Raw genomic sequence first — 57098 nt, forward strand, 5'->3', positions numbered from 1 at the left:
CTCCACACGGGGGGTGAAAAGGCCGGAACCAAAAAATATTTGGCACTGACATTCATCGACACACTATTGAGTTCTCAAAGAACACACGCACACACATCCGGGCCAGTCTCGACCGGACCTTCCGTGAGGCAACTTTCCCAGCCTAACCAAGCAACCAACCGAAGTCAAGACCATCGGCCGATCTGCGTCATACTGGGCTGACAGGCGCTCCTCGTACTACCTCGTTTCCCGGTCCTGCTCGGCGTTTCCGCTTCGCTTGGCTCCGGGTCGGAGTCCGTGTCGCTCTGACTTGGACTAAGTTACGCGGCGGATAACGCTACGTCAAATCGCCTGAACAACTTGGCGTTTCCGCAGGTCAACGGTGCGCGATCGGAGTGATCGGCGGCTTGAATCACACGGATGTGATTCAAGCCACCGCGACCGTCATGCACCTGCCCGAAGAACCCCCGCCAGGTTCTTCTTGCCGCGCCGCAGCACGAGCCAGCGTCCGTGCAGGTAGTCGGCCTCGGCAGGCGTCCATTCGATGTCGGAGATCTTCGCGTTGTTCACGGCGGCGCCACCCTCGTTCACCGCACGCCTGGCGGCGCCGCGGCTCTCGCACAGGCCGGTCGCGACGAGCAGATCCACAATGGTGTTCGATTCACCCGCCTTGATCTGCGCGACCTCACCGTCGACGGCGGCTTCGCGCAGGGCCGCGCCGAGCGTCGCCTCGTCGAGCTCACGCAGTTCACCTCGGCCGAACAGCGCCTGGCTGGCCAGTTGCACCGCATGGGTGTGGGCCTCGCCATGGACCAGGGTGGTCATCTCGGCGGCCAGCCTGCGCTGCGCCTCCCTGGCGTGCGGACGCTCGGCGGTCGCACGCTCGAGTTCGTCGAGTTCCTCGCGGGACAAGAAGGTGAACCAACGCAGGTAGCGCACCACGTCGGCGTCCGCCGTGTTCACGAAGTACTGGTACCAGGCGTACGGGCTGGTCATCTCGGGATCGAGCCACAGGCTGCCGCCGCCGGTGGACTTGCCGAACTTCTTGCCGTCCGCCGAGGTCACCAGCGGAACGGTCAAGGCGTGCACGGCCGCGCCGTCGACCCGGCGGTTGAGTTCGACGCCCGCGATGATGTTGCCCCACTGGTCGGAGCCGCCGACCTGCAGCGTGCAGCCGTAGTTGCGGCGCAGCTGCAGGTAGTCGTTGGCCTGCAGGAGCATGTAGCTGAACTCGGTGTAGGAGATGCCCTCGCCGTCCAGTCGTCGCTTGACGGTGTCGCGCGCCAGCATGACGTTCACCGAGAAGTGCTTGCCGATATCGCGCAGGAAGTCGACGGCGGACAGCGGCCCGGTCCAGTCCATGTTGTCGGCGATGACCGCTCCGGTCGGGGAGTCGTCCAGGTCGACGAAACGCTCGAGCTGGGAGCGGATCCGCTCGGCCCAGCTCGCGACGGTGTCGGCGGAGTTCATGGTCCGCTCGCCGACGTCGCGCGGGTCACCGATCAACCCGGTGGCGCCACCGGCCAGCACGATGGGTCGATGTCCGGCGCGCTGGAAACGCTTCAGCGCGAGCAACGGCACCAGATGGCCCGCGTGCAGGCTGGCCGCGGTGGGATCGAAGCCGGCGTAGAGGGTCAGCGGCCCGGCGGCCGCCGCCGCACGCAAGGCATCCAGGTCGGTGGACTGCGCGATCAGACCGCGCCAGGTCAGTTCGTCGATGATGTCGCCGCTCACGATGTCCTATCTTTCCGCACGAGGTTCGGGGCCAGGTGTGCACCTCGGTCTCGGGCGCGCGGCGGTGTCGGTCGAATGATTTACATGCGAGCGGTCGAGGTGTCCGCCCGACCGGTTCGCGGAGACGGATCGTCGTCCGGTCTCGCCGCGTTCGCTGAACGAGCACAGGTGCGAGGTTCCGCGCCGCATCGGACCGCTTCGCGGCGCTCGCCGCACTCGCGCGAGAGTTCGTGGTGGATGGCCGAGGCTCGCGGTCGAGACGGTCGTTCGACGACGAGCCCGGCAGAGTGATCGACGGTAGCGAGCACCTGGTGAGCGCACCGACCCAGAGCGCCCCAGGCGTCCACCGCGACGTATTACCCCGTAATGCGCATCGACGGTCGGTGGACCGGAGTCCACCGACCGTCCACTACGCGTGCACTCAGCGCGGCAGCATTTCCCGGACCGCGGCGATGCTGTCGCGGCGCTGGTAGGCGATCCAGGCGAACACGACGGCCAGCACCAGCGGGAACGGAGCCAGCGCGGGAGCGCCCAAGAGGAATGCCTGGGTGGCGGCCGCCAGCACCATGGTGACCGAAAGGCCGGAGGCGGCCAGGCCACTCAGCCGCGGCACGAGCAGACCTGCGCCGCCCGCGACCTCGACCAGGCCGGTGAGGTACCGGAACCAGTCGCCGAATCCGATCTCGTGGAAGATCCGCACCGCGTCGGACTGACCCACCAGTTTCGGCATGCCCGAGGCGACGATCAGGAACAGGCCGAGCAGGATCTGCAGGGTCCACAGGGTGCGGTTGAGCACCTTGCCGGGGCGGGCTACGGCGACGGTGCCGGTGGTGGTGATGGCGGTCATGGTTCTGTCCTTCGGGTCGGTGGCGCCGGGTTGGTGGCGCGTTCACCTGATAGGACGGGAACCTTCGCGAAAACTCATCGCGCCGCGGCGAAAAGTCTCGACGAGCCGTCAGACCGACTGCGCGGCGGACAAGGGAGCGCGCGGACTGCGCCGGTACACCGACACCGCCCGCGAACCCGGAAGCCAAAAACGCCACGGCACATCCGCCGCGCTGCTGACGCCGACCCGTGGGCCACTCGCGATCTCGGCGGCGTCGACGGGGCTGTCCAGTTCCAGCCGGATCGGCGACGACGGATCGAGCAGCGGAGTTCCGTAGTCGCTCAGAGTGATTCCCAGCGCACCGCCGAGATTGCCCGGGCCACGGGCCAAGTCGAGATCGGATCGGGCGCCGGGACGTCGCGCGCGCGCCGTCTCCAGTCCCGCGACGACCTCGCCGGAGCGGATGAGCGCGGCGCTGGCGATGCCGTCCGGTCCGCTCGTCACGTTGATGCAGGTGTGCATGCCGTAGCTGAGGTACACGTACAGCACACCGGCGGGGCCGAACATGACGCCGTTGCGCTTGGTCCGGCCGCGACCGGAATGCGATGCCGGATCCGGCCACGGCCCGGCCGGGTCTCCCCCGTAGGCCTCGACTTCGACGATCCGGACACCGACCGGGCCCGACCACAAGGTAGCCCCGAGCAGACGGCGGGCGGCGGCGGGAGGTTCGACGGCAAGTTCCTCGACATATTGGGCACACACAGCCGCCATTGTCCTCGACGGCGACAACGGGGAGGCGGGGCAGCGCAGCCGCTCGGCACGCGTACCGCCTCGGCACGAACGATCGCGACGAGGACATGACGGCGTGCCATGTGGCGTGAGCGCCGATGCGCACAGACCGACCCGACCCGCGACGACCGGCGGAAATCGTTGACCCGGCCGACCGGAGCAGACAGTGTGCGCATTCAGAAGTACGCGCTGTGCTCGCCCGACCGCAATGTGAGCAAGTCGTCGGCGATCACGGCGGCGTACGCCACGATCACGATCGCGGCCAGTTGCGCCCAGGAGACCCAGTAGACGCCGATCGGGGTGGTGGCCGCCACCGCGAGCGCCCCGAGCAGGCGCGCCCAGGGACGCGGCAACCGCAGTGCCAGGCGGAAGAAGAACTGACCGAGGAAGTACAGCGCGACGCCGCCGGAGAGCGCGGCGGCCACGGCGACCGGGCTCGCCACGCCGCCGCGGGCGATGCTCATCTGGATGCCCGCCGCGGCCACGATGACGCCGATCAGCAGTGGGTACAGGGCGTAGCCGTAGGCCAGTACGGCCGGCCGGGACCGTTCCCGGTCCGGCACCGCGGCCAGCGCGTGCTCGCCGCGCTCGTCGTCGACGCCGAAGTACGCCCACCACAGGACGTAGGCCAGGCAGAGACCGAGGCCGACGGTGGCGATCAACTCCGGCGTGATCCGCTCTCCGGCCAGCCCCGCGCCGATGGCGACGAGGGATTCGCCGATCGCGACGATCACGACCAGCCCGTGCCGCTCGCAGAAATGACTGGCTCGGACCACGAAGTCGCCCGTGTCGACCAGATAGGGGCTGATCACCTGCACTGCGAACGCCAGTATCCAGCAGGCGTACTGCACCCAGTCGTGCACGAACCCACCCGCCAGCACGAGGGCGGCGGCCAGGGCGTTGAGCGGGGCGATCCGGCGGATCGCGGTGGTCGCCGACGTGCCGCCCGCCGAGGCGAACAGCGCGGTATGCACGGCGGTGACCAGGACGTATCCGAACCCGAAGGCGATGCCGGTGCCGTGGAACGCGTCCGGGATGGCCAGAGCGAGGACGAAGAAGGCGAACATGCCGACCAGCAGCCAGGTCCGCCGGGCGGAACTGTTCGGCGCGACCTCGTTGGTGAGCCACACGTAACCGGAATACATCCACCAGATCACCCCGAACAGCAGCGCCACCTGCGCGAGTGCCTGCCAGCCTGGATGGTGTGTGTAGACGTGCGACAGCTGGGTGATGGTGAGAACGAAGACGAGATCGAAGAACAGCTCGAGCGTCGAGGCCCGTACCTGTCCGCCGTCAGCGGACAGGGCACTCTGGTTGGTCACGGCTGGAGCCTAGAACGGCGGAAGATCACCCGAGCGCGTCGGTGCCCATGGAAAGGCCCTTCAGCTTGTACGGGTTGACCTGGAACCGGAGGTTCTGGATTCGTCCGTCGACGATGTCGTAGGTGAACGCGGCCACCGGGGAGCCGCCGATGAATACGAGCGCGCCGAGTTCACCGTTGATGCAGGCGGATTCGAACACGAAGCCCGCGACGACCGGCTTGGCCAGCACGCCGAGGATCCAGCGGGCCACGTGATCGGGTCCGTACAACGGTCGGCGCGCCGCGGTGACCACGCCGCCGCCGTCCGACCACGACGTGACGTCCGGGGCGAGCAGATCCATCAGCGCGTTGAGATCGCCGCCGGAGCAGGCGGCCATGAATCGGGCGGTGACATGGTCGCGCTGCGCCTTGTCGGTGTCGAACCGCGGCCTGCGGGATTGCACGTGCTGCTTGGCGCGGTGCGCGATCTGCCGGATCGCGGGTTCCGGCCGGTCCAGGGTCTCGGCGATCTCGGCGTGCGTGTAGCCGAAGACCTCGCGCAGCAGGAAGACCGCGCGTTCGACAGGACTGAGCGTTTCGAGAACCACCAGCATCGCCGTGGAGACGGTGTCGGCCAAGTCGGTCTCCTCGGCGATGTTCGGTGCGGTGAGCAACGGCTCGGGCAGCCAGGGGCCCACGTAGTTCTCGCGGGTGGCCTTGGCCGAGGTGAGCCGGTTGAGCGACAGGTTGGTGACCGTGCGCACGAGGTAGGACTTGGGTTGCCGCACCGTCGACCGATCGGTGTCGTTCCACTTCAGCCAGGCGTCTTGGAGGACGTCCTCCGTATCGGTGACGGTCCCCAGCATCCGGTACGCGGTGGCGAACAGCAGACGTCGGTGTTCGAGAAACGGGTCCTGCTCGGTTGTCCGGTCGGTCATGGCTGAATTCTCCTGGTGGCTCGGCCACCTTTCGACAGCGCGACCGACACCGTCATCCGCTTGCTCAGCGCGAAGGTCGGTATCGGGCTGCTGCTGACGGTCTCCTTGTAGATGACCGCGGCGCGTCCGGCCAGGTAGCCACGGCGCGGGCGGTCGTCGGCTTTGGTGAACTGGATGACCGCGTCCTTGCGGCCGAGGCTGACCGGCTGGTGGAAATACCCGAAGCGGAACGGCCGCACGCGCTTGCCGCGCAGTTGCCGCGCGATGACGTCGGCGGTGTAGGCGGCGGTAGGCATCCCGCTCTGGCAGGTGCCGTGGATCTGCCCCCACGCTTGACGGACCGCGGCGGCGTCGCCGATGGCGTGGACGGCCGGATGCGACACCGACCTCAGGGTCGGGTCGACCACGATCAGCCCGTGCGCGTCGGTCTCGATGCCCGCCCGCGCGGCCAGCGGTGACACGCGAACACCCGCCGTCCACAGCGTCAGGTCGGTGGGCACCAACTCGCCACCGGCCAGTTCGACGGCGTCGGGCAGCACCTTCACCACGGCCCGGCCGGTCTCGCGGGTGACGCCGAGGCGATCGAGCGCACGATGCAGGTACGCGCGGGCGTTCGTCCCCATCATGGCCCCGAGCTCGCCGGTGCTGATCAGGGTGACGCGCGCGCCGGGATGACTCTCGGCGATCTCGGCCGCCGCCTCGATGCCGGTGAGGCCGCCGCCGCAGACCGCGACGGCGCCGCCGCGCGCCGCGACCTCGGTGAGGCGCTCGGCGAACCGGTGTGCGGTGGCGGGGTTGTCGAGGGTCCACGCATGGTCTGCGGCGCCGGGCACGATGGTCGTGTCCGCGGTGCTGCCCAGGGCGTAGATCAATTCGTCGTAGGGAAGACGAGTCGTCTCGTCGACGGTCACCTCTTGGTTCACCGGATCGATGGCCGTGGCCCAGCCCTGGACGAAGGCGACCCCGGTGCCTTCCAGCAGCGCGGGAATCCGGTGGTCCGCGAGTTGCTGACCGGCGGCAACCTGATGCATGCGCAGACGCTCGGTGAATCGGGCCGAGGGGTTGACCAGCGTGATCCGGACGTCGAGCGCCCGGGTGCGCCGGGCCAGCCGCACGGCGGCGAGCATGCCGGTGTAGCCGCCGCCGAGGACGACGATGCGATGTTCGGTGTTCATGGCAGTGCTCCAATGGTCGGGTCACCGGGGCAGGAATGGCGGATGGTGACGACCATGGGACAAATGACCGGACCCGGACGTGACACCGCGAGCTGTGTTCTGGGTCACAGTACGCCAGCCGCTTCCGATCGGTGCGTGATCCCGCACCCGGAAAGTCCGGACGCGGGCATCAGGGGTGGACCGGGGGTGGAAATAGGGATGCTCCCGGATGCGTTGGGGCACTTGCCATTTCTACCGTCGGTCCATGCTTTCGGATTTCCGGCCGCGCAAGCGGCGGTGGTTGCTCATCGTTGTCGTCTGCGTCGCGGCGTTGCCGGTCCTCGTGGTCGGTGGGGTCGCCTGGGTCTACGCCCGAGCGGACGTGTCCACGGCCGGGAAGACGGAATTCCGGAACGAACTCGCCATTCCTCCGCTGGCGCCGTCGCGGGTGGGCGCCGACGGGACGCGCACGTTCGAACTCGACATGCGCGCCGGGCGAAGGGAATTCCAGCCCGGCCGGACTACGGAGACGTGGGGATTCAACGGCGACTACCTCGGGCCGACGCTGCGGGCGCGGCGCGGGGAGAACGTGGCCGTCACCGTGCGCAACACGTTGCCGGAGGCCTCCACCGTGCACTGGCACGGCATGCACCTGCCCGCGGCAATGGATGGCGGGCCGCACCAGATGGTGGCTCCCGGCGCGGCGTGGACGCCGCGGTGGACCATCGATCAACCGGCCGCGACGCTCTGGTATCACCCCCATCCGCACGGTGCGACCGAAAAGCACGTGCGCCGCGGACTGGCGGGTATGTTCCTGCTCGACGACGAGGTGTCCACCGCCTTGCCCCTCCCCTCCGACTACGGGGTGAACGATCTGCCGTTGATCGTCCAGGACGTGCGGTTCGACGGCGCGGCGTTCGACTCCGCGCATGCGATGTTCCGCGACGTCGGGTTTCTCGGCGATCGGACGATGGTCAACGGCACGCTGGCGCCGTACCGCGACGTCGGCGACGAACTCGTCCGGTTGCGTCTGCTCAACGCCTCGACCGCGCGGATCTATACCTTCGTCTTCGCCGACGGGCGGCCGTTCTCGCTCGTCGCGACCGACAGCGGGCTGATCGAAAGACCGAGCACCGTGGACCGGCTTCGGCTGTCACCGGGCGAGCGGGCGGAGATCGTGGTCCGGATGCGGCCGGGCGAGCGCACCGTGCTGCGCGGCGGCGAACTCGACGCCGGGCTGGATTTCTGGACTCAGCGGTTCTCCGGCGGCGACGACACTTTCGACATCCTCGAACTACGCGCGGCAAGCACGTTGCGGCCCGCGCCGGAACTCCCCGCGGTCCTGGCGTCTCCGACCACCCCGGACGGCGGTGATTCGGTGCTGGAACGGCATTTCGACCTGAACCTGGCCGGGATCAACGGCAGGCCGATGGCCATGGATCGCATCGATTTCGCGGTCACGCGCGGCACGGCGGAGACCTGGGTGGTGCGCAACAACGACGGCATGCCGCACAACTTCCACATCCACGACGTGCGATTCCGCGTGCTCGCGGTGGACGACGAGCCGCCGCCCCCGGCACTGACCGGCCCGAAGGACACCGTCTTCCTGCCGCCGAACAGCACGGTCCGGCTGGCGATGCGCTTCGACGGCCCGGCCGATCCGGACGCGCCGTACATGTACCACTGCCATCTGCTCTGGCACGAGGACCTCGGGATGATGGGCCAGTTCGTGGTCGTGAACCCGGGCCAGGCGGCGGGAACACCGCCGGTGCGGCACGGCCACTGATTCCGGGAAAAGCACTCTTGCCGGTCGAGCGCGAGCGCGCTAAATTCATCGTACAGTGAATTCAACACTCGATGAATTGAGGCGACCGTGTCGCAAGCCAGCCCCTCCCCCGCCGTCGAGGTACGAGATCTGCGGGTCCACCGCGGCGGCCGTGAAGTCCTGCACGACGTCTCGCTGACCATCCCGCGCGGCTCGATCACCGGGCTGCTCGGTCCGTCCGGATGCGGCAAGACGACGCTGATGCGCAGCATCGTCGGCACCCAGATCATCGAATCGGGCGAGGTCACCGCGCTCGGCCACCCGGCGGGCTCCCCGACGCTTCGCCATCTGATCGGGTATGTCACGCAGGCGCCCAGCATCTACAACGACATCAGCGTCCGGGAGAACGTCGCGTACTTCGCCGCGCTCTACGGCCGCGATCGCGCCGACGTGGACGACGCGATCACAGCGGTGGGCCTGGCCGATCACGCCCAGCAACGCGGCGACGAACTCTCGGGCGGCCAGCTGACGCGGGCGTCGCTCGCGTGCGCGCTGGTCGCCCAGCCCGAACTGCTGGTGTTGGACGAACCGACCGTCGGCCTGGATCCCGTGCTGCGCGTCGAGTTGTGGAAGCAGTTCCACGAACTGGCCGCGAACGGGACGACACTGCTGGTCTCCAGTCATGTCATGGACGAGGCCGAGCACTGCGACCGGCTGCTGCTGATGCGCGACGGTCAGTTGCTGGCCCAGCTCAGCCCCGACGAACTGCGCGCGCAGACCGGCGAGCAGAACTTGGAAACCGCCTTCCTCACCCTTATCACGATGGGACAGAACGCATGACCGCCATCTCGGAAGCCGCGCCGAAGCGGACGCCGACGCTGCGCCCCTACGCCGCGACCACCGGCCGCATCCTGCGGCAACTGCGCAACGACCACCGCACCGTCGCCATGATCCTGGTGGTCCCCGCCCTGCTGATGGCGCTGCTGTATTTCATCTACAAGGACACTCCGACCAACCCGCTGAATCCGGTGCCGCTGTTCGACCGGGTCGGCATCAGCATGCTCGGAATCCTGCCGTTCATCGTGATGTTCCTGATCACCGCGATCGCCATGCAGCGGGAACGCACCTCGGGCACGTTGGAGCGACTGCTGTCGACGCCGCTGACGAAACTCGACCTGCTCGCCGGATACGGCACCGCGTTCTCGCTGGCCGCCGCCGCGCAGGCGATCGTCGCCTGCTTGGTCTCGTTCGGTTTGCTCGGACTGGGCTCGGCGGGCAGCCCCGCGTGGGTGGTGCTGATCGCCGTCGTCGACGCGGTGTGCGGGGTGGCGCTGGGTCTGCTGGCGAGCGCGTTCGCCCGCACCGAATTCCAGGCCGTACAGTTCATGCCGGTCGTGGTCGCCCCGCAGATCTTCTTGTGCGGCTTGCTCGTTCCCCGCGGCCAACTGCCCGATTGGCTGGAGGTGATCAGCAACGTGATGCCGTTGAGCTACGCGGTCGACGCGCTGCAACAGGTATCGACGCATCCGGAGGTCACCGGCCAGATGTGGCGCGATCTGGCCATCGTCGCCGGGTTCGCGATCGTCGCCCTGTGCCTCGGCGCGGCCACGCTACGACGGCGGACCGCGTGACGGCAGGCAACGGCGCCGAGCGTCCCGCTCGCACCGGCCGCCGACCCGGGCAATCGGGCGCCCGCGAGGCCATCCTCGCGGCCGCCCGCGCCCGGTTCGCGGATATCGGCTTCGACAAGACCTCCGTGCGCGCGGTCGCCACCGACGCCGGGGTCGATCCCGCTCTGGTGCATCACTACTTCGGCACCAAGCAACAGCTCTTCGCCGCGGTGGTGGAGTTGCCGGTGGATCCCGAGGCGACCTTGCGCGTCATCGAGGCCGCACCGCTGGACCGGTTGGGCGAGACCATTCTTCGCACGGTGGTCGCCGTGTGGGATTCGCCCGCGGGTCCCGGCGTGGTCGCGATGGTGCGCAGTGTCCTGGCCGGCAGTCACGATCCGTCCCTGGCCAGGGCGTTCCTCTTGGAGGTCGTGCTGGAACGCGTCCGCAGGCGGATCGCCACCCCGCAGGACGACGGCCGCGCCCGGATCAGCCTGGTCGCCTCGCAGATGATCGGCGTGCTGGTCGGCCGCAAGGTCATCGGAGTGGAACCGCTGGCCTCGATGTCCGCCGCCGATCTGGTCGCCGCCGTGGGCCCGACGCTGCAGCGCTATCTGACCGGTGACATCGGCCAGGAACCGGTGTCCCGGTGACCGCGACGAGGGGACGCCGGGGCCGTCACTCCACGACTTCGACGACGTCACCGGGCCACAGGTACTCGTAGAACGCCTTGGCACCCTCGTAGGTCATCCGGACGCAGCCGTGCGACTTCTTCTCGATCGGACCGACATGGAAGGCGATGTCGCCGTTGAAGAAGGTCGCGTACTCCATCGGAGCGTTGTGCATGGTGCTCCAGTGGAACTCCTTCTTGAACGAGACGTGGAAGACGCCGGGCGGCGTCTCGTATCCCGGCATGCCGTGCGAAATCGGCGTCGGGCCGTAGACCACCTTGCCGTCGTCCATCAGCCACGCCTCATTGGTGGACAGCCGCATGCACGCACGGGCCGCGGTGGAACACGGCGCCACGGCCGGAGGGGGCGGCGGAGGTGGAATGAGCGCGGGCAAACCGGGGATGTCCGGGCCACCCGGCCACAGTGGCTCGGCCTGCGCGGGCGTCGCCATGGCGAATCCCGCCGCCGCGACTGCGCAGGCCATCGCGCATCGAGCCGTCCAATTACGTAAACGCGAATCGCTCATGACGTTCCCGACCTCTCTCTCATACGCCACCTGTGCGCTGATCAGGTCGGTCGCAACGCCCCTGTGCTGGAGCGAGATGACCGTCTCGAAGTGCAAATGATCATGGCGGAGCCGGCTTCGAACGGTCAATGGACGCAAAACGACCGTGACGCATCCGTTGCCGCGCAGTGGGCGAGTCGTGAGAGAAAGGGGACGGCCGCGCGGAGGGTCAGGCGTCGCCCTGAGCGGTGAACGCTTCGTGCTCGGCGTCGGTGACGTCCCTGGCTTCGTCGACGAGCAGCACCGGGATGCCGTTCTCGATCGGGTATGCCCGCCGCAGGCGCGGGTTGTAGAGCAACGCGCTGTCGTCGGCGGCGCGGACCAGCCGCAGCGGGCCCTTGTCCTGCGGGCAGGCCAGCAGGCTCAGCAGTGTGGCGTCCAGGGTGGTGTGCTCAGGCATATCAGGAACCTACCTTCCGGCCGGGCCGGAACGAGAACCGTCCGCATCGGGGGCGGGCGTCCGGCGGAACGAGATGTGGCGATGACCGAAGAAGCTGGCGCCCGCCACCAGCGCCATCACCGCGATCGCCGACGGAATGCTCGGCAGGTGCAGCACCGAGACGCCCAATTGGAGCAGCACCATGTTCAGCACCAGTCCGCCGGAGTTCACCGCGACGAACGCGACGAAATCCCGCACCGTGCGCCCGCGCACCCGGAACACCAGGGTCCGGTGCAGGACGAACGCCACGAACACGCTGATCGAGTAGGCCAGGGCGGGCGCGAGCGCGGCGGGCGCCCGGTCGCCGAGTACCGCCAGCCACAGCACCGTCAGGGCCATGCCGAGACCCGTGTTCACCATGCCGACGATGGCGAACGCGATCTCTTGCCGACGCACCAGGCGCAGCAGCGGACCCGGGTCCGCGCTCTTGGCTCCGGAACCCGTCTCGGCCGTGACACCCGCGGCATCGAAGCGCCGCGCGTCCGATGCAGGCGCGCCGACGTCGTCCGCCGCATCCGCGCTCATCGGGCGGCGTCGGCCAGGTGGGTTTCCGGCGTCACGGCCGCGTCGAGCGGGGACGGCTCGGCACCGGAACCTTCGTCGAGCCGCCGCCTGCCGCGCAGATACGCCCACTGCGACAGGCCGACGATGAGCAGGCCGAGCAGTGCCGCGGCGACGCCGATCCGCCACCCCGGCGGCTGCCACGACACGACCAGGTCACCGGAGCTGCCAGCCGGAAGATCCACGGCGACAAAGGTTTTCGCCACCAACGTGGAGGGTGTCTCGCGACCGTCGAGCGTCACGCGGTAACCGGGCCAGCCGAGCCGCGCGAAGACGATTCGGCCGCCCTCCGTGGAACTCACCCGCACCCGGCTGGTCGTGTCCGACTCCCCGACCGAGGTGGCAGTCACGCCCTGGGTGGCGGCGATCCGGCCGTCCCGCGCCGAGATCGAGCCGTCGGTGCGCTCCAGCACCGAGATGTACTTCTCGTGCCCGGGGTAGTCGACCCAGCGCCAGCCGGGCGGCGCGGGCTGGTCGCGCGCGTCCGGGTACAGAGCGCGATGCAGTACCACCCGGTCGACTTTCATCAGGTCGACGATGGTCCGGCCGGTGGTCGGCTCGGTCGCGAACGCGCGCCGGTAGGCATCGGGACAGACGCTGGTGTCCCAGCGCATGCACAACGTCTCGCCGAACCAGTAGTGCCCGTTGGGGGTGTATCCGCTGACGTAGGTCAGCTCGAGGTCTTTGGCGTAGTTGCCGAATACCAGCGATCCGTACGCGCCGGGCAGATTCCGTTCCTGCGGCGGGATGAGCATGCGGTCGCCGAGTTGCAATGTGGTGCCGGGGAAGTCGGGGAACGCGGCTTTCATCTCCGAGCGGTTCTCCGGCAGATTCCAGCCCATCGGCGTCGGTTGCGCGTCCCGCACCTGGAGGTACGCGATGGGGAAGACCGAAACGACGATCAGCGCGCACGCCGCGGACACGCCCCGGCTGCGCCCGAGCCATACCGCGACGGCGCCGAGCGCGGCCACCCCGAGCGCCGCGACGACGTGCCGGATCACCTCGTGCGGCGCGGCCGAGAAAGTGCGCACCCACAGCAGGCCGATCAGCACCGCGGCCGCTGTGCCACGCCGCCGCCAGTCCCGCACGGTCGCGAAACGGCCGAGCAGCACGCACACCAGCACCAGCAGGCCGAGCGCGATCATCGGCAACACCCGCGCGGGCCAGCGCAACGGTCCGACCGCGCCGGGACCGGCCGTCCACATCAGCGCCATCACCGCGAACAGCCCGGGCGCGACGAGCTCACGCGCCGCGCCGAGCGCCTTGCGCCAGTCGACGAACGCCAGCGCGGGAATCAGGAACCACGCGATGTAGACCACCGGCATCGGCTGCACGTAGCCCCACCAGGAACTGAACGCGGGCAGCGTGCTGGGCAGGCTGGCGTTCAGCGACTCCGACCACGGCACCGTCAGGAACTGGTCGTTGTTGATCTGCGCGGTGCCGCGCCAGGTCACCTTCGCCGACAGCATGCTCGGCAGGTAGGTGGCCAGTCCGGCCAGCGCCGCACCGGCGGCGACGGTGAGCAGACGCACCGACGGACGCCACGCCTTCTGGTACACGAGTTCGCCGATCGCGACCGCGACCACCATCAGCCCGGCCTCGACCGCCGGGAAGATGTACTGCACCGAGATGGCCAGATACAAGAAGACGAAGGTGGGAATCGGCCCGCTGCGCCCGCGGGCGTAGTGCACGCCGGAGGCCCAGGCGTGAGCCATCCAGGCGGTGCCGGTGAACGCGGTCATCCAGCTGGACTCGTCGAAGAACAGCAGCCATCCGGTGAACGGAATGGCGGCCCCCGCGACCGCCGCCCACGGCGCCTTCGCTCCGTAGGCCAGGCAGATCCGGTACACCCCGAGCGCCAGGATGATCGCGAAGATCAGTTTCACCACGGTGGCGTACAGCGCGAGGTTGTCGACCGAGGGCGCGATCAGATCGATCAGCAGTTGCGGCGGATTGAGCAGCCCGGCCTCTTCGATGGTGTAGTTGCCCGCCATCCAGTGCTCGGGGATCATGCCGGGCAATCGTCCCTCGCGCAGGTACCGGCCGAGCATCACCCACAGCGGCGCGTACTGCGATTCGGTGTCGTCGGTATAGAAATGCCGGACGTTGGCGAGTAGCACCGCACCGTATCCCGCGATGACCCCGAGCGCCGTGATGACGCCCCATGTGCAGACTTCGCGCGAAGGAAAGGTGCTACGTTCGGCCACGAGTTCCAGACCCTACCGTCACCGCGGTGCCGCTCCGGCAAGCCAGTACCGGGATGCCATTCGGTGACGCGTCATCCGGTCGCGTTCTCGGTCCGCGCCTCCGGCTTGCGGCGGAACGAAATGTAGCGATGGCCGAAGAAACTGACGACGGCGACCAGGCCCATCACCACGACGGCCGACGGAATCCGCGGCAGGTGCAGCACCGAGACCGCCAGCGACAGCAGCACCGTGTTCATCAGCAGCCCACCGGAATTCACCACGACGAAGCCCGCGAAGTCGCGCAGCACTCGGCCGCGCACCCGGAACACGAGCGTCCGGTGCAGGACGAAAGCGACGACGATGCCGACGGCGTAGGCCAGCACGACCGCCACGGCGGGCGGCCACGCGTCACCCAGCACCGCCAGCCACACCACGGTCAGCGCGATCCCGAGCAGGGTGTTGCACGCGCCGACCAGCGCGAAGGCGACCTCCTGCCGCCGGACCACCCGCACCAGGAGTCCGGCCGCGGGCCCGTCGCCCACCGCGTCGGCGCCCACGGCGACCGGAGGCGGGTTCGTCGTCACGAAACGACGTCCGCCAACTGGCGATCCGGTTCGGCGGGCTCGGCGGCGGCGCTCTCCTCCGGCTCCTCGCGGCGCCGGGACCGGACGAACAGCCACTGCAGGACGCCGATGCCGAGCACACCCGCCACCACGGCGGCGATGCCGATCTTCCAGCCGGGCGGACGCCAGGTCAGCACCAGTTCGGCGTCCTGGGTGCCCGCGGGAACATCGACGGCGATGAAGGACTTGGCGACCGTCGTGATCGGAAGCGACTTGCCGTTCAACGTGACTCGGTACCCCGGCCAGCCCAGCCGAGCGAACACGACCCGGCCGCCTTCGGCCGAGGACACGCGCACCCGGCTGGTGGTGTCGGTCTCGGAGATCGATGTCGCGGTCGCTTTCTGGGTCGCCGTCACGCGGCCGTTCGTCGTCGAGATCGGTCCGCCGACGCGTTCCAGCACCGCGATGTAGCGCTCGTGCCCGGGATACTCGACCCACGTCCAGCCCTCGGGTGCGGGCCGGCCGGGCGCGTCCGGGAACAGCGCCCGCTGCACCACCACGCGGTCCAGGTTCATCAGATCGACCAACGGCCGCCCGGTGGTCGGCTCCGGCGCGAACATGCGCCGGTAGGCGTCCGGGCAGACACTGCCGTCCCAGCGCATGCACAGCAGCTCACCGAAGTAGAAATGGCCGCTGGGGGTGTACCCGTTGACGTAGTTCAACTCGAGTCCGCGGGCGTAGTTACCGAAGACGAGCGAGCCGTAGGCCGCCTCGATGCTCTTGTCCTGCGGCTGCAGCAGTCCGCGGTCGCCCAGCTGGATGGTGTTGCCCGCGAAGTCCGGGAACGCGGCCATCGCCTCCGAACGCTTCGTCGGCAGATTCCACGACATCGGCGTGGGTTGCGCGGCATCGACCTGGAAATAGGCGATCGGGAACATCGCGACGATGGTCAGGGCGCACGCCGCCGCGGTGCCCTTGGCGCGCCCGAGCCACACCGCCGCCGCCACCAGCGCCGCCAGCGCCAAGGCCGCGATGACGTGCCAGATGGCGTCGTGCGGGTCGGCGGAGAAGGAGCGCACCCACAGCAGCAGGATCAGCACGCCCGCCGCGATGCCGCGGTTCTTCGGATCGCGGAACGTCCCGAAACGCCCCAGCAGCACGCACACCAGGACCAGCAGCCCGATGGCCAGCATCGGCAGCACGCGTGCGGGCCAGCGCAGCGGCCCGACGGAACCGGGGCCCGCCGTCCACATCAGCATCATGATCGCGAAGATCGCGATCGCGCTGAGCTCCCGCCACGCCTCCTTGGCTCGCCGCCAGTCGACGAACGCCAGGGCGGGGATCAGGAACCAGGCGATGTAGGTGACCGGCAGCGGCTGCACGTAACCCCACCACGACGTGAAGGCGGGCATCGAACTGGGCAGGCTGGCGTTCAGCGACTCCGACCACGGCACCGTCAGGAACTGGTCGTTGTTGATCTGCGCGGTGCCGCGCCAGGTCACCTTGGCCGACAGCATGCTCGGCAGGAAGGTCAGCAGGCCCGCGAGCCCGGCGCAGCCCGCCGCCAGCGTCAGCCGCAGCACCGGCTGCCACTTGCGCTGGTACACGAGCTCGCCCACGGCCACGGCCAGCAGCATCAGCACCGCTTCGACCGCGGGGAAGATGTACTGCGTCGAGATGGTCAGGTACAGGTAGACGAAAACCGGAACGGGCCCGCCTCGACCGCGCGTGTAGCGGACCGAGGCCGCCCAAGCGTGCACCATCCACGCTGTGCCGGTGAGCGCGGTCATCCAGCTGGCTTCGTCGAAGAACAGGAAGAAGCCCGACAGCGGCAGCGCGATACCCGCCACCGCCGACCAGGCGGGCCGCCCGCCGTAGACGAGGCAGACGCGGTACACGCCGAGCGCGGCGATGATCGAGAAGATCAGCTTCACGACGGTGGCGTACAGCGCGACGTTGTCCACCGAGGGCGCGATCAGATCGATCAGCAGTTGCGGCGGGTTGAACAGGCCCGCGTCGTCCATGGTGTTGTTGCCCGCCATCCAGTGCTCGGGCACCATGACCGGAAAATCGCCTGCGCGCAGCGCACGGCCGAGGCCGACCCACAACGAGGTGTACTGGGACTCGGTGTCGTCGGTGAAGAAATGCCGGGCGTTGGCGAGCAGGACAGCGAGGTAACCCGCGACCACTCCGAGCGCGGTGATGACCCCCCACCGGTAGACATCTCGCCGCGAATACGCGTCCGGCGGCGAGTCGAGCACTGCACTGTCCGTCACGAGTTCCAAACCCTACAGGGCGGCTCCCGGCTTGGCATCGGTCGCGGACGCCACCAAGATGAGGGCATGATCAGCTGCTCCGCTGGCCACCCGGCGCACCGTGCTAGAGTCCACACCGGTTCGGGCTCCGCAGTTCTGCCACGAGTACCGGCACGCACCGTCATCGAAAGTCGATCCAGCTGATGCCGATCCCACCCGCCCGCACACTCCGTTCCGGCGCCCCCGCGACGAACGGTGACCCGGCACGGCCCGGCGTGGACCGGCCGCACACGGTGTCGGTGGTTGTGCCGGTGTACCGGGGCGAGGACACGATCGCCGGTCTGGTCGCCGAACTGCACGATCTCACGCGCACCACCGAGACTCCCGGCGGTACCCCGTTCGTCGTCTCCGAGATCATCCTGGTGCACGACCACGGCCCGGACCGCTCCGACGTGGTGCTGCAAGAACTGCAACGGACCTATCCGACCGTGCGCACCGTCTGGCTCAGCCGCAACTTCGGCCAGGACGCCGCGACGATCGCCGGGATGTCGGCCGCGGCCGGTGACTGGATCGTCACCATGGACGAGGACGGCCAGCACGATCCCCGCTTCATCAGCACGTTCCTGGACACGGCGCTGGCGCAGCGCGCCGATCTGGTCTACTCCAAGCCGAGCAACACCAGGCCGCACGGCTTCCTGCGCAATCTGACCTCGCGCGGAGCCAAGCTGGTGCTCGCGACGCTGTTCGCGTTCCCGGATTCCACCCGGTTCGAGAGCTACCGGCTGATCCGCGGGGACATCGGCAGGCAACTGGCCGAGGTCGCGTCCAACGGCGTCTACCTGGACGTCGCGCTGACCTGGGTGGTCGGCGCCGTCGCGCAGGCGCCGGTGGTGCTGCGCGCCGAGGGCAGGGAGGAGTCCGGCTACAACTACCGCCGCCTGTTCTCGCTGTTCTGGAAGATGGTGCTGTGCAGCGGGACCCGCGGGTTGCGGCTGGTCAGCCTGCTCGGCGTCACCCTGGCGCTGGCCGGCGGCGTGATGGCCGCGGTCGTCGTGATCGAAGCGCTGACCACCGACGGCTGGGCGCCGGAAGGCTGGGCATCCACCATCGTGGTGCTGCTGCTGTGCTCCGGCGCCATCCTGTTCTCACTCGGACTCATCGCCGAGTACCTGGGCGTGGCGCTGCACATCCTGGTGGGCAAACCGCTCTATCTGACCGTCGAGACGCCGACACCGCGTCCGGCGGACACTTCGGAAATGACCGCGACCACCGCCAGCAGGGGGACCGACCGGGTTGAGCACTGACCGCGTCATCTTCAGCCGTCCGTACCGGGCGCGCCGGGAATTAGCGAATCTGGAGGCCGTGCTGGCCTCCGACCACAGCCACGGCGACGGACAGTTCACCGCGTCGGCCACCGCGAAGCTGAAGGCGATCACGGGCGCTCCACACGCCCTGCTCACCACCTCCTGCACATCCGCGCTGGAAATGGCGGGCCTGCTGCTGGAGTTGGGGCCCGACGACGAAGTGATCGTGCCCAGCTTCGCCTTCACCTCCACCGCCACCTCGATGGCGCTGCGTGGCGCCACGTGCGTCTTCGCCGACATCGATCCGGCCACCGGGAATCTGGACCCTGAGTCGGTGGCGGCCGTGGTCACCGAGCGGACGAAGGCCGTGGTGGTCATCCACTACGGTGGCGTCGCCGCCGACATGGCCGGACTGCTCGACCTGGCGAACGCGCACGGCTTCGCCGTCGTGGAGGACAACGCGCACGGACTCGGCGGCACCTGGCGTGACCGGAAGCTCGGCACCATCGGCACGATGGGCACGCTGAGCTTCCACGACACCAAGAACGTGCACTGCGGTGAGGGCGGCGCGCTGCTGCTCACCGACGAGATCCTGATGGCGCGCGCCGAGATCATCCGGGAGAAGGGCACCGACCGGGCCCGGTTCCTGCGCGGCGCCGTGGACAAGTACTCCTGGCAGGACATCGGCTCCAGCTACCTGCCCAGCGAGCTGAACGCGGCCGTGCTCGACGCGCAGTTGGACGAGTTCGACACCATCCAGGCCGGACGCCACCGGGTGTGGGACGCCTACGCCGCCGCCCTGCCGGAGTGGGCCGAGCGCAACGATGTCCGTCTGATGTCCGTGCCCGCCGATCGCGGGCACACCGCGCATCTGTACTACCTGCGGACCCCGAACGAGCGCCGCCGCGACGACCTGATCGCGCACCTCGCGGCGCGGGGTATCTCCGCACCGTTCCACTACATCCCATTGGATTCCAGCCCGGCCGGGTTCAAGCTCGGCCGCACGCCGCGGGCCTGCGCCCGCAGCGCGGAGTTCTCCGGAACCGTCGTGCGTCTGCCGCTCTGGCCGGATCTCACCGACGCACAGGTGGCCCGCGTCGTGGACGCGGTCACCGCGTTCACCGTGTGAACCGGTCCGCACGCCGGTTCACGCGGTGAGTATGTAGAGCTTCTCCCGCCCGCCCGCGATGAGGGACTGCCGCGCCACCCGCGGGCCGTACGCCGTGAAGAACTCGTCCAGCGTCCGCTCGGTGAAGCGGTGCGCCTGCTCGCCGTCGCCCGCGTCGGTGAACCGCTTGCCGATCGTGGCGAGGACCGGATTGTCGCTGGTGGCCAGGTTGCGGACCGGTTCGGCGACGATCACCCGGTCGGTGGCCGCAGCGAGCATCCGATCGAGCAGCGGGCGCGGCTCGGGCAGGAAGTGGTAGAGGCTGGCCTGCATGATGACGTAATCGGCCGTGGGCAGCGCGTCGCCGGAATGCAAATTCCACACCTTGCCCCGCCCTCCCGCTTCGTTCACGCGCGCGACGAAGCGCTCGTTCAGATCGAGCCCGGTGTAGTCGACCGACTTGTGGCGCAAGTAGCGGGTGTAGAGCGTCGCGGGTCCGCAGCACAGATCGACCACGCTCGCCCCTTCCGGGACGAGTTCCGCGATAGCGCGATACCGAGCCGTGTAGTGCTTGCCGTACAACCCGCGCATCAGGACCTCGTAGACAGTCCCGTTGCGGTAAATGAGGCTCGTTCCCACAGGCACTCACTATGCCATCGGTCGATGAATCCGGCTCTTCGGCAACATGTATCGCGTCAGCCACCGAGCAGCGCGCGCGCTTGGTCGTCGGTGAGGATCTCGTAGGCGTCCGATGCCCGGTTGTACCACCAGGTATCCGGCCCCGGCTCCGGCCTGCCCGCCGCCTGCACGGCGCGGGCGGACGGACGGAACGACGGGCTGCGCGGGATGTCGTCCACCACGTACACCAGGTCGGGCCGCTGGTCCGGGTCCAGCACCCGCAACGCCTCGGTGACATCCTTCGGGTCCAGGCGGAGACCTTCGCGCACGCTCACCGCGGCCACCGCGATGCAATGGTCGTCGACGTTCAGTCCGTAGGTGACTTCCATGTCCACAGCGGTGATGTCATTGAGCACGTCGACGATCGGCTGACCGAAGACCGGCCCGCGCCGGGTGTGGATCACCGTGTCCGTGCGGTCCATCAGCCAGTAGTCGCCGTCGCCGTCGCGGCGGAACAGATTCTCCGTCGGCATCCAGGAGTCGCCCGCCGTGAAGACCCCGCGCAGGCCGCCCGCGGAGATGTCGACGCCGTCGGACGCCTTGCCGATCAGCAGACCCACCTCGTTGTCCGCGCAACGGCGGGCGTAGCCGGATCCGTCGACCAGGATGCGTTCGGTGAGCGGGTCGTAGGCGACCAGTTCCACCTTCGCGGTGCCGGGAACCGGCCTCCCCTTGCAGCCGCGTTTCACCCCGGCCACGTTGGCCAGCACCACGTCACCCTCGATCGAGGCGTAGTACTCGAGCACGCGGGCGGGCTCGAATTGCTCCACGGTGCGCCGCCACAGTCCGGCGGGCATTCCGGAGCCGATGAACAAACGGATCGGGTGGCTGTGGCCGTCCGGGAACACCTCCGCGTCGAGGATGTCGCGCAGCATGGTCCAGGTGTAGGTCACCACGGTGACGCCGTAGCGGTGCACCTCCTCGGCGAAGCGCGCCGGGTCGAGCGACCGGGCCAGCGAGACCCGGCTGCCACCCGCGATCGCCCCGCCGAGACTGACCAGCAGCCCGGACGAATGATGCAGCGGCGCAAGGCAGTACACCGTGTCCCTGCGATTGAGATCGGCCGTGGTCGCGGTGCCGAACGCCGACAGCGCCCAGCGGTGGTTGGTGATGTACTTCGTCTCCAGCCGGTCACCGGTGCCGGTGACGAGCACGAACGCCAGCTCGCGCGCCAGACCGGGGTCCGGCCGGTACCAGGCGGGCACCCGCACCCGCGCCGGGTCGATCTGCTCGAGGTCGATCAGGCGGTCGGTCGTGGGCAGCGCCAGCTCGCGCGTGCTACCACCGCCGAGCACCAGCACCCTGGCGTCGGTCGCGGCGGCCTGCCGCAGGTTCTCCGGATCGGAGATCAGCGTCTCGACGCCGGTGAGCTCGATCGCGCGGCGCAGGTCGCTGTGCGGGGCGAGCAGCACCGCCACCGCGCCCAGCCGCGACAGCGCCGCGACCGAGGCCAGCGCGCTGGGCCGGGTCTCCATCACCACGCCGACCCGCATGGCCGGGCGCACGCCCACCGAGATCAGGCCGCGCACCACGTTGTCGATGCGCTCGTTGACCGCCGCGTTGGTGTGCACGCGGTCGTCGAACAGGAAGAGGTCCCGCTGCGGCGCGCGGCGCGTCTGCTCGGTCAGCAAACGGCCGAGCGATATGCGGGTGTGCGGCTGGATCATGCCGAGGCGGGTCAGCCTCGGCAGAGCCCGCGCGGCCTCTCCCGCCAGTTCGATCGATCCGCGCACCGTGTTGCTCGCGATGCCTTCGAGGGCCTTGCCGACGCCGGTGCCCGCCTCGGCCAGCGTCGCGGCGGTGTGCACCACCCGGGTGGCCGCCGAGCGGGGGCGATTGCTGGGCACGTGCTCGGTCATCGGCACGATCTCAGGGGGCAGCGGCTTGTCGCCGTTCATCCATTCCACCCACTGCCGCACCAGCGGCCAGGTGTGTTTGCTGGCCATGCTTCCGGCCACCAGGCCAAAGTGGCCCGCGACCAATGTCGCCTCGTAGACCTCCGCGTTCGGCGCGGCCCGCACGATGCCGCGCACCGCGGCGGGCTGTCCGATGTCGTCGACCTCGCCGACGAACGCCAGGATCGGGCATTTCAGTTCGGCCAGCGAGATCGGGTGATCGCGAATCACGAAACCGCCGAGCATCAGTCGGTTGTGCGCGACGAATTGCTTGAGCAGATCCGCCGCGGCCGGGCCCGCGTAACCGACCCAGCCTTCACTGTTGAGGAATCGGCGCTGGCGCTCCTTCGGCAACAACGCCTCGCGGTCGTGCAGCTGAAGCAGGAAGTCGATCCTCGACTTGGCCGTCTTCACCGGATCGAGCAACTGGAAGCCGATGCGCACCATGGAGTCGGTGATCGGCAACCGGGTGACCACATGATCGGCCAGGAAGTCCGCGACGTCGGAGACCATGCCGTAGGGCAGCCCGAACGGCATGCCCGCGACGATGTCGACCGGGCTGCCGAAGGTGACGATGCTGTCCACGCCCTTGCCGTACCGGTAGGCGGCGGTCTGGTAGGCGAACATGCCGCCCTGCGAGTAGCCCATCAGGTGCACGCCGCTGCCGGTGGCCTCGTTGACGGTGTCGATCGCGCTGTTGACGGCCAGCACGTGGTCGGCGAGATCGCGCTGCCAGCCGCCCTCCTCGCTGGCGGGCGAGCCGAAGTCCACCACCCAGCAGTCGATGCCGCCGCGGTGCAGGATCCCGACGGCGCCCTCTTCGGCGTTCACATCCCAGATGTCGGCGTTCACCATGAGCGGCGGGACCAGCACGGCCACCGGGCGCCCCGGCGTCGTGTCGTCGGGGAAGTAATGCCGCAGCCGGTACATGCGTCTGCGTTCCACGACCTCGAACGGCGAGGACGCCACGTCAGGGGTCAGTCCGCCGAAGCGGATGACCTCCAGGCCGTTCTGCGCGGTCGCCATCAACCGCTGTACCGAGCCCACCACAACCTTCGCATTCAACTTCACCATCGCTCCTGGCCCTACCCTAGAACGTGACCCGCATCACACACGGCGACGTGTTCAGACGAGCTTCCCACACCACTTGTCCATTATGTGTCCGCTGTGACACGTCACATGCCAGGTTGCCGCAGTCGGCTCCCTGCCGGTCACGTATCGACGCGGAAACATTCCATCGCGGCAGCCCCGGCCACCGGCAACCCGGATAGGTCAGCGCCATCGGTGTGCCCGGGCGCCCGCCACCGTTTTCACGCCGCGCTTGAATACGGGCGCACATCGATCGAGGGGTCACCTACTCGACCGTATCCCGGCGGCACCCACGCCCCGGCTCGGACATGGCTTACGTCCGGCAGCACAGCGGGTAGGGACATCGCTCGCGACCGGTGGATGCCACGGCATGGCCGCGATGGCCACTCCAGCCGCCCGATTCGCCCACATCGAGAGAGCGCCGGGCACCGCTTGTGCCGAGGCAGTCGAACGCTCACATAGCTGATCTGCCGCTACCAGAACGCAATTCGGACCGGACCTCCGGACGCAACCCGCCGTTACCGGAATCGACCGCGTGTCGTGACCATCCGGCGCGCGTCGGAACGATCTTCGAAATTTTTCTGTGCACAGCCGCTTTCGGCGTCTACCATCGATCACGTCTGGAACGCCCTGGCGCGTAGGCAAATTCGATCGATGAGCTCTCCGCGGGCACGCCCGCTGCTGTTTGATGTGAACACCCGGCGACTCTGAACTATCGACGATCTCGAATCCCCTGCTCCACAACCCGTCACCACGTCTCGGTGGCCGTCTCGAGGTGAGGACCACGCATGACCATTGAAATGCCAGTCCAAACGGAAAACAACGTGCGCAGGAGCCTGAGCACCAGTACCGCGGGCCTGCTCGCGCACACCACCAAATCCGAACCGCAGATGCAGGGCATCAGCTCGCGATGGCTCACTCGCGCACTGCCGTGGACGCAGGTCAACGGCGGTGTATACCGAGTGAACCGCCGCCTCACCCACACCGTGGGCAACGGCGAAGTGGAATTCGTCATCGACGGCTCCACCGCACGCGTCATTCCCCTGGAATTGCAAGAACTTCCGGCGCTGCGCGGATTCGATGACGAGGACGTGCTGCGCGCCCTCGCGGACCGTTTCGAACAGCGCGATCTCGAACCGGGCATTGTGGTAGCGGAATTCGGCAATCCGATGGATCAAATTCTGCTGATCGTGCACGGCAAATTGAGCAAAATCGGGTCGGGTGAGTACGGCGAGCAGACGAAGCTCGGCATCCTCGGCGGCGGCGACTTCTTCGGCGACACGATATTGACCGAACCTTCGGCGATCTGGCCGGTCACCATCAAGACGGTCACGCGAACAACCATGTTGGTCCTTCCGCGACGATCACTCACAGAGTTCATCGACAGAACTTCGGCATTGCGCGAGCAACTTTCTCGCGTGGCTTCCGCACCCACCCATCCGCAGAACAACAAAGGCGAGGCGGACATCGCGATCGCCTCCGGCCACGCGGGCGAGCCGCTGTTGGAAGGCACGTTCGTCGATTACGACGCCGCCCCACGCCAATACGAACTCAGCCTGGCGCAGAGCGTGCTGCGGGTGCATACCCGAGTCGCCGACCTGTTCAACGACCCGATGAATCAGGTCGAGCAGCAGCTGCGCCTGACCATCGAAGCGCTCTACGAACGCCGCGAATACGACCTGGTCAACAACCCCGACTTCGGGCTGCTGCACAACTGCGATCTCAAGCAGCGCATCTACGCCGAGACCGGCGCGCCCACCCCGGACGACTTCGACGAACTGCTCAGCATGCGCCGCAGCACGAAACTATTTCTTGCCCATCCGAAGGCGATCGCCGCGTTCGGACGCGAATGCACCAAGCGCGGGCTCTACCCGGATCCGGTCGAGGTGGACGGGCACCGGGTTCCGGCGTGGCGAGGCGTACCGATCTTCCCGTGCGGCAAGATCCCGATCAGCGACACCCAGACCACCTCGATCCTGGCCATGCGCACCGGCGAGAAGGACCAGGGCGTGATCGGCCTGCACCAGACCGGGATTCCGGACGAATACGAGCCGAGCCTCAACGTGCGCTTCAAGGGCATCGACGACCAGTCGATCATCTCCTACCTGATCAGCTGCTATTACTCGGCGGCCGTGCTGGTGCCCGACGCGCTCGGCGTGCTCGACAACGTCTCGGTCGCCCGGCAAGCCGACTGACCGGGGTGATGGGCATGTCGGTGCTCTCCCGCGCCGCGGCGGCGCACGCCACCGATGAGGTGGCCGCCACCGTCGTCGCGCTACTCACCAATACCCGGACAACCGCTCCGGCCGACCTGTTGTCGACGAAAGCGGCTGATTCGCCGGATATTTCGTCGGTGGCCGGACAGGCGGGGGTCACACCGCGCGCTCTGCTCGGTCCGTCCGGCCTGGGCGCCGCCGCGCTGTTGCTTCCCCGTACCGGCGCGGACGCTGCCACGACGCCCGCCGTGGCGGCGACTTCCCCTACCGCTGTCCGCGCCGGCACACCGGGAGCAGCCATCGAAGGGGCAGCCGCAGTTCTCGCCACCGCACCGGGGCCGCCCCTGGTGACGGGACGAACTCCGTTGCCCGCAGCGCCACGCATTCCCACCGGACCCACCGGGCTCGGCACGCCGTCGGCGCTGCTACACGGCCTCGCGGGGCCACCTCGCACGGGCACGCGGACGCAACCGAGCATCGGGTCGGATGCCGCGGGCGGTCCCGCACGCGTGCCACGCACACCGACCGGATCCGGCACCGCCGAGGTGTGCCGCGATCGGCAGGATCCGATTCCACCGCTGTACTGCCCGCCGCCGCTGCGTGACGATCCGGCTCTCGCCGAGGCCGTCAACATCGGCATCGTCGACTGGGCCAGGGACATCGGGTTGTACGAGGGGCGGCTGCAGGAGTTGCGCGACGCCGATTTCGGCCGGCTGATCATGCTCGCCCACCCGGACTGCGACGATGCCGACCGGCTGCTGGCGGCGGCGAAATGCGCGGTCTCGGAATGGTCCGTGGACGACTACTACTGCGAGGAGGATGCCGACGACCGGGCACCGGACGGCACCCCGTCCAGCGCCGAGGCGGAGTTGGGTCCCCGGCTCGAATTGGCGGCCGCCGCCATGGACCCGGTCCATCTTCCCGCGCGTTACGTCGCCCAGCTCGAGGCCGCTCTCGAAGCCGATCCGATCCTGCGCGCGTTTCGCACGTCCTTCGAGCACCTCGCACGCTACGCACGCCCTGCGCAACTGGCCCGGCTGCGCACCGAGATCGCGGGCTGGTTCATCGCGCTCGGAGCGGAAGCGGGCTGGCGCTCGGCGGGGCGGATGCCGCCGGTGTGGGAGTACCTCGCCAATCGGCAACCGCACAGCTTCCTGCCGTGCATGGCGCCGACCGATGTGGTCGGCGGCTACGAGTTACCGGCCGCCGAGTACACCGACCCCGCGGTGCGCCGCGTGGTCACCACCGCCGCGCTGGCCAGCCAGATGGTCAACGACCTGTATTCGATGGCGCGCGAGGATCTCTCCAACGGCAGGGAGTTCAACCTGCCGACCGTCCTGGCCGCCGAGGAGCGCTGCTCGCGCCGCGAGGCCGTGCTGCGCACCGCCGAGGTGCACGACGAACTCGTGCACCGGTTCGAACGGGAAGCGGCGCCCCTGGCCGCGCTCGGCTCGCCGGAACTACGCCGTTTCCTCGCAGGCCTGTGGGCCTGGATGGGAGGCAACCGCGCCTGGCACGCCGACAGCAAGCGCTATCGCGACCCGCACCAGAGCCACCTGTAAGAGAGCAACGAAGCAGTACCGCACCGAGAGAGGATGATCGCGCATGACCATGCTCAACCCGGAGACCGGGACCGTTCTGCGTACCAGCTACCAGAAATCCGTCGCCGCGTACTGGAACAACAACCCGAACGACGACCGGGTCAACACCAAACTCGGTGAGGTCGACGGGCTCTACCACCACCACTACGGCATCGGCGAGCCGGACCTGTCCGTGCTGACCGGCCCGGCGGACACCCGGGAGGAACGCATCGTCGCCGAACTGCACCGGCTGGAGACCGCGCAGGCGGACTTCCTGCTCGACCACCTCGGCGACGTCCGGCCCGGCGACCGGCTGCTCGACGGCGGCTCGGGGCGCGGTGGCACCAGCTTCATGGCCAACCAGCGCTTCGGCTGCCAGGTCGACGGCGTGACCATCTCCGAATATCAGGTCGGCTTCGCCAATGACCAGGCTGTTCACCGCGGCGTCGCGGACAAGGTGCGGTTCCACTTCCGCAACATGCTCGACACCGGCTTCGAGACCGGTTCCATGCGCGGGATCTGGACCAACGAGACCACGATGTACGTGGACCTCTTCGACTTGTTCAGCGAGTTCTCCCGCCTGCTGGAGCCGGGCGGACGCTACGTGTGCATCACCGGCTGCTCCAACGACGTGACCGGCGGTCGCGCGTCCTCGGTCAGCTGGATCGACGCGCACTACGGCTGCATGATCCATCCGCGCGGCGAGTACTTCCGCGCCCTGGCCGCGAACAACCTGGTGCCCATCTCCGTGACCGAACTCACCGCGGCGACCATCCCGTACTGGGAGCTGCGCACGCATTCCGAGCTCGCCACCGGCGTCGAGAAGCCGTTCCTGACCGCGTACCAGGAGGGGAGCTTCCACTACCTGCTCATCGCCGCCGATAAGGTGGGCAGGTGACCGACGCCCTCGCCCAGCCGTACACCGACCGCGAGGCCCTGCCCGTCGAACTCGTCGACGACGCGGGCCGCGCGGTCGGCGCGTGCACGGTCGCCGAGGCACACCTGGCCCCGGGACGACTGCACCGCGCGTTCTCCGTCTTGCTGTTCGACTCGGCGGGCCGGGTGCTCTTGCAGCAGCGTGCGGCGGTCAAGACCAGGTTCCCGTCACTGTGGGCCAATACCTGCTGTGGCCACCCCGCACCCGGCGAACCGGTCGCTGCCGCGGCGGGGCTGCGGCTGGCCGAGGAAATGGGCCTGACGATCGCGCTCACCGAGGCCGGGATCTACCGCTACCACGCGGCGGACCTGCGCACCGGCCGCGTCGAATCCGAGTGGGATCACGTTCTGATCGGGCGCCTCGACATCGGCAACCCTCGACCGGATCCGGCCGAGGTCGCCGACTTCGCGTGGATTCAGCCGGACGCGCTACGCGACGCGCTGGCCGACAACCCGGACGCCTACACCCCATGGCTGGCCGGTGTCCTCGACGTCGCGGAACACGCGCACGTCACAGGAACCTCTGCGCACTGATTCGTCGTATCGTTTTCTCCTGGTCCGAGGCAGCCGAACACATCTCGCCGACTGCGCAGGCGGCGCGGCTGCCTCGATCCAGCCGGCGAATTCACGACGGCTTTCCCTCCCGAGCCGGTTGTAGCTCGACATTCGCGCTGGTCGACACACTCGGCATGGTGCGTGACATCGATTGATGCGCATATCCATGTAACAACATGGAGTGAAACTGAGAGAACTCATAGGAACGGCACAGGCTGTGACCAGGACCGTTCTGCATCGTTGAGAGGTACGAGTTCTCGGTGAAGTGAGGTGCGTGATGGTGGAATTCGAGGTCACCGGAACGACGGTGACGGTGCACGTGCTCGGTGCGCATCAGCTGCTGGCGCTGCGCGACCAGCTGAGTTTCGACCTGTCCGCCGTCACCGCGCTCGGCATGGCCGGGGTCGACCGCCGCCCGCCGTGGGTGCGCACGCCCGGCACTTTCTTCCCCGGCGTGATCGCGGCGGGGACCTTCCGCGGCAAGGGCCGCAAGGAATTCTGGGACACCCGATTCGACGGACACGCCATCCGTATCGACTTGGCGGGCGCGGACGTCACACGGCTCGTGGTCGACGTGGCCGACCCGGACGCCGAACTGCGCAAGCTCGCCATCGCGGTAGCCGCCTGAGCCTCGCTCAGGCCCCGAACGATCGCAGCGAGCCGGTGTAAGGCTTCGGCGGCGGCGCGGCGAATTCGCCCCGGCCGGACTTGCGCAGACCGAGCGTGAGCAGCGATTGGACGGTCAGGGTCGCCGCCGCCACACCGTCCACCACCGGCACGCCGACCTCGGCGCGCACGTGCGCGGACAGATCGGCCATCCCCGCGCAGCCGAGGACGATCGCGTCGGACCGGTCCGCCTCGACCGCTTCCCGGCACGCTTCGGTGACGATCTTGCGCGCGTCCGGATCGGTGTCGAGGGCGAGCACGGGAATCTCGCAGGCGTGGATACCGCGGCAGAAGTGCCGCATCCCGTAGCGCTCCGCCAGATCGGCCGCCCGGCCGACGGTCCGGCCCAGGGTGGTGACCACGCTGAACCCGCGACCGAGATGAGCGGCGGTACGCATAGCGGCCTCGGCGATCCCGATCACCGGTCCCCTGGCCAGCTCGCGCGCGGCGTCGAGACCGGGGTCGCCGAAGCAGGCCAACACGTAGCCGTCGACCCCCTCGGCCTCCCCGCGCCGGATCGCGGCGAGCAGGCCGGGAACGCTGAGCGCTTCGTCGTAGTGACTTTCGATCGAGGCCGGTCCCATCTCCGAGGTCACCGCGTCGAGCAGGGTGCCAGGACCAGCGACGGCCCTGGCACACCGCTCGATCGTGTCGGTCATCGCCCGGGAGGTATTGGGGTTGACCACACGGATATGCATCAGGCCGCGCTCTCCCGCATCGCCGGCCAGGTGCGTGTGGCAAGGACGTAGTAGGCCATGAAGCCGAGGCCGCAACCGATGAACCAGCTGTACTGTGCCGCGGTGTACATACCGGTGACATCCTTGGCCAGCACCGGCATCACCGCGGCCAGCGCGCCGACGACCGTCGCGATCACCGCGGCCGGGTTGTATCCGCCGCGATACCAATAGCGTCCGCTGCTGGACATCGTGAACAGGTCGTCCACCGCCACGCGTTGCTTGCGTACCAGGTAGTAATCGGCGATGAGCACCCCGAACAGTGGGCCGATGAAGGCGCCGAGCACCTCCAGCGTGTAGTGGATGACCTCCGGGTTGTTGTAGAGATTCCACGGCGTGATCAGCACCGAGCCCACCGCGGCGATCATGCCGCCCGCGCGCCAGCTGACGCGCTGCGGACTCACGTGCGAGAAGTCGAAGGCGGGCGAGATGAAGTTCGCGACGATGTTGATGCCGATGGTGGCGACAGTGAAGGTCAGTGCGCCGAGCACGATCGCGAAGGTGCTGTCGATGCGCGCCACCGTGGCGACCGGGTCGGTGATCAGCTCGCCGTAGACCGGCACCGTCAGCGAGGCGGTGATCACCACCAGCAACGAGAACAGCAGGAAGTTCAGCGGGAGACCGAGCAGGTTGCCCCGGCGCACCACGGCGAAGGACTTGCCGTACCGGGAGAAGTCGCCGAAGTTCAACATCGGCCCGGAGAAGTAGGAGACCACGAGCGCGATGGCGCCCAGCATCACGGGCACCGAATCCCATCCGGTGTACCGCACCGCGCCCAGGTTCAGATCGATCGCGCCCCAGCCGGCCTTCGCGATCAGGTAACCGCACAACAGGAACATCACCACGTACACCGCGGGCCCACAGAAGTCGATGAACCGGCGAATGGACTCCATGCCCTGCCAGAAAACGCAGGCCTGCACCACCCACAGCGTCAGGTAGCTGCCCCAGCCGAGCAGCGACAGACCGAGGAATCCGTAGTCGCCTGCCACCGCGTACGGCGCGAGGGACGGAAACAGCTTCACCAGTACGACATCCAGTGCCGCCGAAGCGAGGAATGTCTGAATGCCGTACCAGGCCACCGCGATCAGCCCGCGGATGATCGCGGGGATATTGGCGCCGAGCACGCCGAACGCACTGCGGCAGATGACCGGGTACGGCACGCCGGTCGCCTGACTCGGCTTGGCGACCAGATTGCAGAAGAAATACACCAGGGTGATCCCGATCAACAAGGCCACCAGTACCTGCCAGCTGGCCAAGCCGAGCGCGAACAAGCTACCCGCGGTGACATAGCCGCCGACGCTGTGCACGTCCGACATCCAGAACGCGAAGATGTTGTAAGAGCCCCAGTTCTGCTTGCGCAGCGGCGCGAGATCGTCGTTTGTGAGCCGTGGATCATAGCCTGCGGGGGCGATCCGCTCGGGAGCGGGTGCCGCGGCGATGGTTTCGGTCATGGTGTTTCCCATCCGAAGGGTGAAACTGTGATCGAAACGACGGTAGGAATCGGCTATTGCCCGTCCATTGCGCGGTTATTGCCCGGCTATTGCGCGGCAGATATATCTTCCGGGGCGAGCAGACCGGTATCGGTGGGCAAGGTCGCGATCACGGACTCCAGCCTGCGATGGTGATGTTCGGCGACGAGCAGCAGGCGCTCGACGTCCCGGGCCAGGAACGCGTCCAGCATCAACGCGTGGTCGGTGTGCAGCCGCACTCGGTCGGCCCGGCCGATGTGCACCATCGACTGCACCGGCTCGGTGACGTTCCACGCCGCTTCGAGCATGTGCAGCAGCCGGAACATGCGTGACGGCCGGGTCAGCGCCACATGGAAGGTGCGCGACCCACGGTGGTAGGCGGCCGGGTCGTCGTCGCGTATCGCCTGTTCCATGGCCTCGTTCACATCCAGCAGTTCGGCGCGGTCGGCGGCGGAGTGGTTCATGGCGGCCGCGGCGAGCGAGGCCGTCTCCAAGGTCTGCCGCACGATGTACATCTCGCGCAACTCGGCGGCGGTCAGTTGCGCCACCGTGTATCCGGCGTGCGGCTCGTGGGTGACCAGCCCCTCCCCGATCAGCGTCTTGAGCGCCTCGCGCACCGGAATATGGCTCACGCCGAACAGTTCCGCCACCTCGCGCAGCGGGATGACGGTACGGGGCGGCACCGCCCCGTCGAGGATCACCCGGCGCAGTTCGCCGAGGATGATCTGCGGGCGGCCGGGTGTGTCGACGACCAACCTCGCGAGCAGCGCCGAACGTCGTCTCGGGGGCATGACAACACGCTAGGGGCAGCGTGTTGCGTTCCCGGTCACCCGTGTGACGGTCAGGAAACGTCTTCTCACAGTACCGACCGGTCGCGTGGTGGGTGCGGGTCCCGGCCACCGGTCTCGAGCGAAACGAGACACCTAGCATTGGATTGTTCGCGACGCCGCAGGCGCTGAAAGACAGGCACAGGTTTCGATGACAGTTTCGGCAGGACAATTCGTAGATCGCCGCTTCGCGCGATTAGTGGCGGAGTTCGACCGGCTGTTCCGGCGTCCGTCCGACGGCGGCGGAGCGCTGGCGGTCTACTTGCACGGCGAGCCGGTGGTGGACGTCTGGGCCGGTTACGCGCATCCGGATGTCCCGTGGGCGCACGACACCGTCGCGATGGCGTTCTCCACCGGCAAAGGGATCGCCAGCACGCTGGTGCATCGCCTGGCCGAGCGCGGCCTGATCGACTACGACGAGCCGCTCGCGACCTACTGGCCGGAGTTCGCGGCGGCGGGCAAGGAGCGCATCAGCGTGCGGGCGATGCTGACCCACCGGGCCGGGCTGCACCGGCTGCGTGGGCTGCTGCCCGGACCGGTCGAGCGATTCTTCGACGACGCCGCGGTCACCGCGGCGCTCGCGGCCGCCGCGCCCGATCCGCGGCACAGGGTGACCAGCGGCTATCACGGCATCACCTACGGACACCTCGCCGCGGAGCTGGTGCGCCGGGTGACCGGAACGGAATTCACCGACGCGCTGCGCACCGAGATCGCGCTACCGCTCGCGGTCGAGGAACTGTGGTTCCGGGTCCCGGCAGCCGAGCGCGGGCGTATCGCCACCAATTTCCCGCGCCTGACGGTCGCGGGCATGAGCTGGGAGCGTGGCTCGCGGATGCTCGCCCGCACCCGCTTCGCGGCCGCCGCCGACACCACCCCCGTGGGTTTCGCCGAGCTGGTAGCCGATCCGCGCCTGCACGACTCGGTGATGCCCGGCCTCAACGGCGTCTTCTCCGCCCGCGCGCTGGCCCGCGTGTACGGCGCGCTCGCCAACGGCGGGCAACTGGACGGGTATCAGCTGCTGCGCCCGGACACCATCGAGCAGATCACCCGGCGGCAGGTGTTCACCCCCGACTACGTGCTGGCCTTCCGTATTCCCTGGGCGCTGGGTTACCACGGCGTGCCGATGAAGCCGTCCAAGACCGAACCCATCTCGGCTTTCGGCCATTTCGGCCTCGGCGGCTCCGGCGGTTTCGCCGACCCGGCGACCGGGATGTCGCTCGGCTTCGTCACCAATCGCCTGGGCAGCCGGATCACCCCGCTCGGCGACGCGCGCCTGGCGCGCTTGGGGACGCTGGCCCACAACCTCGCCAGAGCCGCCTGATCTCGCCTGCCCGAGTGGCAGCATGGCGCTATGGAGACCGTCGACATGCCGCGGATCGCGGCGGCCACGCGGCTGCTGGACCCGGTGATCCGGCGCACGCCGCTGCTGGCCTCGCGAGTGTTGTCCGAGCGCGTGGGCGCCGAAGTGTGGCTGAAATGCGAGAACCTGCAGCGCACCGGGTCGTTCAAGCCGCGCGGGGCCTACAACCGAATCGCGAATTTGCCGCAGGAGGTTCGGGAGCGCGGCGTCGTGGCCGCGAGCGCCGGTAACCACGCGCAAGGCGTCGCGTGGTCGGCGGCCTCGCTCGGCATCGCGTCGACGGTGTTCATGCCGGTCGGGGCGTCACTGCCGAAGGTGACGGCGACCAAGGCATACGGTGCGCAAGTCCGCCAGGTGGGCGAGACCATCGACGAGTCGCTGGACGCCGCACTGGATTTCGCCGACCGGTCCGGCGCGACGCTGATCCATCCGTTCGACCATCCCGATATCGTGGCAGGCCAGGCCACCGCCGGCGTGGAGATCGCGGAGCAGCTGCCGCAGGTCGGCACGGTGCTCGTGCCCACCGGCGGCGGCGGGCTCTTGGCGGGAGTCGCGGTCGCGCTGCGGCATATGGCGCCGAACGTCCGCGTCATCGGGGTGCAGGCGGCGGAAGCGGCCGCCTGGCCGGGCTCGCTGGCGGCGGGCCACCCGGTCCGCGTCGAGCGGATGTCGACGATGGCCGACGGCATCGCGGTCGGACAGCCCGGCAAAGTGCCGTTCGGCCATGTGGCCCAGCATGTTTCACGAATCGTGACGGTGGACGAGGAAGCGCTGTCGCAGGCGCTGCTGCTGTGCCTGGAACGCGCGAAGCTGATCGTCGAACCCGCGGGCGCCGCGGCGGTCGCCGCTCTGATGAGTATTTCGCCCGAGGAACTCGGCCTGCGGGGGCCGGTCTGCGCGATCCTGTCCGGCGGCAATATCGACCCGTTGCTGCTGACCCGCGTGATAGGTCACGGCCTGAGCGCGGCAGGTCGCTATCTCGCCGTGCGCGTGACGATTTCCGATCGCCCCGGCGCGCTGGGATCGCTGCTGGCGGTGGTCGGCAAGACGGGCGCAAGCGTGGTCGACGTGGCACACTCCCGCACCGGGACGTGGCTGGCGGTGGACGAGGTGGAAGTGGCGCTCACCCTGGAGACACGAGGTACCGCTCATCGCGACGACGTGCTCACCGCCCTCGGGAACGCGGGATACGGGGTCCACGTATCGGATTGACCCGCGACAACTCGCGGGCTGCCTCGCAGCCGAAGTCAGTGCGCGCCACCGAGTTCCAAGGCGAGCACGCCGAGTATCACGAGCCCGATGCCGCCGACCTGCACGAGGGTCAGCCGCTCGTTGAGGAACAGCACGCCGATCAGCGCGATCGCGGCGACGCCGATCGCCGACCAGATGCCGTAAGCCACCCCGATCGGCATCCCTCGCTTCAGCGCCTGGGCGAGGAAGAAGAACGCCGTGCAATAGCCGACGACCACCACGATCGAAGGGACGAGCTTGGTGAATCCGTCGGACAGTTTCAGTGAAACGGTCGCGGTCACCTCGGAGGCGATGGCCAAGGCGAGCAGCAACAAGGTCATTTTCGCAGCCTAGTCACAGCCGCGACCCGGCCTCGGCCCCCGCACCGGTGGGCACCGGCCCTCCCAGTGCCGGGGATTCGCGGACCGGCGACCGTTGCCGACGTGCCGATACGCTCGGCCGATGCGTAGCTCGAACGTTGCGGTGACCGGTTTCCCCCTCGACGAAGTGACCTGCAACGAGTTGCCGTATGCCGAGCGCGATGAGAGGTACCGGCGTTTGCACGAGTGGCCGGAACCGAGTTACGCGCATCGGTCCGGGCTGCGCATGATCTGGAAGTACGACGACGTGCGCGAAGTGCTGGACGCGACGACACCGGGCATCTCCAACGCGAATTCGCTGGATCCCCTCGTCGGTTACGCGCGCATCGCGGCGACGCCCCGCGCCATCCCGCATTTCGTCCGGCACCTGGTTCCGCCACCCGCGAAGGCGACCGCCAACCTGTCCGACGACCTGTTGCACAAGCGGGTGTGGAATACCATGGCCGGGCCTTCTGGGCATTTCACCATCTCCCCCGCCGATCGGGCCGCCCGGGCCGCCGAGATGGCCGAGCACTTCCACGCGGCGGTGCGGGACGCGGGATTCCGGCCCGGCTCGCCGTTGGACGTGACTGCGTTGTCGATCGGTTATGCCGCCCGCACCGTCGGTGCGGCGGTCGGCTTGCCCGCATCGGACTGGCCGAACGTGGCCGCTTGGAGCGGAGCGCAATCGGGACTGCTCGGCCGGGTGATGCGCGGACGCGAACTGGCCGACGCGGTGAGCGCGCTCGGCTGGCTGTTCACCGTCAGCGGCAGAGCGGTCCGCGCGGGCCGCGGCAGCGAGGCGACCGGGTTCGCCCGCACACTGCGCGACGCCGGGCTGTCCCATCGGATCGCGGTATCCGCCATGGCGAATTCATTGGCCGCAGGCGTGCACACGGTGAGCGGCAGCATTCAGCAAGGCGTCCAGCGACTGCTCGGGGATCCGGACCGCGTCTGGTGGGATCTGCTCACCGAGCCGAACGGCGGCGCACGGGTCGCGGCGAAGATCCTTCAACTCGATCCGGGGCTGGTGGCATGGAAGCGTCGGGCCAGGACGCCGGTCGTACTCTCCAGCGGCACGCGGCTGCCCGCCGGACCGTTGCTCGTGATGTTCGCCGCGGCGAACCGCGACCCGGAGGCGTTTCCCGACTGCCTCGCGCTGGACCGGACCGGCAAATTGCCGTTGACCTTCGGGTTCGGCAGGCATGTCTGTCCCGGCAAGAGCATGGCCACGCTGGCGGTCGAGGTGTTTCTCCGGCAGTTGCGCGAGCTGACGCCGGAGGCCGAACCGGCGCAAGGGTTCGACGTGGGTCCCCGGCGCCGCAGCGATCTGCTGTTCAGCGGAGCCGACATCACCGTCGTCGGATAGGCCGGGTCGCGGATCGCGGACAGCGGGCGGAGCCCGGGTTCAGTCCAGCCAGGCTCGCGCCGCGGCCGCCGCCTCGCGCACCTCCGCGAGCTGCGCCGCGACCTGGACACCGGCCGTACCGCCCCGGGCGTTGCGGGACGCGATGGAGCCCTGCACGGTGAGCACCTCGCGCACCTTCCCGGTCAGCGCCGGGTCGATCGCGGCGAACTCCTCGTCGGTGAGCTCGTCCAAGCCGACGCCGCTGGACTCGGCGGCACGCACGCACGCACCCGCCGCCTCGTGCGCGACCCGGAACGGAACACCCTGGCGGACGAGCCATTCGGCGATATCGGTGGCCAGCGTGAAACCCGCGGGCGCGAGTTCGGCCATGCGATCGGTGTCGAAGGTCAGCGTCGAGACCAAGCCCGCGATGGCCGGGAGCAGCAGTTCGAGTTGCGCCACCGAGTCGAAGAGAGGTTCCTTGTCCTCTTGGAGGTCGCGGTTGTAGGCCAGCGGCTGCGCCTTGAGGGTGGCCAGCAAGCCGGTGAGATTGCCGATCAGTCTGCCCGCCTTGCCTCGGGTCAGCTCGGAGACGTCCGGGTTCTTCTTCTGCGGCATGATCGATGAGCCGGTCGACCAGGCGTCGGCCAGCGTGACATAGCCGAATTCCGGTGTGCTCCAGAGGATCACCTCTTCGGCCATCCGGCTCAGGTCGACGCCGATCATGGCGAGCACGAACGCGGCCTCGGCGGCGAAGTCCCGCGCCGAGGTGGCGTCGATCGAGTTGGCGGCGGCCGCGTCGAAATCCAGATCCGCGGCGATGGCCTCGGGGTCGAGTCCCAGGGAGGAGCCCGCCAGCGCGCCGGAACCGTAGGGCGACACCGCCGCGCGGCGATCGAAGTCGCGCAGCCGGTCGAGGTCGCGCAGCAGCGGGTGCGCGTGCGCGAGCAGGTGATGGGCCAGCAGCACCGGCTGCGCCGCCTGCAAATGGGTCTTGCCCGGCATCACCGCGTCCGGATGCGCGGCCGCCTGCTCCACCAGCGCGTCGACCACCGCGAGCACGCCCGCGGCCACCCGGCGCACGCCGTCGCGCAGCCACATCCGGAACAGCGTGGCCACCTGGTCGTTACGCGAACGCCCCGCCCGCAACCGGCCACCGAGTTCGGCGCCGACCCGTTCGATCAGGCCGCGTTCCAGTGCGCCGTGTACGTCCTCATCCGACTCGGCGGGGCCGAACGCGCCGGACGCTACGTCCGCCGCGAGGCGATCCAGCCCGTCGAGCATGCCGGACAGGTCGGTGTCGGAGAGCAGCCCGGCCTTGTGCAGCACACGCGCGTGCGCCTTCGACGCGCGGATGTCGTAGGGGGCCAGCGCCCAGTCGAAGTGCGTCGACTTGCTCAGCGCGGCCATGGCCTCGGCCGGTCCGGAGGCGAATCGCCCGCCCCAGAGCGCACCTTGGTTCGTGCTCATGCTGTTCCGCCTCTCCGGGTATTCAGGCCATACCAGTTGGGTGGGTGGTCGGTTTGCGTTCAGGTCTTGCGTTGGGTGTCGGTCGGGTTTTGGGCGTACCCGGTGAGTTACCCATGTTCTTGCGAGATCAGTTGGTGCGTTGATTCGCGAGAACAGTTGTGGGTTGGTTTGCGGGATCAACTGGTGCATCGACTTGCGGCTCAGTCGTTCCGTTGGAGTTGTTGCGTCGGCGCGCACAGGTCGAGTCGTTCCTGTTCGACGCAGCTTCGGTGGTTGCTCGAAACCATATGCCGGGGCCTCGAGCGCCGGGGCGAAGGCGTACGCAGGTTGCTTTCGGGGTGCACTGCTGCCCTGTCAGCACACTCCGAACGCCGATTCGAGACTACGGGAAGCCACACTCCTACCCCACCGCCGCCGAAGTCGAGGCGGTGCAGCGCGAATTCTGGTTCGAGGCCACCCTCGTGGGAGCCGTCGGCGTGCCGGTGCTCGGTCGGGCACCGGCACGCCTGAGGCTTACTTCTGGTTCAGGTCGCGGCGGGCGGCGACCTTGGAGGACAGGCCGTGGATCTGGACGAAGCCCTTGGCCAGGGACTGGTCGAAGGTGTCGCCCTCGTCGTAGGTGGCCAGGTTGAAGTCGTAGAGCGACTGCTCCGAGCGGCGGCCGTTGACCACGGCGGAGCCGCCGTGCAGCACCATCCGGATGTCGCCGGAGACGTGCTGCTGGGTGTCCAGGATGAAGGCGTCCAGCGCGCGCTTGAGCGGGGAGAACCACAGGCCGTCGTAGGCCAGCTCGCCCCAGCGCTGCTCGACCTGCCGCTTGTACCGGCCCAGCTCGCGCTCGATGGTGACGTTCTCCAGGGCCTGGTGCGCGGTGATCAGCGCGATGGCGCCCGGAGCCTCGTAGATCTCCCGGCTCTTGATACCGACCAGGCGGTCCTCGACCATGTCCAGGCGGCCGACGCCCTGGCGGCCGGCGCGGTGGTTCAGCTCGATGATCGCTTCCAGCACGCTGACCTGGCGGCCGTCGATGGCCACCGGAACACCCTTGTCGAACGTGACGATGAGTTCGTCGGGAGCCTCGAAGTTGACGGTCGGGTCGGAGGTGTAGTCGTAGACGTCCTTGGTCGGGGCGTTCCACAGGTCCTCGAGGAACCCGGTCTCCACCGCGCGGCCCCAGACGTTCTGATCGATGGAGAACGGCGACTTCTTGGTGACGTTGATCGGCAGCGCGTTCTCCTCGGCGAAGGCGATGGCCTTCTCCCTGGTCCAGGCGTAGTCGCGAACCGGGGCGATCACGTTCAGATCGGGCGCGAGCGCGCCGATGCCGACCTCGAAGCGGACCTGGTCGTTGCCCTTGCCGGTGCAGCCGTGCGCGACGGTGCTCGCGCCGTGGAACTTGGCGGCCTCGACCAGGTGCTTGACGATGAGGGGGCGGCTGATCGCCGACACCAGCGGGTACTGGCCCATGTACATCGCGTTGGCCTGGATGGTGGGCAGGCAGTACTGGTCGGCGAACTCGTCGCGCGCGTCGACCACGATCGCCTCGACGGCGCCGCAGTCAAGGGCGCGCTGGCGCACCACGTTCATGTCCTCGCCGCCCTGGCCGAGGTCGATGGCCACGGCCACCACTTCGGCGCCGGTCTCCTTGCCGATCCAGCTGATCGCGACGGAGGTGTCCAGCCCACCGGAGTAGGCGAGTACGACGCGCTCGGACATGTTCTGTGTGCTCCTCGATGGTTCGGTAGGTGTATCAGCAGTATGGCGGGTGTCCGAGCAGTGGGAACGGCCCGGCCCCGACGCCCTCGCGACCAGCCTTAAGGCCCTGCGTCATTCTGCAAATGATTATGCACGATGATGCAAGCCCATTCATAATTGGGGTGGCGTTCGCGGTCCGCACCGAGCTGGCACCCATCAGCCATGCCCGATGTACAGCCGCGGGATCTTCAGCTCGACGGACAAGTGAGCTGGATCGAAATTACTGTCGGCATCCTCCGCACTCAACCGCTCCACGATGCCTTGACTCTCCTGCCTCGCACTGAGCTGCACCGGGAGTCAACCTGACACACCAAGTGCGGGATTCGGTGGTGCGGGCAGGTCACCACTGCCGACCAGCGCCTGGTTGTCCGCACGCACCCGATGCATCGTTTCCTCACCGTGAACCAGGGCGGTGACGTCCTCGGCGAGCGCGCGCTGCGCCTCCCGGTGCGCGGGCCGCTTCCGAGTGGCCCCCTCGAGCGCCTCGATCTTGTCCCGGCCGCGGAAGGTGAAGATTTTCAGATAGTCAGCGACCTTGGCGTCCTCGGCGTTGAGCCAGAACTGGTAGAAGTCGTACGGCGAGGTCATCTCCGGGTCGAGCCAGATCGCACCCCCTTCGGTCTTGCCGAACTTGGTGCCGTCGGCCTTGGTGATCAGCGGCGTGGCCAAAACGTGCAGGCTTATGCCCTCGACGCGGTGAGTAAGGTCCGCGCCGGCGGTCAGGTTGCCCCACTGGTCGGAACCGCCGGTCTGCAATGTGCATCCATATCGGCGGTAGAGCTGGTAGAAGTCCATGCCCTGTAGAAGCTGGTAGGAGAACTCGGTGAAACTGATCCCGGCCTCGCTGTCGAGTCGCGCCGACACCGCTTCCTTCGCCAGCATCCGGTTCACCCGGAAGTGTTTGCCGACATCGCGAAGGAAATTGATGGCCGACATCGGTGAGGTCCAGTCCAGGTTGTTCACGACCACGGCGGCGTTGTCACCGTCGAAGGACAGAAACCGCTCGACCTGGTTGCGGATTCGAGCGACCCAGGCCACCACAGTGTCGTGGTCGTTGAGCACTCGTTCACCCGACATGCGTGGATCACCGATGAGCCCGGTTGCGCCGCCCACCAGGGCGATCGGTTTGTGCCCGAAGTCCTGCAGGCGGCGCATCGTCAGCAATTGCACCAAATTGCCGATGTGCAAGCTCGGTGCCGTTGGATCGAACCCGCAATAGTAGGTCACCGGACCGGCCGCGAGGGAGGCGCGGAGCGCCTCTTCATCGGTGGACAGCGCGACGAGCCCGCGCCAGGTGAGTTCGTCAAGGGCATTGGGCCGAATCTGGGTCAAGATTGCGAAATTCCTCTCAGTAGCCCGGGCCTGCAGGTGCGGCCGCTGCGACTCGTCGATGCGGCCGGATGAAATGCTGAGGATCGACAACCTCACAATCGTCCGACGGGATGGTCGCCACGTCTACAAAAGTGTAGTGATCAACGGCATTTCATTGACACTCCCGTTGTGGCAAGTGCAGCGCTACGCGACGAAGCAGACTTGGATAGGAAGCTAGTCTTCTGCCCCGGAGCATGAAATCAGTGCAACGTATTCACCGAACGACTTCGTCAGGGCGTCCAGCGCCGTCTTACCTTTGACGTCGGTCGCTGCGGACGGCCGTCCGATGATTCCACTGGAGGTGTATGCCGACATGCCGAGCAACTGGAGGTGCGGACGATCCGATGCCTCATGATCGGCGTGCCGGAACGATGGCCGCACCAGGTCGGGTCTGGCGTGCAGCAGAATCGACGTTTCGAGTTCGCCGCCGTGCATGTCCCCATGTGAGTCGGTGTCCATTCCGGCGGCTTCCCTGGCTCGGCTCCAGTCCTCCCGGCCGGGATGGACCACGACGTTGCGGCCGGTGGTGTTGGCCTCTTGAGCGATGTTTCCCAAGACGTAGTTGCCGCCGTGGGCGTTGACCAATACGAGGGTGGTGATGCCGGATCGGTCGAGTGAGCGACGAATATCGCCGATGACGGCGACCAGAGTGGCCGGGCTGAGGCTGACAGTTCCGGCGAATCCCTCATGCTCGTGCGAACAGGACATCGTCAGCGGCGGTAGAAGGAGTAGCGGGTAGTTTTCGGCGAGTTGCCGCGCGATCAGGCAGGCGATGACGGTGTCGGTGATGAGTGGTAGATGGTCGCCGTGTTGCTCGAAACTGCCGACGGGCAGCACTGCGATTCGGGCGCCTGCGTCGGCGACGTCGGTCGAACTGGCGGTGGTCATCAACTCCACTCGAAGCTCCTACCATGACTGGCTCGTGCACGTTGCGCGGTGCGTACGTGGTGGGTCAACTCCCGCGCGGCACCGGTCTGTCCCGCAGCGTGCAGCACGGTGACAGTGGTACGCAGCTGACCGAGCGTGCGGTGAGACCCGGTGTCGGCGACGATGCCAGCCGCATAACTTGCGAACTCCACCGCCTCCGACCACGAACCTACTCCTGCGTGCGCGGTGGACAGCCGACCCGCCACGTATCGCAGTCGGCTGCGACCATTGCTGCCGTCGCGGCTCGCGGCCAGGCGCTGGTCGATGAATGTGATGTCGTGTCGCACGACTCGGATCAAGTCGTGGGGCCCGGCCAGCTGGTCGCGGACCGAGTGCCCGGCCAACGTGGACAGCATGGCATCGGCCAGTTGAGTTTCCGTCGGCGTATGGATTGCCGCGGCGAGCCGATCCGGAAGCGCGGCGCTAGATCGCTGCGGCGCAGCGGTTGCGGGCCGAGGTGAAGGCGGCGAAGGCTGCCAATGCCACGGTTCCGGACCGGCACGACATTGGACTTGCCGACAATTCGCCGGTCGGTTGGAGAGAATCGCCCAAGAGGAACGACGCGCCACCCACCCGATGCCGCGCAATGTGGTCGTATACCGGGGCAATCGGCCGTTCGTCGGCGCGGGCGCGAGAGTCCGGTCCTGGTCACAGGCGGTCGAGTTGCACTCCGACGATCCCGCGGCGAAGCCGGATGCGGAAATCGGCGAGTTCACCGCCGCGGATCTGCAGAACTTCGTAGCCGAGGACGTCGACGCCATCCGGAAGTCGCCCGAAATCACGCCGGGCGGTCGTTTCGCCGGATTGACCATCACCGACACGGCTTTCGTGTCCGCGGGACACCTTCGGCACTACGCCGACGCCACGTTCTTCGCCGACGAACTGACGGCAGGCCGCAATCCACTACTGGCCGACACATATTGGCACGGGTTGCTGAATCGTTCACCGGAATGGCTGCGCCTGTACCGCTGTTTCCGGGTCGAAGCTTGGGAACGACAGCTTGCGGTCGCGGGCTACCTGCACGTCGGGTACGAGCGGCGCACTCTCTACTTGGAGTGGAACGGATTCGTCCTGCCGCCGGTCGCCGCAGCCTACCGAACAGTCGACACGCCGCCCGGCGCGACGATGGCCCGGTCCCTGTGGCGGGCCCTCGGTGAGATGGCGCTGCTGCCGACGACGGTTCCTTCCCGCGTCGCCGACGTTACGACGTGGGTTCGCGACGTACTCGGCTACGGCCACGGGCTGACGAGGACGCCCGCCCAGGCTGCCCATGCCTTCGGTGCGGCGGCGACCGTACGCGAGATCGGCGCGGGCATCGCGTTCCCGCATTTTTTCCAGGAGACAGATGCCGACCAGTACCTGAAGATTCTCGAGCGCCGCGTGCTGGACGCGATCCAGCGGTTTCTCGCATCGAAGGGCATCGCCATCGGGACCTTCACCGCGATGGTCACCCAGATCAACAATGCGACGGTCATGGACGGGTGCACGGTGGTGGCGGGGAGCATAGGTGGCAGCGGCAATTCCGGCACCGTTGGATCCGCCGATGTCATCGGCACACCGGCCGCAGGATGACTTCGGCCCGATCCACCGCCAGGACAAAGAGCGAAACGACTAGGAGTACTCGAGAATGCCCGACAACGGCGTGAATATCGGCGGCGGCAATGTCGTCGCGGGAAACATCGGCGGTTCCGGCAATTCCGGGGCCATACACGGACGAGTCACGGTGAACGGCGGCGGCGACCGGGACGCTCTGCAGACGACAATCGCTCAGCTGCGTAGCGAATTGATCGCGCTCCGAGCGCTACTCACCGACACCGAGGGTCCGTACGCGGAACCCGCCGATGTCGATGAAGTCATCGAAGCCCTCGGCGAATCCGAACCCGACCTCGAACGAGCCACCGGCAGATGGACTCGGCTGTTCCGCCGAATTCCAGAGGCGCTCACGAATCTCGACACTCTCACACGAATCGTCGATCTCTTCGAAAGGGTGCGTGCGCTGGCCGAGTGACTGCGCTTCGGCACTAACCCGCCGGTGGGTATGTGCGCCCGGCCCAGAGGCGGGCCGATTGCGCCACCGGAGTGCTCGACGGCTCAGGCTAGTTGTTCGATCTTCGCCGCCACTTCGGCGCCCATCAGCGGCTCGCGGGCGATGACGGCGATGGTGTCGTCGCCCGCGATGGTGCCCACGATGTACGGCAGAGCGGCGCGGTCGAGGGCGCTGGCCAGGTAGTGGGCCGCGCCGGGTGGGGTGCGTAGCACTGCGATGTTGCCGCTGGCGTCGGTGGAGACCAAGAGGTCGCCGAGCAGTTTGGACAGGCGGTCGGTGCCGCCGGTGACGCCGCGGACGGGGCTGCCGTCCTCGGGGACCACGTAGACGCCGGCGCCGCCGTCGGCGGCACGCAGTTTCACCGCGCCCAGTTCGTCCAGGTCGCGTGAGAGCGTCGCCTGGGTAGTCTCGATGCCCTCGGCCGCCAGGAGCGCCGCCAGTTCGGTCTGGCTGCGGACCGCGTGCGCCGACAGCAGTTCGACGATGCGCGACTGCCGCCCGGCGCGGGTGCGCGCGATGGCGGGGCCGCTTCTGACCTCGGTCACGCCCCTCCCCCGTATCGTCGCTCCAGCAGCCAGACCAGCAGCGCCTTCTGCGCGTGCAGGCGGTTCTCCGCCTCGTCCCACACCACGCTGTGCGGCCCGTCGAGCACCTCGTCGGTGACCTCTTCGCCACGGTGCGCGGGCAGGCAGTGCAGCACGACCGCGTCCGGCTTCGCGTGCGCGAGCAGCTCGGCGTTGAGCTGGAACGGGCGGAACGGACCCACCCGGTCCAGGCCGTCGTTCTCCTGCCCCATGGACGTCCAGGTATCGGTGACCAGCGCGTCGGCGCCCCACGCGGCGGCGACCGGGTCGCCGGTCACCGTGACGGTCGCGCCGGTCTCGGCGGCCCGCTTGCGCGCGGCCTCCACCACCCACGGCTGCGGCTCGAACCCCGCGGGCGCGGCGATGGTCACGTTCAGACCCGCGGTAGCGCCGCCGAGCAGCAGCGAGTGCGCCATGTTGTTGGCGCCGTCGCCGAAGTAGGCCAGTTCGCGACCGGTCAGGTCGCCCTTGTGCTCGGCGAGGGTCTGCAGGTCCGCGAGCACCTGGCAGGGATGGAACTCGTTGGACAGCGCGTTGACCACCGGCACCGTCGCGGTGGCGGCCATCTCGTCCAGCCGGGACTGCTCGAAGGTGCGCCACACGATGGCGTCCACATACCGGGACAGCACCCGGCCGGTATCGCCGAGCGTCTCCTCCCGGCCCAGCTGGGTGTCGCGGCCGTCGACGACTACCGCGTGCCCGCCGAGCTGGGCGATGCCCATCTCGAAGGAGAACCGGGTGCGGGTGGAGTTCTTCTCGAAGATCACGCCGACGCCGCGCGGACCCTCCAGCGGGCGCCGCGCGAACGGCGACTTCTTGAGTTCGGCCGCGAGGGCGAGGATCTCGGCCTGCTCGGCCGGGCTGACATCGTCGTCACGCAGGAAATGCCGCACGGAAGTCATTGCGCCGCAGCTCCTTTCGCGTCAGCGAGCGCGGCGTCGAGGATCCCGGGCAGGTCGGCGACGAAATTGTCGGCCTGGGTCTCGGTGAGCACCAGCGGCGGCGCCAGCCGGATCACGTCGGGCTTGGCCGGGTTGACCAGGTAGCCCGCCTCCCGCGCCCGCGCCTCGACCTGTGCGGACACCTCGTCGGTGAGCACGATGCCCAGCAACAGGCCCGCACCGCGCACCTGATCGATGAGCGGATGCTCGAGCAGTTCGATGCCGTCGCTGAGCCGCTTGCCGACCGACTCGACGTGCGAGAGCAGGTCGGTCTCATCGATCGTGCGCAGCACCGCGAGCGCCGCCGCGGCGCACACGGGATTGCCGCCGAAGGTGGTGCCGTGCATGCCGGGGGTGAGCAGATCGGCCGCCCGCCCGGTGGCCAGCACCGCGCCGATCGGCAGTCCGCCGCCGAGACCCTTGGCCAGGGTGATCACGTCCGGGACGATGCCGACGGCCTGGTGGGCGTAGAACTTCCCGGTCCGGCCGATGCCGGTCTGCACCTCGTCCAGCACCAGCAGCGCACCCTTGCGCGCGGTGATCTCACGCGCCTTGGCCAGGTAGTCGAACGGCGGTACCACCACGCCGCTCTCCCCCATCATCGGCTCGAGGAACACCGCGGCGGTGTCCTCGTCGACCGCGGCCTCCAGCGCCGCGGCGTCGCCGTAGGGCACGTGCACGACGCCGGGCGGCATCGGTTCGAACGGGGTGCGCTTGGACGGCTGCCCGGTGAGGGCGAGCGCGCCCATGGTGCGGCCGTGGAAGGCCTCCTCGCAGGCGACGAGCTTGGGCCGCCCGGTCAGCCGTGCGATCTTGAACGCCGCTTCGACGGCCTCGGTGCCGGAGTTGCAGAAGAACGCCCGGCCTTCGCCGTCGCCGAAGTGCGCGAGCAGCCGCTCGGCCAGCTCGACGACCGGCTCGCTGGCATACAGATTCGACACGTGCCCGAGCGTGCCGAGCTGCTGGGTGACCGCCTCCAGAATCGCCGGGTGCGCGTGCCCGAGGCTGTTGACCGCGATGCCGCCGAGGAAATCGACGTAGCGCTTGCCGTCCGCGTCGTAGACCACGGCTCCCGCGCCGCGGACCAGCGCGACCTTCGGTGTGCCGTAGTTGTTCATCAGCGCGGCGGACCACCGCTGCTGCAGTTCAGCTGTGCTCATTGTTTCGTTCCGTTCGGCGCGCCGGACCCGTTCGGGATGAGCGGGGCGGGCGTCACCATCGTTCCGATTCCTTCTCCGGTGAACAGTTCCAGCAGCACGGCGTGCGGGACCCGGCCGTCGATGACATGCGCGGTCGGCACCCCGGCCGTCACAGCGCGCAGGCAGGCTTCCATCTTGGGCACCATGCCCGCATCGAGGCGTGGGAGCAACTCGGCCAACGCTTTCGTATCGATGCTGGAGGTGAGCGACGAACGGTCCGGCCAGTTCGTGTACAGGCCTTCGACGTCGGTGAGCATCACCAGTTTCTCGGCGCCGATGCCCTCGGCGAGCGCCGCGGCGGCGGTGTCGGCGTTGATGTTGTGCACCACGCCCTCCGCGTCCGGGGCGATGGTCGACACCACGGGAATTCGGCCCGCCCCGATCAGATCCAGCACGGCATCCGGGTTCACCTCGGTGACGTCGCCGACCAGCCCGATGTCGGTGGGCTCGCCGTCGACCTCGACCGTGCGGCGGGTCGCGGTGAACAGCCGGGCGTCCTCACCGGAGATGCCGACCGCGTACGGGCCGTGCGAGTTGATCAGGCCGACCAGCTCGCGGCCGACCTGACCGAACAGGACCATCCGCACCACGTCCATCACCTCGGGTGTGGTCACCCGGAAGCCGCCGCGGAATTCGCCTTGCAGCCCGAGCTTTTTCAGCATCGCGCTGATCTGCGGGCCGCCGCCGTGCACCACCACCGGGTGGACGCCGACCGTGCGCAGGAACGCCATGTCGGCGGCGAAGGCCCGCTTGAGGTCGTCGTCGACCATGGCGTTGCCGCCGTACTTCACGACGACGATCTTGTCCCGGAACTTCTGCAACCACGGCAGGGCGTCGGCCAGGACGTGCGCCTTGTCCAACGCCGAAAGCGTGTGCAGCACATCGCTGGTCATGAGCTGTAGGCCGAGTTCTCTTCGACGTAACCGTGCGAGAGGTCGGTGGTGCGGATGGTCGCACGCGCGGAGCCCACGTTCAGGTCGATCAGCACCTCGATGTCGGCGCCGGACAGATCGACCTCGCGTGCGCCGGGCGCGCCGACGCCATCGATGCACACCGGTTTGCCGTTGAACGACACCGAGATCCGATTCGGGTCCAACGTCACCGGCGCCATGCCGACCGCCGCGAGCACCCGGCCCCAGTTCGGGTCGGATCCGAACAGCGCCGTCTTGACCAAGCTGTCGCGGGCGACGGTGCGCGCCGCGGCCACGGCCTCGTCCTCGGTGACCGCGCCTGCAACGGTGACCAGCACCCGCTTGGTGACGCCCTCGGCGTCGGCCATCAGCTGGGCGGCCAGATCGTCGCAGACCGCGAGCACGGCGGCGTCCAACTCCTCCTGGCTCGGGCTGACCTCGCTCGCGCCGTTGGCCAGCAGCAGGACGGTGTCGTTGGTGGAGCAGGAGCCGTCCACGTCGAGCCGGTCGAAGGTGCGCGCGGTGGCGTTGCGCAGCGCGCGGTCGAGCTGATCCGCGGTCACCGCCGCGTCGGTGGTGAGCACGACCAGCATGGTCGCCAGCGACGGGGCCAGCATGCCCGCGCCCTTCGCCATGCCGCCGACGTTCCACTTGTCGCGGTGGTGGAACGCCGCCTCCTTGGGCACCGTGTCGGTGGTCATGATGGCCCACGCGGCATCAGCGCCGCCGGACAGGCCGCCGCCCATCTCGTGCACGATCTCGGTGACGGCGGGGATCAGTTTGTCCATCGGAAGCCGGTCACCGATGAGCCCGGTGGAGCAGACCGCGATCTCCCCCGCTCCGGTCTCGGTGCCCCAGTTGCTCAGCGCGGCGGCGAGTTCCTCGGCGGTCTTGTGCGTGTCCTGGAATCCGCCCGGGCCGGTGCAGGCGTTGGCTCCGCCGGAGTTCAGGATCACCGCGCGCAGCCGCTTGCCGGTCAGCACCTGCTGCGACCACAGCACCGGAGCGGCCTTCACCTTGTTGCGGGTGAACACGCCCGCGGCCGGGTACTCCGGGCCCTCGTTGAACACCAGCGCCAGATCCGGCTTGCCGCTGACCTTGATGCCCGCGGCGATGCCCGCCGCGCGGAAGCCGAGTGGTGCGGTCACGCCCTGGGTGCGGACCAGCTTGCCGCTGGCGGTGTCGGTCGATGTCACGGTGCCACTCCTACGGTGGAAAGTCCTTCGGTCTCCTCGAAGCCGAGGGCCAGGTTCATCGATTGCACCGCGGCGCCCGCGGTGCCCTTGGTCAAGTTGTCGATCGCGCCGATCACCACGAGCACGCCCGCGTCGGCGTCCACGGCCACCTGCAGGGTCACGGCGTTGGAGCCGAGCACCGACCCGGTCTGCGGCAGCGCGCCCTCCGGCAGCAGGTGCACGAAAGGCTCGTCGGCATAGGCTTTTTCGTAGACCGCGCGCGCCTGCGCCGCGTCGACGCGAATCGGTGCGGTGCAGGTGGCCAGGATGCCGCGTGGCATCGGCGCGAGTACCGGCGTGAAGGACACTGTGACGTCCGTGCCGCCTGCCGCCGTGAGGTTCTGCGCGATCTCCGGGGTGTGCCGGTGCGCGCCCGCGATCCCGTAGGCCCGCGCCGAACCCATCACCTCCGACCCCAACAGCCCGATGTCCAGCTTGCGGCCCGCTCCTGAGGTGCCGCTCACCGCGACCACATGCACGGTGGGCTCAACGATGCCGGCGGCGACGGCGGGAGCCAGCGCGAGGCTCGCGACGGTCGGATAGCAGCCGGGGACCGCGATCCGCGTCGCGCCCCGCAGCTTCTCCCGGCCGCCGGGCAGCTCGGGCAAACCGTAGGGCCAGCTGCCCGCGTGCGGGCTGCCGTAGTATTTCTCCCAGGCCTCGGGGTCGGTGAGCCGGAAGTCGGCGCCGCAGTCGATGATCACGGTGGACTCGGGCAACTCGGCGGCGATGGCCGCGGACTGGCCGTGCGGCAGGCCGAGGAAGACCACGTCGTGCCCGGCCAGCTCGGCGGCCGTGGTCGGCGCGAGCACCCGATCGGCCAGCGGCAGCAAATGCGGTTGCAGCTCCCCCAGCGGGGTGCCCGCGTTGGAGCCCGCGGTCAGCGCCCCGATGACGAGGCGCCCGGTTCGGTAGGCCGGATGCCCCAGCAGCAGACGCAACACTTCGCCGCCCGCGTACCCGCTGGCACCGGCTACCGCGACCCGCACGGCGGGTCCACCCGAGGAATCAACCATGTGATGATTATGCATGACTATGCAAGCTCATTCACAGCCTGGTCGCCGGGAGCGGTTCACGACCACCAGATACCCGCCGCGTCGTCACACGAAACGGCGAGCTCGCGGTATCGGTCCCGCGAGCAACGGCGCATTGTTCCGCCGCAGGTCAGCGCAGTAGTTCGGGCGCGATGCCCAGCGTATCCGCCAGCCCGGCCTCGCCCCGCGCCGTCACGCGCACGGCGCGCCCGCTACCGATCCGCTTGATCCACGCCAGCTCGATCATGCGGCGGCAGAGTTGCGCGCCCGCCGCGCCGCCCAGATGAACGCGGCGCTCGGTCCAGTCCAGACACGGCCGGACGATCGGCCGTCGCGTGGCGCGCAGCGCGGCGGGGTCGACGCCCATCGGCCCGGTGAGCCACGCCGAGCCGGGCTCCGTCAGCGCGAACCCGCTGTCGCCGCGCAACAAGCCCTGCGCGGTCATGGCGTCGGTGACCGCCACACCCAACCGGCCCGCGAGATGGTCGTAACAAGTGCGGCCACGGGCCAGCGCGGCGGCGGCGGTCGCGGTGCGCAGTCCGGTCGCCGGGGCGGCGGGCGGGCCGACATGGGCGACCATGGCCTCGAGCAGGTCCGCGACCCGGGGCCCGGCCAGCCGCAGGTAGCGGTGCCTGCCCTGCCGATGCTCGAGCACCAACCCGCCGTCGCGCAGCCGGTCCAGATGTTGCGTCGCGGTGGACGGCGCGACACCGGTATGGCGCGCGAGTTCGCCCGCGGTCCAGGCCCGTCCGTCCAGCAGCGCGAGGCAGATGTCGGCGCGGGTGCGGTCGGCGAGCAGAGCGGCCAGGCCCGCCAGTTCGGCTCCTCGATCGGACATCACCTCATCATGGCGCGTCGTCGTTTCGGCGGGCGCCGAAACGTCCCGTGGCTACGGTCGCGGCATGACTTCGTCTTCTCCGGCGGCGCCCGCGCCGACCAAGTTCGAGATCTTCCGCGCTTTGCACCACCGCGACCTGCCCCTGGTGCTGCCGAACGCCTGGGATTTCGCCTCGGCGGCGTTGCTGGCGACCGAGGGATTCCCGGCGATCGGCACCACCAGCCTGGGCGTGGCCGCCGCGGCGGGGCTCGCCGACGGTGCGGGCGTCACGAAGGCGGAGACCTTCGACGCCGCCCGGCGCCTGGCCCGGCTGCCCATCCCGATCACCGTCGACATCGAGGGCGGGTTCGACGAGCGGCCCGAAGCGGTCGCCGATTTCGCCGGACAACTCGCCGCCTGCGGGATCGCGGGTATCAACCTCGAAGACGGCCGCGCGGGTTCCGCTCTGGCCGACCCACGGCACCAAGCAGCGCTGATCGGCGCGATCAAGGACCGCACGCCACAGCTGTTCGTCAATGCCCGCGTCGACACCTACTGGCTCGGCCTCGACCACGGCTCCACGCATCAGCGTGCGCGGCGCTACGCCGAGGCCGGAGCCGACGGCGTATTCGTGCCCGGCGTGGCCGACCCGGCCCGCGTCGAGCGGATCGTCGCGGCGACCGAGCTGCCGGTCAACGTCCTCTATTCAGCTACCGGCCCCGGGATCGCGGCGCTGGCAGACCTGGGTGTCCGCCGAATCAGCACCGGATCGCTGCTCTACCGCGCCGCGCTGTCGGCCGCGGTGGACGTGGCCCGCGCCGTGCGGCACGGCGCTCCCGTCGCGCCGGGCATCGTCAGCTATTCCGACATCCAACGCCTGCTGCCTGACAAGTGAGTCCGCCCGATGCCGCGGTGCGGGAAATTGGGCGGAAAATATTCCGCGCTCGCTGTCGATCCGCCGGTCGTCCGTTCGTGTACGTGGTGAGACCGGCGCAGCGCCGGTCGCGGAAGGAGCGAAGATGAGCAAGATCATCGCGGTGCAGCATCTGAGCTTGGACGGCGTCATGCAGGCGCCCGGCCGGGCGGATGAGGACAGCAGGGACGGATTCGCCCACGGCGGCTGGGCACACCGGCACGACGACCCGGTGCAGGCGGAGGTCATGGGCAGGCATATGGCGGCCAACCGCGGCGCGCTGCTGCTCGGCAGGCGCACCTACGAGGATTTCGCGGGATACTGGCCGCGACAGGTCGGCGATCCGATGGCCGAGGCGCTGGACAAGACCGAGAAGATCGTCGCCTCTCGCACCGGAAGCGGGCCGCTGGCCTGGCAGAATTCGATCTGGCTCGGCGGCGACGCGGCGACGGCGGTGCCCGGAATACAGCGGCGGCAGCCGGACCGGAACCTGGTGGTACTCGGCAGCGGTGACCTGTTGCGCTCTCTGATGCGTCACGATCTCGTGGACGAGTACCTATTGCTGACCCACCCGCTGGTGCTCGGCACCGGTCGCCGCCTGTTCGACGGCGTGGGGCCGGTCGGCCTGCGGTCGGTCGACACCGTCGTGACCGGCACCGGTGTCGTCATCACCACCTACCGGCGCGCGTGAAGGAGGACGACGGAATGAAGAACTATCTGCTCGGCATCTACCAGCCCGACGATGGCGTGCCGGACAACCTGGACGAGATCATGCGCGATCTCGCGGCGCTGAACGACGAGATGCGGGCGGCGGGAGCCTGGGTGTTCGCGGCGGGCCTGCACGCGCCGAGCACCGCCACCGTGCTGCGCGCCGAAGGCGACGACATGCTGATCACCGATGGCCCGTATGTCGAGGGCAAGGAGCACATCGGCGGGTTCACCGTCATCCGCGCCGCCGATCTCGACGAGGCTCTGGAATGGGGCCGCAGGCTCGCCGCCGTCGTCACTCTGCCCATCGAAGTCCGTCCGATCCGAGACGAATAGATGAGCGAGGCCGTGACCGGCTCGGTGATCGAAGCGGTGTTCGCCGAGCACTACGGCCGTGCGGTGGCGAGCCTGATCCGCGTGTTCGGAGACATCGGCGTCGCCGAGGACGCGGTGCAGGACGCGTTCGCCGCCGCCGTCCAGCGCTGGCCCGCCGACGGTGTCCCGCCGAGCCCGCCCGGCTGGATCATCACCACCGCGCGCAACCGGGCGATCGACCGCCTGCGCCGCGATGCCTCCCGGGCGGACCGGCACGCGCAGGCCGCACTCCTGCATGCCGAGGACGAACCGTTGGAGCCCGTGAGCGCCGTGCGCGACGACCGCCTCCGGTTGATCTTCACCTGCTGCCACCCCGCCCTCGCGCAACAGGCGCGGGTGGCACTGACCCTGCGGCTGCTCGGCGGGTTGGGCACCGCCGAGATCGCCCGCGCATTCCTGGTCTCGGAAGCGACCATGGCGCAACGCTTGGTGCGCGCCAAAGGCAAGATCCGGGATGCCCGCATTCCCTACCGGGTGCCCGCCGACGCCGAGCTGCCCGCCCGGCTGCGCGCGGTACTCGCCGTCGTGTATCTGATCTTCACCGAGGGGCACACCGCCTCCTCCGGCGCGCGGCTGGTCCGGGCCGACCTCTGCGCCGAGGCGATCCGCCTCGGGCGCTTGCTGGCAGTGCTGATGCCGGACGAGCCCGAGGTGACCGGACTGCTCGCGCTGATGCTGCTGAGCGAGTCCCGCCGGGCCGCCCGCACGGGTGCCGACGGCTCTCTCGTCCCGCTCGCGGAGCAGGATCGCAGCCGGTGGGACCGCGACCTCGTCGCCGAAGGACACGCACTCGTCCGGCAGTGCCTGCGCCGCAACCAGCCGGGGCAATACCAGCTGCAGGCGGCGATCAACGCGGTGCATGCCGACGCACCCACCGCCGCGGCCACCGACTGGACCCAGATCCTGCGGCTCTACGACCAGCTCGCCGCACTCGCGCCGAGTCCGATCGTCGCGCTCAATCGCGCGGTGGCGGTCGCCGAAATACACGGTCCGGCAACGGCCTTGACACAGGTGGACGCCCTGCCCCTGGCGGGGTACCACCTGTTCCATGCCATCCGCGCCGACCTGTTGACCCGGCTCGGCAGCACCGAGGAGGCCACCGCCGCCTACGACGCCGCCATCGCCCGCACCGACAATGCCGCCGAGCGCGGTTTCCTGGCGCGTCGGCGCGCCGACCTCGGTGGGCAACCACGCCGGAGCGATTGACGGCCCGCCACGCCGGGCGGCTGCCACCACCGCCGCCCAGCTGGCCGCCGCCGGACTCGGCACCGCACTCGTGCCGACCAGCGCGCTGACGGCCACGTTCTCCGGCGCCGTCCGCAGCCTGCGTCCGCCCCTGGTGCGCGAGGTCATCTGCCTCACCGCCACCCCGGGCGATCCTCTCGTCCGCCGATTCCTGGAAGACCTGCGCCGGCGCGGTGTCCCGGTCCCGAGCCCGATCGCCGTCCAGTTGACGGCACGGGAGTGAGGCGGCGGCGCCGGGTCAGTGCTTGCGCACCACGCGTTCGCCTTCGCCCGGTTTCCAGATGGTGATGTCGAGGTGGTCGCCCGCGACCTCCACTGTCGACGCGCCGGTGAGATCGGCGACGTAGAAGTGGTCGAACTGTTGGCCCCTGATGTCGAACCCGGTCTGGTCGAACAGGTGCTGAGCGAAGCGAACGTGCACGTCGCGGTCAGGAAGCTCGACGACCGTGCCGAAGAGTTTGGCGTCGCCGTCGGAAACGTTCGTGTCCACCGTGGCGGTGTGCAGGCAGAAGCGCGGATCGCGCGCCAGATCGCGGAACATGGTCGTGCCCGGCATCCCCGCGATCACCAGGAGCCCATCGAAGACGCGCGGCTCGATCGGACTGATCCGTGGATATCCGTCCGAACGGATGGTGCCGAGCATGCAGAGATTGCCCGCCGCGCGGTGCCTGCGCAGGAAGATCTCGGCGATGTGCGGCGCTTCTTCGGTGAACCGGCTCCAAGTGGTCATACCGGCGACGGTACGGCGAATACTTGCCATCTCCTGTCCAGGTTTCCGGCTAGTGTCGCCTACGTGCGAGCGAGTCGACTGGTGCAGCTGCTCTTGCTGTTGCAGACGCGGGGCAGGCTCACCGCGCCCGAACTGGCCAGGGAACTGGAGGTGTCGGTGCGCACCGTCTACCGCGACGTCGAGGCCCTCTCGTCGGCCGGTGTCCCGGTCTACAGCGAGCCGGGCCGGGCCGGTGGCGTGCGGCTGGTCGACGGCTACCGCACCCGGCTCACCGGCCTCACCACCGACGAAGCCGACGCGGTGCTGCTGACCGGTCTGCCCGGTGCAGCCGCCGATCTCGGGCTCGGCACCGTGCTGGCCACCGCGCAGTTGAAGGTGCTCGCCGCGCTGCCGCCGGAACTGCGCGGGCGGGCGACGCGCATCGCCGAACGTGTGCTCGTCGACGCGCCGGGCTGGTTCCACCGGCCGGACGCGACGCCGATGCTCGCGACGATCGCCGACGCGCTCTGGCACGACCGCAGGCTGCGGGTGCGCTACCGCCGCAACGACAAAGTGGTCGAGCGCGTGCTCGACCCGCTCGGTCTGGTGCTCAAGGCGGGCACCTGGTATCTGGTGGCGCACAGCGGGTCCACACCGCGCTCGTACCGGGTCGGCCGGATACTCGCCGCCGAGCCGACCGGCGAAACCTTCTCCCGCCCAGCGCAATTCGATCTGCGCACACATTGGTCCGAGGCCGCCGACGAATTCGCGCGCTCGATGCTGCGCGTGCGGGCGCGCTGCCGGATCGCCGCCACCCACCTGCGCCTGCTGCGGCTGACGAACGATCCGGCGGCGGTCGCGGAGGCACTGGCCTCGGCGGGACCGCCCGATGCCGAAGGGTGGGTCGAGGTGGTGGTTCCGTCGGAGTCCTACGACGTGCTCGCCCACGGCCTGCTGCCGCTCGGCGAGCACGTCGAGGTTCTGGACCCACCGCAGTTGCGCGCGCGACTCGCGGCGACCGCCGCCGCCATGCACGCGCGCTACTCCGGGAAGTAGTTCCTATGTCACCTGATGCCGAAATCCCCCTGACCGGAGGACGAATCACCCCCGGCGTGGTCCGCGTCGGCGACACAGTGCGACGACCCGCCACCGCCTCGTCGGCCTTCGTCGCCGAACTGCTCACGCACCTCCAGCAAGTCCGTTTCGCCGGCGCACCGCGTTATCTCGGAATCGACGACACCGGCCGCGATACCTTCACCTACCTGCCCGGATGGGTGCCCGCCAGGTTCCAGCGCTGGACGGACACCCAGGTCGCCGCGGCAGGGGCCCTGCTCCGTTCGCTCCACGACGCGACCCGCGACAGCGGCCTCACGGCAGGCAGGCCGGTCGTCTGCCACCACGACCCCGGCCCCAACAACACCGTCTTCCGGAATGCCCGACCGGTCGCCTTCATCGATTTCGACACCGCCGCCCCCGGCGACCCGCTCGAAGACTTCGGATACCTGGCCTGGACGTGGTGCGTCTCCTCGAAGCCCGACGCACCACCCGCCCCCGCCCAGGCAGCCCAGGTGCGAATCCTCGCCGACGCCTACGGCCTCACCAATGCCGAGCGAGCCAACGTCGTCGACGCGATGCTCGACCGCCAGATCCGCAACGCCCACTGGTGGACAGCACAGCTGGCCGACCCCGGCCATCGCGGCACCAGCCCCGAGCAGGTCGCCTCCCGCATCGCCTGGTCCGAACGGGAACAGGCCTACACCAGCGCCCACCGCGCCGCCTTCGAAGCGGCACTCCGGTACGACGGATGTTCCGGGTCTCGAGCGTGCCGCCGCACCGACATTCGACCCGGGAAAGCCCGGCGGGACAAGCGGATCCGCCGAGGTCCATCGACGGATGGACCACTCACCGGCCGTGCGCGGCCGCCGGGTGGTGTCCGGCCCGGTCAGCCCTGTGGACGAGTGGGCCGGATCAGCGCAGCGTGCGGAAGAACTCGCGCACGTCCGCGAGCAGCAGATCCGGCGCCTCCATCGCCGCGAAATGCCCGCCGCGGTCGAACTCGGTCCACCGGACGATGTTGTGCGCGTCTTCGGCGAGTTTGCGGACGGACATGTCGCCGGGGAAGATCGCCGCCGCGGTCGGCACATCGGACTTCCGCGTCGGCGCGCCCC

At 68.8% G+C, this 57098-nt stretch carries 54 protein-coding genes and 1 pseudogene (1 of these 55 running past the window's edge); 23 read left to right on the forward strand and 32 right to left on the reverse strand.

Annotated elements, in window-relative coordinates; translation table 11 throughout:
* Positions 1–423: 423 nt before the first annotated feature.
* The 6 genes from tyrS (ACWESM_RS33445) to ACWESM_RS33470 all read right to left on the reverse strand — a co-directional run bounded on the left by tyrS (ACWESM_RS33445) (position 424) and on the right by ACWESM_RS33470 (position 6741).
* Positions 424–1713, reverse strand: a complete 1290-nt coding sequence (gene tyrS, locus ACWESM_RS33445) for a tyrosine--tRNA ligase (RefSeq protein WP_364430181.1) — start codon at positions 1711–1713, stop codon at positions 424–426.
* Positions 1714–2134: 421 nt separating this feature from the next.
* Positions 2135–2560 (reverse strand): DoxX family protein, encoded by a 426-nt coding sequence (locus tag ACWESM_RS33450; protein ID WP_364430184.1) that lies wholly within the window; start codon positions 2558–2560, stop codon positions 2135–2137.
* Between the two features lie 108 nt (positions 2561–2668).
* Positions 2669–3310 carry a DNA-3-methyladenine glycosylase gene (locus ACWESM_RS33455; protein WP_364430187.1) on the reverse strand — a complete coding sequence of 214 codons (642 nt, stop codon included), beginning with the start codon at positions 3308–3310 and terminating at the stop codon, positions 2669–2671.
* A gap of 194 nt (positions 3311–3504) precedes the next feature.
* Positions 3505–4650, reverse strand: a complete 1146-nt coding sequence (locus ACWESM_RS33460; RefSeq protein WP_452495167.1) for a low temperature requirement protein A — start codon at positions 4648–4650, stop codon at positions 3505–3507.
* 25 nt (positions 4651–4675) lie between these two features.
* Entirely contained in the window at positions 4676–5566 is an 891-nt protein-coding gene (locus tag ACWESM_RS33465) for an RNA polymerase sigma-70 factor (protein WP_356969060.1), read from the reverse strand.
* On the reverse strand, positions 5563–6741 hold the full coding sequence (locus ACWESM_RS33470) for an NAD(P)/FAD-dependent oxidoreductase (RefSeq protein ID WP_356969058.1): 1179 nt from the start codon (positions 6739–6741) through the stop codon (positions 5563–5565). The genes ACWESM_RS33465 and ACWESM_RS33470 overlap by 4 nt, the downstream gene beginning before the upstream one ends.
* Before the next feature lie 244 nt (positions 6742–6985).
* On the opposite strand from ACWESM_RS33470, the gene ACWESM_RS33475 reads away from it, so the two are divergent.
* From ACWESM_RS33475 to ACWESM_RS33490, 4 genes are all read left to right on the forward strand, one after another.
* The gene (locus ACWESM_RS33475; RefSeq protein WP_452495170.1) at positions 6986–8506 is read left to right on the forward strand and encodes a multicopper oxidase family protein; all 1521 of its coding nucleotides are present in this window, start codon (positions 6986–6988) and stop codon (positions 8504–8506) included.
* Positions 8507–8593: 87 nt separating this feature from the next.
* Positions 8594–9325 carry an ABC transporter ATP-binding protein gene (locus ACWESM_RS33480; protein WP_364430198.1) on the forward strand — a complete coding sequence of 244 codons (732 nt, stop codon included), beginning with the start codon at positions 8594–8596 and terminating at the stop codon, positions 9323–9325.
* Positions 9322–10116: an ABC transporter permease gene (locus ACWESM_RS33485; protein ID WP_356969053.1), complete on the forward strand. Its 795-nt coding sequence runs from the start codon at positions 9322–9324 to the stop codon at positions 10114–10116. The genes ACWESM_RS33480 and ACWESM_RS33485 overlap by 4 nt, the downstream gene beginning before the upstream one ends.
* The gene (locus tag ACWESM_RS33490; protein WP_355080819.1) at positions 10113–10748 is read left to right on the forward strand and encodes a TetR/AcrR family transcriptional regulator; all 636 of its coding nucleotides are present in this window, start codon (positions 10113–10115) and stop codon (positions 10746–10748) included. Before ACWESM_RS33485 ends, ACWESM_RS33490 begins: the two co-directional genes overlap by 4 nt.
* A 25-nt stretch (positions 10749–10773) precedes the next feature.
* Here the strand turns inward: ACWESM_RS33490 and ACWESM_RS33495 are convergent, their stop codons facing one another.
* The 6 genes from ACWESM_RS33495 to ACWESM_RS33520 form a co-directional block, all read right to left on the reverse strand.
* A complete protein-coding gene (locus ACWESM_RS33495) occupies positions 10774–11292 on the reverse strand; it encodes a L,D-transpeptidase (protein WP_355080817.1) in 519 nt (172 codons plus the stop codon).
* 208 nt (positions 11293–11500) lie between these two features.
* Positions 11501–11731 carry a Trm112 family protein gene (locus ACWESM_RS33500; RefSeq protein WP_355080815.1) on the reverse strand — a complete coding sequence of 77 codons (231 nt, stop codon included), beginning with the start codon at positions 11729–11731 and terminating at the stop codon, positions 11501–11503.
* 9 nt (positions 11732–11740) lie between these two features.
* Positions 11741–12295 carry a GtrA family protein gene (locus tag ACWESM_RS33505; protein WP_355080814.1) on the reverse strand — a complete coding sequence of 185 codons (555 nt, stop codon included), beginning with the start codon at positions 12293–12295 and terminating at the stop codon, positions 11741–11743.
* Positions 12292–14538, reverse strand: a complete 2247-nt coding sequence (locus ACWESM_RS33510) for a hypothetical protein (RefSeq protein ID WP_452495173.1) — start codon at positions 14536–14538, stop codon at positions 12292–12294. The genes ACWESM_RS33505 and ACWESM_RS33510 overlap by 4 nt, the downstream gene beginning before the upstream one ends.
* Positions 14539–14609: 71 nt before the next feature.
* Positions 14610–15101: a GtrA family protein gene (locus tag ACWESM_RS33515; RefSeq protein ID WP_412808094.1), complete on the reverse strand. Its 492-nt coding sequence runs from the start codon at positions 15099–15101 to the stop codon at positions 14610–14612.
* The gene (locus ACWESM_RS33520) at positions 15098–17269 is read right to left on the reverse strand and encodes a hypothetical protein (RefSeq protein ID WP_452495229.1); all 2172 of its coding nucleotides are present in this window, start codon (positions 17267–17269) and stop codon (positions 15098–15100) included. The genes ACWESM_RS33515 and ACWESM_RS33520 overlap by 4 nt, the downstream gene beginning before the upstream one ends.
* Before the next feature lie 269 nt (positions 17270–17538).
* Between ACWESM_RS33520 and ACWESM_RS33525 the strand changes: the two genes are divergently transcribed.
* Both ACWESM_RS33525 and rffA read left to right on the forward strand, forming a co-directional pair.
* Positions 17539–18639 (forward strand): glycosyltransferase family 2 protein, encoded by a 1101-nt coding sequence (locus ACWESM_RS33525; protein WP_355080809.1) that lies wholly within the window; start codon positions 17539–17541, stop codon positions 18637–18639.
* Positions 18629–19768 (forward strand): dTDP-4-amino-4,6-dideoxygalactose transaminase, encoded by a 1140-nt coding sequence (rffA, locus tag ACWESM_RS33530; protein WP_452495175.1) that lies wholly within the window; start codon positions 18629–18631, stop codon positions 19766–19768. Before ACWESM_RS33525 ends, rffA begins: the two co-directional genes overlap by 11 nt.
* 18 nt (positions 19769–19786) lie before the next feature.
* On the opposite strand, the gene ACWESM_RS33535 is transcribed toward rffA, so the two are convergent.
* Positions 19787–20386 (reverse strand): class I SAM-dependent methyltransferase, encoded by a 600-nt coding sequence (locus tag ACWESM_RS33535; RefSeq protein ID WP_355080806.1) that lies wholly within the window; start codon positions 20384–20386, stop codon positions 19787–19789.
* 56 nt (positions 20387–20442) lie between these two features.
* Positions 20443–23394: an AMP-binding protein gene (locus ACWESM_RS33540; RefSeq protein WP_452495177.1), complete on the reverse strand. Its 2952-nt coding sequence runs from the start codon at positions 23392–23394 to the stop codon at positions 20443–20445.
* 803 nt (positions 23395–24197) lie between these two features.
* On the opposite strand from ACWESM_RS33540, the gene ACWESM_RS33545 reads away from it, so the two are divergent.
* The 5 genes from ACWESM_RS33545 to ACWESM_RS33565 all read left to right on the forward strand — a co-directional run bounded on the left by ACWESM_RS33545 (position 24198) and on the right by ACWESM_RS33565 (position 29324).
* Positions 24198–25604, forward strand: coding sequence for a family 2B encapsulin nanocompartment shell protein (locus tag ACWESM_RS33545; RefSeq protein ID WP_364430214.1), 1407 nt, complete (start codon positions 24198–24200; stop codon positions 25602–25604).
* Positions 25605–25618: 14 nt separating this feature from the next.
* Positions 25619–27187 carry a family 2 encapsulin nanocompartment cargo protein terpene cyclase gene (locus tag ACWESM_RS33550; protein ID WP_452495179.1) on the forward strand — a complete coding sequence of 523 codons (1569 nt, stop codon included), beginning with the start codon at positions 25619–25621 and terminating at the stop codon, positions 27185–27187.
* Between the two features lie 43 nt (positions 27188–27230).
* A complete protein-coding gene (locus tag ACWESM_RS33555; RefSeq protein WP_355080798.1) occupies positions 27231–28103 on the forward strand; it encodes a geranyl diphosphate 2-C-methyltransferase in 873 nt (290 codons plus the stop codon).
* Entirely contained in the window at positions 28100–28675 is a 576-nt protein-coding gene (gene idi / locus ACWESM_RS33560; protein WP_355080797.1) for an isopentenyl-diphosphate Delta-isomerase, read from the forward strand. The genes ACWESM_RS33555 and idi overlap by 4 nt, the downstream gene beginning before the upstream one ends.
* A 298-nt stretch (positions 28676–28973) precedes the next feature.
* Positions 28974–29324 carry a hypothetical protein gene (locus ACWESM_RS33565; protein WP_355080795.1) on the forward strand — a complete coding sequence of 117 codons (351 nt, stop codon included), beginning with the start codon at positions 28974–28976 and terminating at the stop codon, positions 29322–29324.
* A 7-nt stretch (positions 29325–29331) separates the two neighbouring features.
* On the opposite strand, the gene ACWESM_RS33570 is transcribed toward ACWESM_RS33565, so the two are convergent.
* The 3 genes from ACWESM_RS33570 to ACWESM_RS33580 form a co-directional block, all read right to left on the reverse strand.
* Positions 29332–30060, reverse strand: coding sequence for an aspartate/glutamate racemase family protein (locus tag ACWESM_RS33570; protein WP_355080793.1), 729 nt, complete (start codon positions 30058–30060; stop codon positions 29332–29334).
* On the reverse strand, positions 30060–31547 hold the full coding sequence (locus ACWESM_RS33575) for an NCS1 family nucleobase:cation symporter-1 (protein ID WP_452495182.1): 1488 nt from the start codon (positions 31545–31547) through the stop codon (positions 30060–30062). Before ACWESM_RS33575 ends, ACWESM_RS33570 begins: the two co-directional genes overlap by 1 nt.
* A gap of 86 nt (positions 31548–31633) precedes the next feature.
* Positions 31634–32356 carry a GntR family transcriptional regulator gene (locus ACWESM_RS33580; protein ID WP_355080789.1) on the reverse strand — a complete coding sequence of 241 codons (723 nt, stop codon included), beginning with the start codon at positions 32354–32356 and terminating at the stop codon, positions 31634–31636.
* Positions 32357–32543: 187 nt separating this feature from the next.
* Between ACWESM_RS33580 and ACWESM_RS33585 the strand changes: the two genes are divergently transcribed.
* On the forward strand, positions 32544–33713 hold the full coding sequence (locus tag ACWESM_RS33585) for a serine hydrolase domain-containing protein (protein ID WP_452495184.1): 1170 nt from the start codon (positions 32544–32546) through the stop codon (positions 33711–33713).
* 30 nt (positions 33714–33743) lie between these two features.
* A complete protein-coding gene (gene ilvA, locus ACWESM_RS33590; RefSeq protein ID WP_452495186.1) occupies positions 33744–34964 on the forward strand; it encodes a threonine ammonia-lyase in 1221 nt (406 codons plus the stop codon).
* A 35-nt stretch (positions 34965–34999) separates the two neighbouring features.
* Here the strand turns inward: ilvA and ACWESM_RS33595 are convergent, their stop codons facing one another.
* The gene (locus ACWESM_RS33595; RefSeq protein WP_397279331.1) at positions 35000–35323 is read right to left on the reverse strand and encodes a DMT family transporter; all 324 of its coding nucleotides are present in this window, start codon (positions 35321–35323) and stop codon (positions 35000–35002) included.
* A gap of 121 nt (positions 35324–35444) precedes the next feature.
* Between ACWESM_RS33595 and ACWESM_RS33600 the strand changes: the two genes are divergently transcribed.
* Positions 35445–36710 (forward strand): hypothetical protein, encoded by a 1266-nt coding sequence (locus ACWESM_RS33600; protein WP_452495187.1) that lies wholly within the window; start codon positions 35445–35447, stop codon positions 36708–36710.
* A 39-nt stretch (positions 36711–36749) separates the two neighbouring features.
* Here the strand turns inward: ACWESM_RS33600 and argH are convergent, their stop codons facing one another.
* The 5 genes from argH to ACWESM_RS33625 form a co-directional block, all read right to left on the reverse strand.
* On the reverse strand, positions 36750–38159 hold the full coding sequence (gene argH, locus ACWESM_RS33605) for an argininosuccinate lyase (RefSeq protein ID WP_452495189.1): 1410 nt from the start codon (positions 38157–38159) through the stop codon (positions 36750–36752).
* 513 nt (positions 38160–38672) lie between these two features.
* A complete protein-coding gene (locus ACWESM_RS33610; RefSeq protein ID WP_355080705.1) occupies positions 38673–39875 on the reverse strand; it encodes an argininosuccinate synthase in 1203 nt (400 codons plus the stop codon).
* 336 nt (positions 39876–40211) lie between these two features.
* The gene (gene tyrS / locus ACWESM_RS33615; protein ID WP_452495191.1) at positions 40212–41336 is read right to left on the reverse strand and encodes a tyrosine--tRNA ligase; all 1125 of its coding nucleotides are present in this window, start codon (positions 41334–41336) and stop codon (positions 40212–40214) included.
* A gap of 123 nt (positions 41337–41459) precedes the next feature.
* Positions 41460–42173: a creatininase family protein gene (locus ACWESM_RS33620; protein ID WP_452495192.1), complete on the reverse strand. Its 714-nt coding sequence runs from the start codon at positions 42171–42173 to the stop codon at positions 41460–41462.
* A complete protein-coding gene (locus ACWESM_RS33625; RefSeq protein ID WP_452495193.1) occupies positions 42173–42568 on the reverse strand; it encodes a hypothetical protein in 396 nt (131 codons plus the stop codon). The genes ACWESM_RS33620 and ACWESM_RS33625 overlap by 1 nt, the downstream gene beginning before the upstream one ends.
* Positions 42569–42746: 178 nt before the next feature.
* On the opposite strand from ACWESM_RS33625, the gene ACWESM_RS33630 reads away from it, so the two are divergent.
* Entirely contained in the window at positions 42747–43784 is a 1038-nt protein-coding gene (locus ACWESM_RS33630) for a hypothetical protein (protein ID WP_452495194.1), read from the forward strand.
* Positions 43785–43839: 55 nt separating this feature from the next.
* Entirely contained in the window at positions 43840–44220 is a 381-nt protein-coding gene (locus ACWESM_RS33635; RefSeq protein WP_452495195.1) for a hypothetical protein, read from the forward strand.
* 83 nt (positions 44221–44303) lie between these two features.
* On the opposite strand, the gene ACWESM_RS33640 is transcribed toward ACWESM_RS33635, so the two are convergent.
* The 7 genes from ACWESM_RS33640 to ACWESM_RS33670 all read right to left on the reverse strand — a co-directional run bounded on the left by ACWESM_RS33640 (position 44304) and on the right by ACWESM_RS33670 (position 51001).
* On the reverse strand, positions 44304–44804 hold the full coding sequence (locus ACWESM_RS33640; RefSeq protein WP_452495196.1) for an arginine repressor: 501 nt from the start codon (positions 44802–44804) through the stop codon (positions 44304–44306).
* Complete coding sequence (gene argF, locus ACWESM_RS33645) at positions 44801–45745, reverse strand: ornithine carbamoyltransferase (protein WP_452495198.1); 945 nt, start codon at positions 45743–45745, stop codon at positions 44801–44803. Before argF ends, ACWESM_RS33640 begins: the two co-directional genes overlap by 4 nt.
* A complete protein-coding gene (locus ACWESM_RS33650) occupies positions 45742–46944 on the reverse strand; it encodes an acetylornithine transaminase (RefSeq protein ID WP_356968995.1) in 1203 nt (400 codons plus the stop codon). Before ACWESM_RS33650 ends, argF begins: the two co-directional genes overlap by 4 nt.
* Complete coding sequence (gene argB, locus ACWESM_RS33655) at positions 46941–47876, reverse strand: acetylglutamate kinase (protein WP_412806468.1); 936 nt, start codon at positions 47874–47876, stop codon at positions 46941–46943. The genes ACWESM_RS33650 and argB overlap by 4 nt, the downstream gene beginning before the upstream one ends.
* Positions 47873–49090, reverse strand: a complete 1218-nt coding sequence (argJ, locus tag ACWESM_RS33660) for a bifunctional glutamate N-acetyltransferase/amino-acid acetyltransferase ArgJ (protein ID WP_355080694.1) — start codon at positions 49088–49090, stop codon at positions 47873–47875. Before argJ ends, argB begins: the two co-directional genes overlap by 4 nt.
* The gene (gene argC / locus ACWESM_RS33665; RefSeq protein WP_356968990.1) at positions 49087–50145 is read right to left on the reverse strand and encodes an N-acetyl-gamma-glutamyl-phosphate reductase; all 1059 of its coding nucleotides are present in this window, start codon (positions 50143–50145) and stop codon (positions 49087–49089) included. The genes argJ and argC overlap by 4 nt, the downstream gene beginning before the upstream one ends.
* 148 nt (positions 50146–50293) lie before the next feature.
* Positions 50294–51001 (reverse strand): ArsR/SmtB family transcription factor, encoded by a 708-nt coding sequence (locus ACWESM_RS33670; protein WP_364430259.1) that lies wholly within the window; start codon positions 50999–51001, stop codon positions 50294–50296.
* A 64-nt stretch (positions 51002–51065) separates the two neighbouring features.
* Between ACWESM_RS33670 and ACWESM_RS33675 the strand changes: the two genes are divergently transcribed.
* The 5 genes from ACWESM_RS33675 to ACWESM_RS33695 all read left to right on the forward strand — a co-directional run bounded on the left by ACWESM_RS33675 (position 51066) and on the right by ACWESM_RS33695 (position 54444).
* Positions 51066–51875 carry an isocitrate lyase/PEP mutase family protein gene (locus tag ACWESM_RS33675; protein ID WP_452495202.1) on the forward strand — a complete coding sequence of 270 codons (810 nt, stop codon included), beginning with the start codon at positions 51066–51068 and terminating at the stop codon, positions 51873–51875.
* A gap of 124 nt (positions 51876–51999) precedes the next feature.
* The gene (locus ACWESM_RS33680; protein WP_452495204.1) at positions 52000–52584 is read left to right on the forward strand and encodes a dihydrofolate reductase family protein; all 585 of its coding nucleotides are present in this window, start codon (positions 52000–52002) and stop codon (positions 52582–52584) included.
* Positions 52585–52598: 14 nt separating this feature from the next.
* Complete coding sequence (locus ACWESM_RS33685; RefSeq protein ID WP_355080684.1) at positions 52599–52937, forward strand: YciI family protein; 339 nt, start codon at positions 52599–52601, stop codon at positions 52935–52937.
* Positions 52938–54182 carry an RNA polymerase sigma factor gene (locus tag ACWESM_RS33690; protein ID WP_452495206.1) on the forward strand — a complete coding sequence of 415 codons (1245 nt, stop codon included), beginning with the start codon at positions 52938–52940 and terminating at the stop codon, positions 54180–54182.
* Complete coding sequence (locus ACWESM_RS33695) at positions 54157–54444, forward strand: hypothetical protein (protein ID WP_452495208.1); 288 nt, start codon at positions 54157–54159, stop codon at positions 54442–54444. Before ACWESM_RS33690 ends, ACWESM_RS33695 begins: the two co-directional genes overlap by 26 nt.
* 15 nt (positions 54445–54459) lie before the next feature.
* Here ACWESM_RS33695 and ACWESM_RS33700 read toward each other — a convergent pair whose 3' ends face one another.
* Positions 54460–54951: a pyridoxamine 5'-phosphate oxidase family protein gene (locus ACWESM_RS33700; protein WP_452495210.1), complete on the reverse strand. Its 492-nt coding sequence runs from the start codon at positions 54949–54951 to the stop codon at positions 54460–54462.
* Positions 54952–55014: 63 nt separating this feature from the next.
* Between ACWESM_RS33700 and ACWESM_RS33705 the strand changes: the two genes are divergently transcribed.
* Both ACWESM_RS33705 and ACWESM_RS33710 read left to right on the forward strand, forming a co-directional pair.
* On the forward strand, positions 55015–55986 hold the full coding sequence (locus ACWESM_RS33705) for a helix-turn-helix transcriptional regulator (protein WP_452495212.1): 972 nt from the start codon (positions 55015–55017) through the stop codon (positions 55984–55986).
* A gap of 5 nt (positions 55987–55991) precedes the next feature.
* A pseudogene (locus tag ACWESM_RS33710) lies at positions 55992–56402 on the forward strand (phosphotransferase); the annotation flags it as partial.
* A gap of 496 nt (positions 56403–56898) precedes the next feature.
* On the opposite strand, the gene ACWESM_RS33715 reads toward ACWESM_RS33710, so the two are convergent.
* Positions 56899–57098 carry the end of an epoxide hydrolase family protein gene (locus tag ACWESM_RS33715; RefSeq protein ID WP_452495214.1) on the reverse strand. It continues 988 nt past the right edge of the window, so only the last 200 of its 1188 coding nucleotides appear in the window; its start codon lies beyond the right edge, outside the window; it ends in the stop codon at positions 56899–56901.

It is taken from the genome of Nocardia sp. NPDC003999 (assembly GCF_053604885.1).

Bases quoted from the DNA above. Each gene is read 5' to 3' on its own strand.
- ACWESM_RS33540 (WP_452495177.1), bottom strand. From the start codon at position 23,394: ATGGTGAAGTTGAATGCGAAGGTTGTGGTGGGCTCGGTACAGCGGTTG.
- argC (WP_356968990.1), bottom strand. From the start codon at position 50,145: ATGGTTGATTCCTCGGGTGGACCCGCCGTGCGGGTCGCGGTAGCCGGT.
- ACWESM_RS33555 (WP_355080798.1), top strand. From the start codon at position 27,231: ATGACCATGCTCAACCCGGAGACCGGGACCGTTCTGCGTACCAGCTAC.
- ACWESM_RS33470 (WP_356969058.1), bottom strand. From the start codon at position 6,741: ATGAACACCGAACATCGCATCGTCGTCCTCGGCGGCGGCTACACCGGC.
- ACWESM_RS33525 (WP_355080809.1), top strand. From the start codon at position 17,539: ATGCCGATCCCACCCGCCCGCACACTCCGTTCCGGCGCCCCCGCGACG.
- ACWESM_RS33700 (WP_452495210.1), bottom strand. From the start codon at position 54,951: ATGACCACTTGGAGCCGGTTCACCGAAGAAGCGCCGCACATCGCCGAG.
- ACWESM_RS33690 (WP_452495206.1), top strand. From the start codon at position 52,938: ATGAGCGAGGCCGTGACCGGCTCGGTGATCGAAGCGGTGTTCGCCGAG.
- ACWESM_RS33580 (WP_355080789.1), bottom strand. From the start codon at position 32,356: ATGCCCCCGAGACGACGTTCGGCGCTGCTCGCGAGGTTGGTCGTCGAC.
- argH (WP_452495189.1), bottom strand. From the start codon at position 38,159: ATGAGCACGAACCAAGGTGCGCTCTGGGGCGGGCGATTCGCCTCCGGA.
- argB (WP_412806468.1), bottom strand. From the start codon at position 47,876: ATGACCAGCGATGTGCTGCACACGCTTTCGGCGTTGGACAAGGCGCAC.
- ACWESM_RS33455 (WP_364430187.1), bottom strand. From the start codon at position 3,310: ATGGCGGCTGTGTGTGCCCAATATGTCGAGGAACTTGCCGTCGAACCT.
- ilvA (WP_452495186.1), top strand. From the start codon at position 33,744: ATGGAGACCGTCGACATGCCGCGGATCGCGGCGGCCACGCGGCTGCTG.
- ACWESM_RS33485 (WP_356969053.1), top strand. From the start codon at position 9,322: ATGACCGCCATCTCGGAAGCCGCGCCGAAGCGGACGCCGACGCTGCGC.
- ACWESM_RS33550 (WP_452495179.1), top strand. From the start codon at position 25,619: ATGTCGGTGCTCTCCCGCGCCGCGGCGGCGCACGCCACCGATGAGGTG.
- ACWESM_RS33595 (WP_397279331.1), bottom strand. From the start codon at position 35,323: ATGACCTTGTTGCTGCTCGCCTTGGCCATCGCCTCCGAGGTGACCGCG.
- ACWESM_RS33565 (WP_355080795.1), top strand. From the start codon at position 28,974: ATGGTGGAATTCGAGGTCACCGGAACGACGGTGACGGTGCACGTGCTC.
- ACWESM_RS33670 (WP_364430259.1), bottom strand. From the start codon at position 51,001: ATGTCCGATCGAGGAGCCGAACTGGCGGGCCTGGCCGCTCTGCTCGCC.
- ACWESM_RS33680 (WP_452495204.1), top strand. From the start codon at position 52,000: ATGAGCAAGATCATCGCGGTGCAGCATCTGAGCTTGGACGGCGTCATG.
- ACWESM_RS33505 (WP_355080814.1), bottom strand. From the start codon at position 12,295: ATGAGCGCGGATGCGGCGGACGACGTCGGCGCGCCTGCATCGGACGCG.
- ACWESM_RS33620 (WP_452495192.1), bottom strand. From the start codon at position 42,173: ATGACCACCGCCAGTTCGACCGACGTCGCCGACGCAGGCGCCCGAATC.
- ACWESM_RS33465 (WP_356969060.1), bottom strand. From the start codon at position 5,566: ATGACCGACCGGACAACCGAGCAGGACCCGTTTCTCGAACACCGACGT.
- ACWESM_RS33635 (WP_452495195.1), top strand. From the start codon at position 43,840: ATGCCCGACAACGGCGTGAATATCGGCGGCGGCAATGTCGTCGCGGGA.
- ACWESM_RS33475 (WP_452495170.1), top strand. From the start codon at position 6,986: ATGCTTTCGGATTTCCGGCCGCGCAAGCGGCGGTGGTTGCTCATCGTT.
- ACWESM_RS33570 (WP_355080793.1), bottom strand. From the start codon at position 30,060: ATGCATATCCGTGTGGTCAACCCCAATACCTCCCGGGCGATGACCGAC.
- ACWESM_RS33500 (WP_355080815.1), bottom strand. From the start codon at position 11,731: ATGCCTGAGCACACCACCCTGGACGCCACACTGCTGAGCCTGCTGGCC.
- ACWESM_RS33585 (WP_452495184.1), top strand. From the start codon at position 32,544: ATGACAGTTTCGGCAGGACAATTCGTAGATCGCCGCTTCGCGCGATTA.
- ACWESM_RS33610 (WP_355080705.1), bottom strand. From the start codon at position 39,875: ATGTCCGAGCGCGTCGTACTCGCCTACTCCGGTGGGCTGGACACCTCC.
- argF (WP_452495198.1), bottom strand. From the start codon at position 45,745: ATGACTTCCGTGCGGCATTTCCTGCGTGACGACGATGTCAGCCCGGCC.
- ACWESM_RS33685 (WP_355080684.1), top strand. From the start codon at position 52,599: ATGAAGAACTATCTGCTCGGCATCTACCAGCCCGACGATGGCGTGCCG.
- ACWESM_RS33600 (WP_452495187.1), top strand. From the start codon at position 35,445: ATGCGTAGCTCGAACGTTGCGGTGACCGGTTTCCCCCTCGACGAAGTG.
- ACWESM_RS33495 (WP_355080817.1), bottom strand. From the start codon at position 11,292: ATGAGCGATTCGCGTTTACGTAATTGGACGGCTCGATGCGCGATGGCC.
- ACWESM_RS33545 (WP_364430214.1), top strand. From the start codon at position 24,198: ATGACCATTGAAATGCCAGTCCAAACGGAAAACAACGTGCGCAGGAGC.
- ACWESM_RS33650 (WP_356968995.1), bottom strand. From the start codon at position 46,944: ATGAGCACAGCTGAACTGCAGCAGCGGTGGTCCGCCGCGCTGATGAAC.
- ACWESM_RS33450 (WP_364430184.1), bottom strand. From the start codon at position 2,560: ATGACCGCCATCACCACCACCGGCACCGTCGCCGTAGCCCGCCCCGGC.
- ACWESM_RS33575 (WP_452495182.1), bottom strand. From the start codon at position 31,547: ATGACCGAAACCATCGCCGCGGCACCCGCTCCCGAGCGGATCGCCCCC.
- ACWESM_RS33675 (WP_452495202.1), top strand. From the start codon at position 51,066: ATGACTTCGTCTTCTCCGGCGGCGCCCGCGCCGACCAAGTTCGAGATC.
- ACWESM_RS33625 (WP_452495193.1), bottom strand. From the start codon at position 42,568: ATGCTGTCCACGTTGGCCGGGCACTCGGTCCGCGACCAGCTGGCCGGG.